The 57,671-nt window shown below is 67.3% G+C and carries 48 protein-coding genes and 1 pseudogene; 19 read left to right on the top strand and 30 right to left on the bottom strand.

The window, feature by feature from the left end:
- Nucleotides 1–215 precede the first annotated feature (215 nt).
- Nucleotides 216–2,174 (top strand): PAS domain-containing sensor histidine kinase, encoded by a 1,959-nt coding sequence (locus ASC79_RS18240; protein ID WP_235528818.1) that lies wholly within the window; start codon nt 216–218, stop codon nt 2,172–2,174.
- A 431-nt stretch (nt 2,175–2,605) separates the two neighbouring features.
- On the opposite strand, the gene ASC79_RS18245 is transcribed toward ASC79_RS18240, so the two are convergent.
- The 3 genes from ASC79_RS18245 to ASC79_RS18255 all read right to left on the bottom strand — a co-directional run bounded on the left by ASC79_RS18245 (nt 2,606) and on the right by ASC79_RS18255 (nt 4,181).
- The gene (locus ASC79_RS18245; RefSeq protein ID WP_235528819.1) at nt 2,606–2,983 is read right to left on the bottom strand and encodes a type II toxin-antitoxin system VapC family toxin; all 378 of its coding nucleotides are present in this window, start codon (nt 2,981–2,983) and stop codon (nt 2,606–2,608) included.
- The gene (locus ASC79_RS18250) at nt 2,983–3,366 is read right to left on the bottom strand and encodes a type II toxin-antitoxin system Phd/YefM family antitoxin (protein WP_369817338.1); all 384 of its coding nucleotides are present in this window, start codon (nt 3,364–3,366) and stop codon (nt 2,983–2,985) included. The genes ASC79_RS18245 and ASC79_RS18250 overlap by 1 nt, the downstream gene beginning before the upstream one ends.
- A 146-nt stretch (nt 3,367–3,512) precedes the next feature.
- The gene (locus tag ASC79_RS18255) at nt 3,513–4,181 is read right to left on the bottom strand and encodes an alpha/beta hydrolase (RefSeq protein WP_056025814.1); all 669 of its coding nucleotides are present in this window, start codon (nt 4,179–4,181) and stop codon (nt 3,513–3,515) included.
- A 185-nt stretch (nt 4,182–4,366) separates the two neighbouring features.
- On the opposite strand from ASC79_RS18255, the gene ASC79_RS18260 reads away from it, so the two are divergent.
- The 5 genes from ASC79_RS18260 (at nt 4,367) to ASC79_RS18270 (ending at nt 8,193) form a co-directional block, all read left to right on the top strand.
- Nucleotides 4,367–5,539, top strand: a complete 1,173-nt coding sequence (locus tag ASC79_RS18260) for an MFS transporter (RefSeq protein ID WP_235528821.1) — start codon at nt 4,367–4,369, stop codon at nt 5,537–5,539.
- Nucleotides 5,540–5,757: 218 nt separating this feature from the next.
- A complete protein-coding gene (locus ASC79_RS21785; RefSeq protein ID WP_082532231.1) occupies nt 5,758–6,177 on the top strand; it encodes a GFA family protein in 420 nt (139 codons plus the stop codon).
- Between the two features lie 255 nt (nt 6,178–6,432).
- Nucleotides 6,433–6,951, top strand: a complete 519-nt coding sequence (locus ASC79_RS18265; protein ID WP_056025817.1) for a gluconokinase — start codon at nt 6,433–6,435, stop codon at nt 6,949–6,951.
- Nucleotides 6,952–7,240: 289 nt separating this feature from the next.
- A complete protein-coding gene (locus ASC79_RS21200) occupies nt 7,241–7,417 on the top strand; it encodes a hypothetical protein (protein WP_156378477.1) in 177 nt (58 codons plus the stop codon).
- Between the two features lie 206 nt (nt 7,418–7,623).
- Nucleotides 7,624–8,193, top strand: a complete 570-nt coding sequence (locus tag ASC79_RS18270; RefSeq protein ID WP_056025819.1) for a DUF2239 family protein — start codon at nt 7,624–7,626, stop codon at nt 8,191–8,193.
- A gap of 21 nt (nt 8,194–8,214) precedes the next feature.
- Here the strand turns inward: ASC79_RS18270 and ASC79_RS21790 are convergent, their stop codons facing one another.
- From ASC79_RS21790 to ASC79_RS18310, 9 genes are all read right to left on the bottom strand, one after another.
- Nucleotides 8,215–8,820, bottom strand: a complete 606-nt coding sequence (locus ASC79_RS21790; RefSeq protein WP_082532232.1) for a thermonuclease family protein — start codon at nt 8,818–8,820, stop codon at nt 8,215–8,217.
- A gap of 804 nt (nt 8,821–9,624) precedes the next feature.
- Nucleotides 9,625–11,844: a CoA transferase gene (locus tag ASC79_RS18275; protein ID WP_056025820.1), complete on the bottom strand. Its 2,220-nt coding sequence runs from the start codon at nt 11,842–11,844 to the stop codon at nt 9,625–9,627.
- 23 nt (nt 11,845–11,867) lie between these two features.
- Nucleotides 11,868–13,163 (bottom strand): fumarylacetoacetate hydrolase family protein, encoded by a 1,296-nt coding sequence (locus ASC79_RS18280; RefSeq protein WP_056025824.1) that lies wholly within the window; start codon nt 13,161–13,163, stop codon nt 11,868–11,870.
- A gap of 100 nt (nt 13,164–13,263) precedes the next feature.
- Nucleotides 13,264–13,794 carry a cupin domain-containing protein gene (locus ASC79_RS18285; protein WP_056025826.1) on the bottom strand — a complete coding sequence of 177 codons (531 nt, stop codon included), beginning with the start codon at nt 13,792–13,794 and terminating at the stop codon, nt 13,264–13,266.
- A gap of 5 nt (nt 13,795–13,799) precedes the next feature.
- Complete coding sequence (locus ASC79_RS18290) at nt 13,800–15,053, bottom strand: MFS transporter (RefSeq protein WP_056025828.1); 1,254 nt, start codon at nt 15,051–15,053, stop codon at nt 13,800–13,802.
- A complete protein-coding gene (locus ASC79_RS18295) occupies nt 15,050–15,841 on the bottom strand; it encodes a cyclase family protein (RefSeq protein WP_056025830.1) in 792 nt (263 codons plus the stop codon). Before ASC79_RS18295 ends, ASC79_RS18290 begins: the two co-directional genes overlap by 4 nt.
- A 2-nt stretch (nt 15,842–15,843) precedes the next feature.
- Nucleotides 15,844–18,039, bottom strand: coding sequence for a TonB-dependent receptor (locus ASC79_RS18300; protein ID WP_082532234.1), 2,196 nt, complete (start codon nt 18,037–18,039; stop codon nt 15,844–15,846).
- Nucleotides 18,040–18,286: 247 nt separating this feature from the next.
- Nucleotides 18,287–19,438 (bottom strand): CaiB/BaiF CoA-transferase family protein, encoded by a 1,152-nt coding sequence (locus ASC79_RS18305; protein WP_235528822.1) that lies wholly within the window; start codon nt 19,436–19,438, stop codon nt 18,287–18,289.
- 21 nt (nt 19,439–19,459) lie between these two features.
- The gene (locus ASC79_RS18310) at nt 19,460–20,254 is read right to left on the bottom strand and encodes a cyclase family protein (RefSeq protein WP_056025834.1); all 795 of its coding nucleotides are present in this window, start codon (nt 20,252–20,254) and stop codon (nt 19,460–19,462) included.
- 248 nt (nt 20,255–20,502) lie between these two features.
- Here ASC79_RS18310 and ASC79_RS18315 point away from each other — a divergent pair, with 248 nt between their 5' ends.
- Entirely contained in the window at nt 20,503–21,162 is a 660-nt protein-coding gene (locus tag ASC79_RS18315) for a TetR/AcrR family transcriptional regulator (RefSeq protein ID WP_056025836.1), read from the top strand.
- A gap of 9 nt (nt 21,163–21,171) precedes the next feature.
- Here the strand turns inward: ASC79_RS18315 and ASC79_RS18320 are convergent, their stop codons facing one another.
- From ASC79_RS18320 to ASC79_RS18330, 3 genes are read right to left on the bottom strand one after another with little or no spacing between them, the layout of a single operon-like run.
- Nucleotides 21,172–21,765, bottom strand: a complete 594-nt coding sequence (locus ASC79_RS18320) for a hypothetical protein (protein ID WP_056025838.1) — start codon at nt 21,763–21,765, stop codon at nt 21,172–21,174.
- A gap of 14 nt (nt 21,766–21,779) precedes the next feature.
- Nucleotides 21,780–23,078, bottom strand: coding sequence for a Xaa-Pro peptidase family protein (locus tag ASC79_RS18325; protein ID WP_056025840.1), 1,299 nt, complete (start codon nt 23,076–23,078; stop codon nt 21,780–21,782).
- A 34-nt stretch (nt 23,079–23,112) separates the two neighbouring features.
- A complete protein-coding gene (locus ASC79_RS18330; RefSeq protein ID WP_056826592.1) occupies nt 23,113–25,305 on the bottom strand; it encodes a TonB-dependent receptor in 2,193 nt (730 codons plus the stop codon).
- Nucleotides 25,306–25,426: 121 nt separating this feature from the next.
- Here ASC79_RS18330 and ASC79_RS18335 point away from each other — a divergent pair, with 121 nt between their 5' ends.
- The 4 genes from ASC79_RS18335 (at nt 25,427) to ASC79_RS18345 (ending at nt 30,065) form a co-directional block, all read left to right on the top strand.
- A complete protein-coding gene (locus ASC79_RS18335; protein WP_056025844.1) occupies nt 25,427–26,692 on the top strand; it encodes a TetR/AcrR family transcriptional regulator in 1,266 nt (421 codons plus the stop codon).
- A 193-nt stretch (nt 26,693–26,885) separates the two neighbouring features.
- Nucleotides 26,886–27,014, top strand: a complete 129-nt coding sequence (locus tag ASC79_RS21675; protein WP_255352757.1) for a hypothetical protein — start codon at nt 26,886–26,888, stop codon at nt 27,012–27,014.
- 601 nt (nt 27,015–27,615) lie between these two features.
- Nucleotides 27,616–28,488, top strand: coding sequence for a hypothetical protein (locus ASC79_RS18340; RefSeq protein WP_056826590.1), 873 nt, complete (start codon nt 27,616–27,618; stop codon nt 28,486–28,488).
- On the top strand, nt 28,485–30,065 hold the full coding sequence (locus ASC79_RS18345) for a hypothetical protein (RefSeq protein ID WP_056025847.1): 1,581 nt from the start codon (nt 28,485–28,487) through the stop codon (nt 30,063–30,065). Before ASC79_RS18340 ends, ASC79_RS18345 begins: the two co-directional genes overlap by 4 nt.
- Nucleotides 30,066–30,280: 215 nt before the next feature.
- On the opposite strand, the gene ASC79_RS18350 is transcribed toward ASC79_RS18345, so the two are convergent.
- Together ASC79_RS18350 and ASC79_RS18355 are read right to left on the bottom strand one after the other, a co-directional pair.
- Entirely contained in the window at nt 30,281–31,087 is an 807-nt protein-coding gene (locus ASC79_RS18350) for a hypothetical protein (RefSeq protein WP_156378478.1), read from the bottom strand.
- Nucleotides 31,088–31,433: 346 nt separating this feature from the next.
- Nucleotides 31,434–32,657 carry an MFS transporter gene (locus ASC79_RS18355; protein WP_056025851.1) on the bottom strand — a complete coding sequence of 408 codons (1,224 nt, stop codon included), beginning with the start codon at nt 32,655–32,657 and terminating at the stop codon, nt 31,434–31,436.
- Between the two features lie 367 nt (nt 32,658–33,024).
- On the opposite strand from ASC79_RS18355, the gene ASC79_RS18360 reads away from it, so the two are divergent.
- A complete protein-coding gene (locus ASC79_RS18360) occupies nt 33,025–38,199 on the top strand; it encodes a DUF4347 domain-containing protein (protein WP_056025853.1) in 5,175 nt (1,724 codons plus the stop codon).
- A 133-nt stretch (nt 38,200–38,332) separates the two neighbouring features.
- Here ASC79_RS18360 and ASC79_RS21205 read toward each other — a convergent pair whose 3' ends face one another.
- The 9 genes from ASC79_RS21205 to ASC79_RS18400 form a co-directional block, all read right to left on the bottom strand.
- Complete coding sequence (locus ASC79_RS21205) at nt 38,333–38,473, bottom strand: hypothetical protein (RefSeq protein WP_156378479.1); 141 nt, start codon at nt 38,471–38,473, stop codon at nt 38,333–38,335.
- A 63-nt stretch (nt 38,474–38,536) separates the two neighbouring features.
- Nucleotides 38,537–39,844, bottom strand: coding sequence for a type II toxin-antitoxin system HipA family toxin (locus ASC79_RS18365; RefSeq protein ID WP_082532239.1), 1,308 nt, complete (start codon nt 39,842–39,844; stop codon nt 38,537–38,539).
- Nucleotides 39,841–40,113, bottom strand: coding sequence for a helix-turn-helix domain-containing protein (locus ASC79_RS18370; RefSeq protein ID WP_235528823.1), 273 nt, complete (start codon nt 40,111–40,113; stop codon nt 39,841–39,843). Before ASC79_RS18370 ends, ASC79_RS18365 begins: the two co-directional genes overlap by 4 nt.
- A 704-nt stretch (nt 40,114–40,817) precedes the next feature.
- On the bottom strand, nt 40,818–42,062 hold the full coding sequence (locus tag ASC79_RS18375; protein ID WP_327082820.1) for a DUF6880 family protein: 1,245 nt from the start codon (nt 42,060–42,062) through the stop codon (nt 40,818–40,820).
- A complete protein-coding gene (locus ASC79_RS18380; RefSeq protein WP_056025861.1) occupies nt 42,059–42,898 on the bottom strand; it encodes an exodeoxyribonuclease III in 840 nt (279 codons plus the stop codon). The genes ASC79_RS18375 and ASC79_RS18380 overlap by 4 nt, the downstream gene beginning before the upstream one ends.
- Nucleotides 42,899–43,035: 137 nt before the next feature.
- A complete protein-coding gene (locus ASC79_RS18385) occupies nt 43,036–43,332 on the bottom strand; it encodes a hypothetical protein (RefSeq protein ID WP_156378481.1) in 297 nt (98 codons plus the stop codon).
- A gap of 3 nt (nt 43,333–43,335) precedes the next feature.
- Nucleotides 43,336–45,870, bottom strand: coding sequence for a cbb3-type cytochrome c oxidase subunit I (locus ASC79_RS18390; RefSeq protein ID WP_056025865.1), 2,535 nt, complete (start codon nt 45,868–45,870; stop codon nt 43,336–43,338).
- The gene (gene coxB, locus ASC79_RS18395; RefSeq protein WP_056025866.1) at nt 45,867–46,835 is read right to left on the bottom strand and encodes a cytochrome c oxidase subunit II; all 969 of its coding nucleotides are present in this window, start codon (nt 46,833–46,835) and stop codon (nt 45,867–45,869) included. Before coxB ends, ASC79_RS18390 begins: the two co-directional genes overlap by 4 nt.
- Nucleotides 46,825–47,169 (bottom strand): cytochrome c family protein, encoded by a 345-nt coding sequence (locus ASC79_RS18400; RefSeq protein WP_082532240.1) that lies wholly within the window; start codon nt 47,167–47,169, stop codon nt 46,825–46,827. Before ASC79_RS18400 ends, coxB begins: the two co-directional genes overlap by 11 nt.
- On the opposite strand from ASC79_RS18400, the pseudogene ASC79_RS21795 reads away from it, so the two are divergent.
- A pseudogene (locus ASC79_RS21795) lies at nt 47,168–47,815 on the top strand (cytochrome c); the annotation flags it as partial. The gene ASC79_RS18400 and the pseudogene ASC79_RS21795 overlap by 2 nt on opposite strands.
- 49 nt (nt 47,816–47,864) lie before the next feature.
- Here the strand turns inward: ASC79_RS21795 and ASC79_RS21580 are convergent.
- The 4 genes from ASC79_RS21580 to ASC79_RS18420 are packed head-to-tail and all read right to left on the bottom strand — an operon-like array spanning nt 47,865 to nt 51,032.
- On the bottom strand, nt 47,865–48,599 hold the full coding sequence (locus ASC79_RS21580; RefSeq protein ID WP_056025870.1) for a cytochrome b: 735 nt from the start codon (nt 48,597–48,599) through the stop codon (nt 47,865–47,867).
- Nucleotides 48,596–49,318 (bottom strand): cytochrome c oxidase assembly protein, encoded by a 723-nt coding sequence (locus ASC79_RS18410; protein WP_056025872.1) that lies wholly within the window; start codon nt 49,316–49,318, stop codon nt 48,596–48,598. The genes ASC79_RS21580 and ASC79_RS18410 overlap by 4 nt, the downstream gene beginning before the upstream one ends.
- 17 nt (nt 49,319–49,335) lie before the next feature.
- Nucleotides 49,336–50,637: a sorbosone dehydrogenase family protein gene (locus ASC79_RS18415; protein ID WP_056025874.1), complete on the bottom strand. Its 1,302-nt coding sequence runs from the start codon at nt 50,635–50,637 to the stop codon at nt 49,336–49,338.
- Entirely contained in the window at nt 50,634–51,032 is a 399-nt protein-coding gene (locus tag ASC79_RS18420) for a DUF2231 domain-containing protein (protein ID WP_200937234.1), read from the bottom strand. Before ASC79_RS18420 ends, ASC79_RS18415 begins: the two co-directional genes overlap by 4 nt.
- Nucleotides 51,033–51,254: 222 nt before the next feature.
- Here ASC79_RS18420 and ASC79_RS18425 point away from each other — a divergent pair, with 222 nt between their 5' ends.
- From ASC79_RS18425 to ASC79_RS18450, 6 genes are all read left to right on the top strand, one after another.
- On the top strand, nt 51,255–51,884 hold the full coding sequence (locus ASC79_RS18425) for a TIGR02281 family clan AA aspartic protease (RefSeq protein WP_200937235.1): 630 nt from the start codon (nt 51,255–51,257) through the stop codon (nt 51,882–51,884).
- Between the two features lie 59 nt (nt 51,885–51,943).
- Nucleotides 51,944–54,382 carry an FdhF/YdeP family oxidoreductase gene (locus ASC79_RS18430; protein ID WP_156378482.1) on the top strand — a complete coding sequence of 813 codons (2,439 nt, stop codon included), beginning with the start codon at nt 51,944–51,946 and terminating at the stop codon, nt 54,380–54,382.
- Nucleotides 54,379–55,176, top strand: coding sequence for a formate dehydrogenase accessory sulfurtransferase FdhD (gene fdhD, locus ASC79_RS18435; RefSeq protein WP_056025881.1), 798 nt, complete (start codon nt 54,379–54,381; stop codon nt 55,174–55,176). The genes ASC79_RS18430 and fdhD overlap by 4 nt, the downstream gene beginning before the upstream one ends.
- The gene (locus ASC79_RS18440; RefSeq protein ID WP_200937236.1) at nt 55,173–56,069 is read left to right on the top strand and encodes a TIGR02587 family membrane protein; all 897 of its coding nucleotides are present in this window, start codon (nt 55,173–55,175) and stop codon (nt 56,067–56,069) included. Before fdhD ends, ASC79_RS18440 begins: the two co-directional genes overlap by 4 nt.
- Nucleotides 56,069–56,548 (top strand): hypothetical protein, encoded by a 480-nt coding sequence (locus tag ASC79_RS18445; protein WP_056025885.1) that lies wholly within the window; start codon nt 56,069–56,071, stop codon nt 56,546–56,548. The genes ASC79_RS18440 and ASC79_RS18445 overlap by 1 nt, the downstream gene beginning before the upstream one ends.
- Before the next feature lie 65 nt (nt 56,549–56,613).
- Nucleotides 56,614–57,090 (top strand): hypothetical protein, encoded by a 477-nt coding sequence (locus ASC79_RS18450; protein ID WP_056025887.1) that lies wholly within the window; start codon nt 56,614–56,616, stop codon nt 57,088–57,090.
- Nucleotides 57,091–57,671 lie beyond the last annotated feature (581 nt).

Genomic DNA, 57,671 nt, shown 5'->3' on the forward strand with positions numbered 1-57,671 from the left:
GGCCGTCATCCCAATCAGCGCGTTGGCGTCAGGTCCGCATTGGGTGGGTTGCAGGCATTCACGGCACTGACCGCCGGCCGTTTCCTGCCGGCACGAAGCGGCGTTGAAATCGGGCTAACGTTAGGTTCTCAGCGATCGGCACTTGGTGGTATTGGAACGGGCAGTCACGCAGTGGCGTTGCTGGCAGCTGTCTCACCGACAAGGATTTGACCCGCGTGCCGACCAAGATCGAACCCGGCGGCGCGCTTGGCGCGGCGGCGTACGAGCATCTCGTTCAATCGATCACCGATTATGCGATCTACATGCTCGACCTCAGCGGTCGCGTGTCGAGCTGGAATCCTGGCGCGGAGCGCACCAAGGGCTACTCCGCCGCTGAGATCATCGGGGAGCACTTCTCACGCTTCTATACGCAGGAGGACCGCGCCGCGGGAGTGCCGGAGCGCGCGTTGAAAGTCGCCGCCGTCGAGGGCCGCTTCACCGCCGAGGGGTGGCGCCTGCGCAAAGATGGCAGCCGCTTTTGGGCCATGGTGGTCATCGATCCGATACGGGAGGCCGGCGAGCTGATTGGCTTCGCCAAGATCACCCGGGACATGACAGCGGCGCGCGAAGCGGCCCAAGCCCAGCTTGAGGCTGAGCGCCGGTTCCGTCTTATGGTGCAGGGGGTCACGGATTACGCGATCTACATGCTCGACCCTGAAGGCGTCGTATCCAATTGGAACGCCGGGGCCGAGCGAATCAAGGGGTACAAGGCCGAGGAGATCGTCGGACACCACTTTTCCCGCTTCTACACACCTGAGGACGTGGAGGCGCGGGTACCCTGGAAAGCACTGGAGACGGCCCGGTCGCAAGGACGTTTCATGGCGGAAGGTTGGCGACAGCGGAAGGATGGGAGCCGGTTCTGGGCGAGCGTCGCCATCGAACCGATCGACGACGAGGCCGGCGGATTCCTGGGATTCGCCAAGATTACGCGCGACCTCACTGAACGGCGCGAGGCGCAGCTCGAGCTGGAACGCTCCCAGGCCGCCTTGTTCCAGGCTCAAAAGATGGAGGCCGTGGGCCAACTCACGGGCGGCTTGGCTCACGACTTCAACAACCTTCTCACCGGCATTACCGGCAGCCTCGATCTCATGCGGACACGGCTGGCCCAGGGACGCATCAACGAGCTTGAACGCTATATGACGGCGGCCCATGGCGCCGCGTCGCGCGCGGCCTCCCTGACCCATCGGCTGCTGGCATTTTCCCGACAGCAGACGCTGGAGCCCAAACCGGTTGACGCCAACGGGCTTATTACCGGAATGGATGAGCTTGTACGGCGCACGATCGGACCCGGAATCACTCTCGAGACGGCCCTCGCGGCAGGCTTGTGGGTCTGCCTTTGCGACCCGAACCAGCTTGAGAGCGCGATCCTCAATCTCTGCATCAACGCGCGTGACGCCATGCCAGAGGGCGGACGCATAACCATCGAAACCGCAAACACCTGGGTCGACGACGCTGCGGCGAGCGATCGGGATATGCCGGTCGGCCAATATGTCGCTGTGTGTGTGACCGACAACGGCTCGGGAATGCCTCCGGACGTTCTCGCCCGAGTATTCGACCCTTTCTACACCACCAAACCCATTGGCAAGGGAACGGGCCTCGGCCTGTCGATGATCTACGGCTTCGCAAAGCAGTCGGGTGGTCAGGTCCGCCTCTATTCGGAGGAGGGCCACGGCACGACTGCAAAGATCTATCTTCCGCGCCACCATGGCAGCGCCGAGTTGGCGGAAAGTTCGGTGCTGCGCGACCCGCCGCCCCGGTCAAGTAAGGGTGAGACCGTACTAGTGGTCGATGATGAGCCGACGGTGCGCATGCTGATCGCTGACACCTTGAGCGAGCTTGGCTACCAGGCGATCGAGGTTGCGGACGCCGCCTCGGGCCTGAAGGTCCTAGGCTCCGACGCCGAGATCGACCTGCTGATCACTGACGTCGGTCTTCCCGGCGGCATGAACGGCAAACAAATGGCCGACATAGCCCGCAACAAGCGACCGACTCTGAAAGTCCTTTTCATCACAGGCTACGCCGAAAATGCGGCGCTTTCCAATGGCCGCCTGGACCCGGGCATGCACGTGATGAGTAAGCCGTTCCCCATGGACAAGCTCGCCAGCCGGATACGCACGATCATTGAAGATCGCTGACTTCGCCTCCACAAGACTGCTTCCCACTGCCGACGACGAATTGTGAGTTTTCTGGATTGCGGAGACTCTAAGTCATTGGTTTCCGGGGTGCTCTCACAAATTAGAGGATAGTTGCGGCCGCCAATTTGGTCCCAATCGGGTGCAGATAGCGCCCTGCTTACCCGCATGCGGACTCCAGCAATGTCGGAGTGGGGTCGAATTCGGACTAACGCCGAGTCCGCAAGCGGGCATCGATCTAGTCCGCCAAGCTGACTCCAATCCTAGGCGGGGGCGACTGCAGCTCACCTGGAGCAGCAAGCCTACAAACCAGACATGCGCAGGCGCCTCCCCAATAGGGCGTCAGGTTGATCGGTGAGAGCGGGAAGGACGCTTCTATGTCGTGGCTGCGCCGAGGCGGCGCCCGAAATTGGCGCGGCGTCGCTCGCCCCCTTCTAGGCTGCCTCGACGTCGGTCTGGGAAAAGTCGGCGCCCACGAATAGCAGGGGATGCTCAAGCTCGTGCGCCAAAGCGTAGGCGAAGCAGTCGCCAAAGTTCAGTGCAGCGGGGTGAACGCCCTTGCCCCAGCGTGCATAGGCCTCAGCGACCTTCGCCGCGCCAGCCCCGGAAACAGAGACGACCTCGAAGCTAAGACCTTCGACCAGCGCGCTCATCTCGCTGCCGATGTTGCGGCGGCCCGCAACGATCATCGCCTCCGCCAGCGTGCCGGCGGAGATCAGCACATCGGTCTGCCCCTCCAGGGCGACCATGCAGCGCTCAGCGTCGGGTTCGCCGAGGAGGATCGCCATGAGGGCTGAAGTGTCGACGACCATCACTCCGGTAGGCCATCGTCATTGTAGAGAAAATCTTGGCTGCTGGCCGCGCTGGCGCCCTGGACTGCTTTGCGAGAGGCGCGGAGGCGGAGCGTCTCCATAACCTGGCGGCGCGCCGCGCGGTCGCCCACGGCTTTAATCGCCACCAAGCGGGCGGTGGGCCGGCCATGGCGGGTCAATACGACATCATCGCCTGCCTCCGCTCTCCGCACGAGATCGGTAAGTTGGGCCTTTGCATCGCTTACGGAAATCTGCACAACCACGCTCCGACTAGATGGCGGATCATTTTTCCAAATATGGACCATCGAATGATCCAAATCAACTCTGCGCTTTCGCAGGCGACGGACAAGGCCCCTCGGCGTGCTGCGCGAGCGCGGGTCCATGGTAGGCGCCCATCTGAGACCGTCGCCAGGTCCCCTAAACGAAACTCTAAGCGCATCATTGGTAGAGGTTCGATATGAGCCCGTTGAACTGGCGCCTGTTGGTTTGGCGGCTATTGGAGCACAGCGGCAGTAGCCCAGCGCTCGCCCTAACTGGCAGTGTTCAATGCGCGGACGAGGAAATCCGCACCCAACCGCAGTCCGGCCTCATCGATACTGTGGCCAAGCCCGCGGGATGCGCGAGCGCTGATCTCGAATCCCAGTTGCCTGAACGCCGTCTCCGCCTGACTCATTGCGGCGAACGGCACCATCTGGTCGGCGTCTCCGTGAACAAGCAGCAGCGGCGGCTTGGTCTTCAATTCCGTCGGCAAGGCTTCGGCATCGGCCAGCATGCCCGAGTATCCGACGATCCCCGCCATGGCTTCGGCTCGCCTCGGGCCGACATGCAGAGCCATCATGGTTCCCTGGCTAAAGCCGACCAGCGCCACCTTGTTGTTCGGCAGATCGTAGGCGGTCCGGTGCGTGTCGATGAAGGCGTTCACCAGCGGCGCGGCCTGTCGCACGCCCGCTGCCCGGCTTTCCCGCCCAAGGTCGGCCAGCGACCACCATTGGTAACCGTCAGGCGCGCCAGGACAGGTCTCCGGGGCGTTGGGCGCCATGAAGACAGTGTTGGGCAGGGCGGCGCGCCAGTAGGACACAAGGCTCATCAGGTCGTCGCCGTTCGAGCCGTAGCCGTGCAACAGGATCACCATCGATCGGGGATGGCCGCCGCTCGCAGGGGCGGCCGTGGGACCTTTGAGGCGCGTGAGTTCGGTCATCGGCCAGTGGTGCGGCAAACCCGTTGGTCGGTCAACGGCAGACCATGTCCGCTAGGGGTGGTCCAACGACAGTCTGCTTGTGGCGCGACCCTGACCAATTGCCGGGTCGCTATGGGCGCCCTTAGGCGCTAAGGGCTCCCATGGCTCCTCGTCGCGCTCAACGCCCGCCGGACACGCGCCTCGCTGTGCCGGTGTTGCTGCTCATTGTTTTTGTGAGCTTGATCGGCTTCGGAGTGGTGATCCCGCTTCTGCCCTTCTACGCCAGTGTCTTCGACGCCTCGCCATGGCAGGTGACGCTGATGTTCGCGAGCTTCTCTGCGGGCCAGTTTCTGGGAGAACTCACCTGGGGACGTCTTTCGGATCGAATTGGGCGGCGGCCCGTGCTCCTGATCACGATCTTGGCGTCTGCGGCAGGCTATGTGGCGCTGGCCTACTCACCGACCATCGGCGTCGCAATTCTTGTAAGAGGCTTCGCCGGCTTCTTCAGCGGCAACATTTCGACGATCCAGGGGTACATTGTCGATGTGACGCCATCGGAGCGGTTGGCGGCCCGGCTGGGGCTGGTGGGCGGCGCGTTCGGCATTGGTTTCGTTGTCGGTCCCTGGCTGGGCGGCGTCCTAGCGCGGCCTGAGCTTGGCGCTGCGGGTTTTCAGCCGCCGCTGCTGGTGGCCGCAGCATTGTGCGTGGTCGCTACGGCAGGGGTTCTCGCGTTCGTACGCGAAAGCATTCAAACCGATGTCGCGCACCAGGTCCGCCCAGGGCCGCTGGCGTCCCTCAAAGAGGCGTGGTCTGACGACGTGCTCCGTCGGTTGATTGCGATGACCTTTACAGGCTTCGCTTCATTCTCGGCGATGTGGGCGATCTTCGGCCTCTGGGGGGAGGCCCGCTTCGGATGGGGTCCCAAGGAAATCGGATTCGTCATGGGCGTGACGGGCGTCGCGGCCGCCCTCAGCCAGAGTTTTCTCTCGGGCGCGATTGTTCGACGACTGGGAGCCGTGCCCACCATTGTTGGAGGCCTGCTCACGACAGGTACGTTCTTGCTCGTGCAGGCGGTGTCCCCCTGGATCTGGCTCTGTGTCGTCGCGATGACGCTCGCCGTCGCGGGCCACACACTGACGCAGCCAGCCACCAGCGCACTTATCTCGCAGGCTGCGCCACCCGGACGGCAAGGCGCAATCCTCGGCGCTAACAACGCCGCGGGATCGGCCGCCAGGGTCGCGGGTCCAATGATCGCAGGCCTGCTGTTCTCCGGCGTCACCCCCTGGGCCCCAATCGTATTCTCGGCGATCGGCATGTTGCCGGCAGCTTGGCTGGCATGGCGTGCAGGTCGGCAGATCCGGCTTCGACACCGGGTCTAGGGCCGCTCGCTAACTTAGCCGCGAGACCCCCTTCCGGCGATGAAGCTAATGGATGCTCCCGCCTAGCCGACATCGCGGGCGCTTTGGATATCGTTGCCCGAAAACGCTCGTCGCGCGGCGGCCGGGCAGGGTGGGAAGGGGAGGAAGGATAACGCTACGATCAGCCTTCCGCTGCCGCTCTCGTGAGGGTTGCTGCTGCCGGAAGCACGGGGGATGCCATGACGGTTCGAACTGCGAGATGTGCGTGTCAGGCCTGCGAAGTCGAGGTTGAGGGCGAGCCGGTCAGCAGCGGGCTCTGTAGCTGCGACAATTGCAAACGGCGTACGGGCGCGCCGTTCGGATGGTCGGTCTACTTCCACGATGAACAGGTCAGTCGGGTGGAAGGTCCGCTGGCGGTCCTCGACGGCTTCGGCAAACGCTGGTTTTGCTCAAGGTGCGGCTCGACCATCTATTGGCGTTCGTTTGGGGCGTGGCGGTCCGGCCAGACAGGATTTGCAGGAGGCTGCTTCGCAGATCCGACGCTTCCGGTCCCCACCATTGCAGTGCGCTGCTCGCAAGGCATGCCGTGGATTGCGTACCCCGACGGCTGCGCAGAGTTTGCTGATATGCCTCCGGTCCCTCCGTCTTTGGCTTCGTAGTGTCCAACGGTCGGAAGCGGCGAGCCGGAAGCCCGCGGGCCTCATCTAGTCCGCTTCTAAGCTGCAACCCGACTTCCGCTGATGGTGCGATCCCGATGTTTACTTGTGGCGCAGTCCCGACACTGAAGCCGCAGGCTACGGTAAACGGTCTCTCGGCCGGCGCGCGTCAGTAATGAGTGCGTCGTTCCAATGCGGGCCACAGGCCGCGTTGCAGAAGAGGGGGAGCCGTATTCACGGCGGTGAGGTTCGGTCCTGATGGATAGGCGGCTGTTGGTTATGGGGGTGAGCGGGGCGGGCAAGACGACGCTCGCCGAGGCGCTGGCACGGCGGCTTGATCACGCTTTCATCGACGCGGACGACCTGCAGCCGCCAGGCAACCGAGCGAAGATGGCCGCCGGCAAGCCCTTGGACGACGCCGACCGTGCGCCCTGGCTGGACGCCGTGGCGAAGGTGATTGCCGTATGGGTAGCCGGCGGTCAGGGCGGGGTGATCGCCTGTTCGGCGCTCAAGCGGGCCTATCGCGACCGGCTACGGGCGGCCGATCCAGGTCTGGTCACGATATATCTGGATGTGGATGAGGCAGAATTACGGAGGCGGCTAGCGCGGCGTCGAGGGCACTTCTTCCCAGCGGAGCTACTGGTGAGCCAGCTCGCCGTTCTGGAGCCTCCGACGCGCGAGGAGGGTGTGGTGTCCGTGTTGGGGGAACTCACTCTCGTCGACGAGGCCGTCGAGGAGATCGTGCGACGCCTATCGTCAGGGGAGTTGGATCATTGAGTTAAAGCGCACTCGGCCAGCATTAATGCGAGAATTTCCGATAAGATACATTAGGCGCAGAACGCGAACAGGTCTCTTATGGTCATAAGGCCCAGTCCATAATCGGCGCACTTAGACTGCGCGCGCGACGCAATGCCGTGGGCCCACCCCTCAATCAAACGAGGGATTCGGTCACAACGCAAAACGGCCTCATCCGTCCTTAGACTGCTGAGGACCATGAGTATCAGTAAGACCGCCTCCCAGGCCCGCCTCCCTCCGGCCGTCCTGCAAAAACCGCAGGAAGGCGACCATGTCAGGTAAAGAACGCCTTCAGGCCCATGTCCGCCACGACCATACGAAGACCGTTGGCCGCTGGGTGGTCGCCGCCGTGTTGATCGTCGTTGTGCTCGCGGGCTTCTTCGTCGCCCCTGCGCCCGAAGACAGGGCGGTGCACGAGATGGACAGCGCAAACCCAATTGTCGACTAATTCCGGCCCCTCCCCTTCTGCTCATCATTGGAGAATGACGCATAGGCGCCCGAGCCGGCCTGCGCTCGCGGCGGTCTGCGACCCGCCACCTGAGCGCTTGGCATAACGCTGCGAGCCTCTTGCTGCTCCTTCCATTTCTACCCGGGCAGATTGACAAGCGGGGCCCGCTGCAAGATTGGCCTGTAAAATCGGACAGGGAACCAACTATGTCGCAAACCTACACAGCCTTCATCGGCGCCGCCCGCCTCGCAGCCGGCGACCTGGAGACCGTGGCGCTGGCGGCTCACGCAGCGCAGGACCGCCAGGCCGAGATGCCGATCGTGTTCGAGGACGCGAGCGGAAACGTCGTTGATCTAGACCTGCGCGGTGATGCGGAGGACGTCGCTCGTAGGCTGCGCCCCACCCTATTTGAAGCAGAACCGCCGCGTGGCCGCGGACGCCCAAAACTCGGCGTCACCGCGCGCGAGATCACCCTACTGCCCAAACACTGGGCCTGGCTGCAGGAGCAACCCGGAGGCGCCTCCGCCGCGCTTCGCCGCCTCGTGGAGCAGGCCCAGCAGGAAAACGCCGATGCCGATCAACGTCGTAAAGCGCAGACGGCGGCCTACAGGGTAATGCATGCCCTGGCCGGCCACCTCAGTGGCTACGAAGAGGCTCTTCGCGCTCTCTATACGGGCGAGCCCAAACGCTTCGAATCCCAAATGGCGGGTTGGCCGGCGGACATCTCCGACTATGTTTCGGGCCTCGCTTCTGGGAGCTTTGTCCAAGATGCGTAACACACAGCAAGACGCGCTGCGCTAGCCGCCGCCCCGGCGCCAATCCTCTGGCCGAGTGAAGACGCCCTGCCACACGCCCGCCTTATCGCGACGAGCGCGAATCTCCTCAGAAAGGTGAGCGCCTCGACTATAGCGAGTATAGTCAAGCGCGTGACCGTCTCGCACTAGCCGCCGTCCAAGGTCCTCGCCCCCCGCCGCACATTGAGCGACGGTCCGGCCGTAGCGGTCGATGTCCCGCTGATCACAGGTCACAGTTCGTCCCGCGACTAGGTCTGACAATGCAACAGCGGCCTGCCGTCCACAGGCGTAAGGGCGCCCATCCGCATCCTCACAGCTTTGGTCGCGTTCGGGCGCGTCGACGCCCCAGAGCCTGACACGTTCGCCCGCGACATCGAGGGTGTCGCCGTCGATGATCCGCGCCTGCCCCGCCGGCCCTGCGAGGGCAGCCGACGGCATTCGATCCTCAGTGATAACAAATCCAACCGCTGCACCGACGAACACCGCGAAAGCCAAAATTCCAAGGGGCGGGCCCGAACGGCGTCGCAATGCCCGCGCGCCAGGGATCGCCGCGAACCGGGCCCGCATTTTCGATGCGCGACGAACGGAACTCGAGGTATGGCGTGCCATCGGCGTCTCGGAGGTAAGTTAGCTCTACGATAGGTCGTTACACCCGCATGGGAAAGCGACACCCGTCAGCCAGCCGCCTGAAGGGGCGGCCTTCATTGGACTTGGGCCAAATCGTTCGCACGTGGGTGCGCGGCATGGACGGCGGAGAAAGACTGGGCGGATGTTCTACTTTCGTCGGCTCTCAGTGCGAGACAGCCCATCCAATGGGCTACATGTATTCGATAAGATGTCCTCCCCGTCCGCATTCGATTATTCGGGTAATGCGGGGTTTGGCGCAGGAGGCGTTAGCTGGAGCTTAGACAACTCGACGCTGCGCTTAGGCTTGATGTGCTTGGCGCGATGGATCGCGGGGCTAAGAAAATGATTGATGGCGCCGAAGGGCGCGTAGCAGCCTCCTTGGCGGCATTCGGGAGAGACGCTGAGCTATCCCGCCAGCGGGTCAATTGATGAAACTCTATGTCCTTGAGCACATCAAGCATCACGAGTGATGTCGTGCAGAACGTAGCACTCTTCACTCAAGGCCGGGTTGTGGGTACGAACCGTGAGATGTCGCCGCCCGTGGAAAGCTATGTCGAAGGGTCCTTCAGAGGGCGATTAGGAGCTAGGGAGAGCCTCAAGCCGCGCAGGGTTTCCAGAGCGGAGTTGGTTCAGACCGAGCCGTGTCTGCAGCCCGGCGCCGACTGCAGGATCGGCCGCCTCCTGATCGGAACTCCAACCCCGAGCCCTAGCGGGATCAGCGTAGAGCCTTTGAACCAGCTGCCGCTCATCTGGCGCCGACGATAGATTCCTGCGGGTTCGCGCGGCCTACAGCGCCTCTGCAGCATCGACACCCGACACACGGATTCTCTCGAATGTTTCCGGCGGAAACCTGTCAAGCTCCGACGAAAAGGCAAGTTCCGCCATCACCTCTTCGGTGTGCTCGCCGAGCAGCGGGGCCGACCGGCGCAACGCCGGCCGCGCGCCGTCGAACCGGAAGGGCGAGGCGCCCACCTGATGCTCGCCCACATAACCCCGCTCCATGTTCGCGAAGTAGCCGACCGCTTGCAGCTGTGGATCGCGCGTCAGCGCGTGCGGCGGCTGGATCGGCGCGGCGGGCACGCCGACTGCCTGCAGCTCGGCGCAGGCTTCAGCGGCCGTACGCATCCCGGCCCAGCGCGCTAAGGCGCCGCCTCCAGCTTCGCCGACCACGCGGGCGAGCGCGCCCAACCCCTCAGGCTGGGCGACCGCCACCGCGATCCAATCGTCTTCGCCCTTGGCCGGAACCACTTCGCAGAGAGCCAAGCGCGGGCGGGCAGCGCCGGTCCGCGCCACCGGCGCGGCCGCGAGCTGTTCGGCGATGATTGCGTCGGCGCCCAGTTGGAACAGGCACGCGACCTGGGCTAGGTCGATGTCCGCCCCGCCCAGCCGTCCACGTGCGTACAGGCACGCCAGCACCGCCGAGACCGCATAGAGCCCGGCGATCGGATCCCCCAGCGCCACGTGCTGCTGGGCTGGCGGCCAGTGCGGCTCGCCATTGATGAACGGCAGGCCCGAGGCCTGCTCGACCGTCGATCCGTAGGCCCGCAGCCCCGACAGCGGCCCGCTGACCCCGAAGGCCGGCATCGACAGGCTGATCAGGCCGGGCCGCAGGCGCCGCTGCACTTCCTGCCCCAGACCAAGCTTGGCCAGCACGCCGGCGGCATAGTTTTCGACCACGATGTCGGCGCCGGCGATCAGCGCTCCGGCCGCGGCCTTGCCCTCGGAGAGGGTTAGGTCGATGTCGACCCCACGCTTGTTGCGGTTCACGTTGATGAAGTTGAGCTGGCTCTCGCGGGTCTCGACGTCGACGCTGCCGGCGTCCCAGCCCCGCCACCAATCGGGATGGCCCTCGGACTCGATCTTGACGACGTCGGCGCCGAGGTCGCCCCCGGTCCGGGCGCAAAGTGGTCCGGCCCAGCCCATGCTGAAGTCCACCACCCGCAGGCCGCACAGCGGCCCCTCGCCCTCGCCCGGCGCCCAGGCTTCGCCGGCCACCCTCTCGAACTGCAGCCGATAGGGCAGCCGCGGCGCGGCCACGTCCGGGGTTCCCGCGGGCCCGAAGGCGTCGCGTCGGCGCCAATGCTCGACCTCCGGCAACTGACCGGGGCGAACCATCGGCGCGATCGGAATGCGGTGCGCCAGGCCCAGCTCCACCCACTGCGCCTGGGTGCGTCGGGCGATCGCCGGGGCCAGCGCCTTATCGACTTCGTCGGCGATCATCAGGCGCTGATAGGCCGTCGCGAACCGCGGATCGGCCGCCAGGGCCGGCCGCTCAATCAGGCCGCACAGCGCCCGCCACTGCGACGGTGTCAGGCAGGTGATCCCGACCCAGCCGTCCAGCGCGCGATAGGGCGCGCAAGGATAGGTCGGGACGAAGCGATTGACCCCCAGCCGCACTGACGGCGCGCCGGTCCGCGCGGAGGTCAAGGCGCCGGTCTCCGCGTAGCACATGGCCGCCTCGTGCACGTTTACGTCGATCCGCCTCGGCCTGCGATCGGGCCGGTCCAGCAGCGCGCCGAGCGCGGCGTTGAAGCCGACTACCCCGGCGGTGATCTGGGGCGCGTGCCCCTGGGCCAGCATCGGCGGCCCGAACCGCTCGCCGAACGAGTAGGAGACGCCGTTCAGGGCGCTGATGATCTCGTCGGTCGCGCGCCAGTCGCCATAGGGTCCGGCTTGGTCAAACCAGTCGATGGCCAACAGCGGCGCGCCGGCGCCCAGCGCCAGCCCTTCGGCCAGGGCGATGGAAGCGGCGTCGGGTCCGCCGATCACCAGGTCTGCGCCGCCGTCACCCAGCGACGTCAGTTTGCCTTGATCCAGCCAGCGCCCGTAGGCCTCGCCGGCCGCCCCGGCGTAGCCGATCCCCCGGTCGCCCTCGGCGGCGGCCTGCTGGCGCACCTCCGCCCCCAGGGTGGCGAACAGGCGGCCGCAATAGCGGACCGCGACGCTCGCCCCGATCTCCACCACCCGCAGGCCCTCCAGCGGCCCGCTCTCGATCGACTTGCTCAACGGGCTTTCTCCGGGCTGGGGACTTAGGTGGCGAAGTTCACGGCCGGGACGACGAGCCCGGCGCAGGCGCCAAAGCCGATCGGCACGAAGCCTTCGCGCTCGGCCCGCGCGGTCATCACCAATTCGTCGCCGTCCTCCAGCCACAGCCGGCGCTCACCGTTCGGCAGCTCCACCGGAACGCGTCCGCCGGTGATCTCGACCAGGCACGCAGCGCTAGACAGCTCCTCGCCCGACAGGGTCCCGGACGAGATCAGGTCGCCGGTCTCAAGGTTGCAGCCGCCGATCGCATGGTGAGTGATCATCTGTTCGAAGCTCCACGACCCGGCTGAGAACCAGGTGTCGGTGAGCACCGCCGCGGTCGCGCCCTCACTGCGCATCTGCGGCGTGAGCAGGTGCGCGAAGAAGCGGATGGAGAGCCCGCCATCCACTTCGTTACCGGCGTCGATCAGGTGCGGCGGGGCAAGCGGCGCGTCGGCCGGGCGGGCCGGCATGGCCTCGCGGAACGGCGCCAGCGCCTCGGCGGTGACGACCCAGGGCGAGATAGTCGAGCGGAACGCCTTGCCTTGGAACGGACCCAGCACGCTCTCCCAGTACTGCACGTCGCGGGCCGACCAGTCGTTGAGGATGCAGTAGCCGAAGATGTGCCGCCGAGCCTCGGCCAGCCGGATCGGCGCGCCCAGCGCGTTCGGCTGGCTGATGAAGCAGGCGAATTCCAGCTCGTAGTCGAGAGCCCGCGTCGGCCCGAACTCAGCCCCTTCCGCGCCGCGGTACTGGCCATGCGGCCGCTCCAGCGGCCGGCCGGACACGACCACCGACGAGGCGCGGCTGTTGTAGGCGATCGGCAGGGTCCAGAAGCAGGGCGGCAGCTTGCCCTCGGCGCGGGCCGGTCGGGCGGCGGCGATGTGCGGAGCCGAGGTCATGTAGTCCGTGAAGGCGCCCGGCCGCGTCGGCATGTGCAACTGGGCCTGCGCCATCGGGACCAGGCACAGCTCGACCCTGGCCTGCTCCGCGGCGCCGGCGACCAGCAGCGCCTGGATCCGCGCGCGCAGCGTCGCGACCGCCCCAGCTTCCGTCGCCATCAGCCGGCGCAGATCCGGTTCGCCCGCCGCCTGAGCCGCCTCACCTTCGAGCAGCCCGGCGACGAGCGCGGCCTTCACGTCCAGGATCTGGTCGCCAATCGCCACGCCGCCGCGCGTCGCCTCGCCCTCACGGCTGAACACGCCATGCGGCAGGTTCTGGATCGGGAAATCGGTCCCGGGCTGGTTGGCGGAGACAACCCAGCTCTTCAGGCTCGGATCGTGTGTGGCGTTGATGGTCATGGTGCTCCCCATCCGCGCGCCCAAGGGCGCAGCCCGGTGATACTCGGTAGGCGACAAAGTCAGTCAGTCAATTGATTGAATCAAGGCCGTAAGCGCTGGTTCAGCGCCCCTGCGGATCCGGCTCGTCGACCAGCACCGCCATCATGAGCGCCGTGGTCTCGCCGCGGTTGACCCAGGCGTGGCTGGTCCCGCGCTGCACGACCACGTCAAAGGGGCGAAGCGCCACTTCCCCCTCATCGACCAACAGGCTGACCTCGCCTTCCAGCAGCACGATGTAGTCGATGCTGGCCGTGCGATGGAAGCCGGGATGACGGCCCTCGACATGGGCGGTCGGGGCGCCGACCTGGGCATAGTAGGCGGCGATGCGCCGGCGCTGCTCGGCCTCGTCCAGATGGGCGCTGGCGCTCTCCGGCGGCACCCGGAAGAACCGGAACGTCGCCCCGCCTGGCCCCGGCGCCAGCGGAATGTCGCCATCGGCCGGATCGTCCTTTCCCGACCTCGCACGCGTCGTCCAGAAGTTGATCAGGTACGGCGCGCCGGCCGGTCCGAACAGGTTCGCGGCGGGACCGTCCTGGGCGATGATCGAACGGCCATGGCTGTCATGGCCTGTGACCACGCGTCGGAAGTTCATGCTCGTCACTCCTTCAGTTCGATCAGATCGGCGGCCAGGCCTTCGTCCTCCGGCGGCGCATCGAACCGCGGGGCAGTCAGGAACAGCACCGTCACGATCGCCAGCAGCGCCACCGACATCCAAAGCGCCGGCGCATAGGAGCCGCTCGCCGCCTGGATCAGCGAGATGACATAGGGGCTGGCCCCGGTGCCGATGACGAACGCCCCATAGAGCAGGCCGTACATCCGTCCGTAGTGGCTCATGCCGTAGTAGCGGGCGGTGAGGTAGGCGATCAGGTCGACCTCCGCCCCCATGGCGAGGCCGACAGCAATGGCGCCGACCACAGCGAAGTCCGGCCCGCCGAGCGCCAGCAGCGCCAGCCCGCCTGCAGTCAGCGCCATGATCCCGGCGGCGACGTAGGGCGCAAAGTAGAGGTCCACCAGCCAGCCGACTCCCAGCCGTCCGACCAGCACCGCAACCCCCAGCAGGCCGGCGACGCGCGCCGCTTCTAGCGTGCTCATGCCGCCGTCGGTGAGCATCGGCACGAAGTGAGTGACGAAGCCGGCGACCCCCAGCGCGATCAGTACGAAGCTGACCACCAGGCGCCAGAACAGCCGACTGCGGATCGGCGTCACCAGCCGCTGCGCCACTGCGGCCGGCTCAGGCGAACGGCGCGCGTCCGGCGCGCGCCAGCCCACCAGCAGCAGCGCCAGGGGTCCGGCGACGATCACCGCCGCGGCAAGCGCCAGGTAGGCTGCGCGCCAGCCGTTCGTCTCGATGAACTGTGCGACGATCGGCGGGGCGACTGCGGCCATGGCCCCAATGCCGCCGATGGTGATCCCCAAGGCCAACCCGCGCATTCGGTCGAAGGCGAAATTGACCGGCCGAGTGAAGGCGATCGGCGAGGTGCCCATCATCAACACCGCCAGCGCCAGGTGGACGATGGCATACTGAACCAGCGAGCCCTGCAGCTGGCTCATATAGACGAAGTTGGCGGCCAGGGCGGCGAAGCCGACCAGCGCGGGCCCGCGGATTCCGACCCTGTCGAACAAGGCTCCCGCGAACGGCGCAGCGACGGCGACGGTCAGGGTGGTGGCCAGGCCGATGGCTGTCAGTTCGGTCCGCGTCCAGCCGAACGCCTGCTCCAACTGCACAATGAACAGGCCAGCCGTGTAGAACGGCAGCGCCGCCGAACCGAACGCAGCGCCGATCGTGGCGCCCAGCAGCGTCGGCCAATGGCGCTTCAGCTCCGGCCAGGCGGAAGTCCCCTGCCCGCTCATGCTTCGAAGATCGCCACGGCGCGGATCCATCCGGCGCTGGCGTCCTTGATCTTCACCGGGAAGCAGCTGATCTCGAAGCCAAAGGGCGGCAGCTGATCAAGGTTGGCCAGCTTCTCCATCTGGAAATAGCCGATCTCCCGGCCCGCCTTGTGCCCCTCCCAGATCAGCGAGGCGTCGCCCGTCTCACCCCAGCGCTTGGCGGTGTGGACGAACGGCGCGTCCCACGACCAGCCGTCGGTGCCGACCACCTTCACCCCACGCTCGCAGAGATAGAGCGTCGCTTCCCGCCCCATGCCGCAGCCGGAGGCGACATAGCCCTCCTGGCCGTAGCGGCCGCCGGCCGCTGTGTTGACCACCACGATGTCCAGGGGCTGCAGCTGGTAGCCGATCCGAGCCAGCTCGGCCTCGACATCGGCGGCGGTGGCGACATAACCGTCCTCGAAGCGCCGGAAGTCGAGCTTCACCCCCGGCCGGTAGCACCAGTCCAGAGGCGCCTCGTCGATGGTGATCGCCCGCCGGGCCCCGCCTGCCAGCGCCGCGTCCTGGGTGGCGTGATAGTGCCAGGGCGCGTCCATGTGGGTGCCGTTGTGGGTCGAGACCTGCAACCTCTCGACCGCCCAGCCCTGCCCTTCCGGCAGGTCCTCGCGGCGCATGCCGGGGAAGCTGCGCGCCAGCCCCTCCCAGCTCTCCTCGTGGCGGATGTACTCGATCCGCGGCCGCGCGCCGGGAGGATCGGATTCGATGTCGTTCTGGATCGGCACCGACAGGTCGAGATAACGACGCGCCATTGTCAGAACTTCTTCTCGAGTTGGACGCCGATCACCCGCGACCGATTGAAGAAGGCCTGTGGGTAGCTGAAGGTCAGGCCCTGGTTGGCCACCACCCGGCTGTCGTTGAGGTTGTTGCCGTAGACCGCGAAGGTCAGGTCCATCGGCCGGTAAATGAAGCTGACCCGCGCCCCCGCCTCGCCGTTGGCCGGCCCGCGCAGGTGCGCCAACTCCTGATCCGTCGGGTTGAAGTAGATCTCGTCGCGCCAGCGCCAGTTGGCCGTGGCTCGCACGTCCCAGTCGGCGTTCAGCTCGGTGCGGTACTGCGCCTGCAGGAAATACTGCCACTCGGGGCTGTTGGTCAGCCGGTTGCCGGAGGCGTCGACCTGGACGCCCAGGATATTCGGCGCGCGCGGGAAGCTGCTGAACTTGCCGTCGATGTAGGCGAGGTTAGCCAGGAAGGTCCAATTCGGCGTCGGCCGCAGCTCGCCCTCGACCTCGAAACCCTTGATCTTGGCGGCCGCGGCGTTGGTGATCACCACCCCGCCAGTCGGCACCCCGCTGGTCACCTGCAGATTGTCATAGAGGTTGTCGTAGGCCGCCGCCGCGACGAAGGCCCGCCGCTCCCAGAGGTAGGCCTTCACCCCGACCTCCCAGGACTTCATGATCTCGGGATTATAGCCGGGCTGCACGCCCACCCCGAACGCGTTGTAGCCCCCTGCCTTGAAGCCCTTGCTGTAGCTGAGATAGGCCATCACGTCGTCGGACGGCTCCCAGGCCGCCTTCGCGCGATAGGAGGTGTCGGTCCAGGTCCGCTTGGGCGCGTCGAACGGCACGCGGCCCAGCACCGCCCCGGTGTCGGTGTTGATCGAGGTCCAGGTGTTGCCGAAGTCCTTGGTGTCTTCTGTGTAGCGCACGCCCCCGGTCAGCGCGATCTGATCAGTCAGCCGCCAGGTGCCGTCGGCGAACACCGCCCAGTTCGGATTGGTCTGGTCGGAGTGGAAGTCCGACACCTGGTTGATCGGCGTCGACAGACGCTGATTGAAGATGTCGAAGTTCATCGTCGCCTGGTAGCGGGCGTAGTAAAGGCCCACGATCCAGTCGAGCCGCTCGCTGTCGTTCGACTGCAGCCGCAGTTCCTGGCTGATGGCCGATCCAGTGTACTTTGCCGCGTTGCGCCCCTGGCGGTCGGTCATGGCCAGCGAGTCGGAGTCATTGACCCCTTCGTTGATGTAGTTGCTGGCCCCGGTCACCGAGACCAACGTCGCCGGACCGAAGTCGTACTGCGCGTTGAGCACCACGCTGGGCGACTTCAGGTGGTTGCGCGGCTCGATGTTCAGGTTGACCACCTTGCCATCGAGATAGCGGTCCTGCTCGGCGGCCGGCAGCGGGATCTGCGGCGTCTGGGTCCCGACCGGCGTCACCGGTCCGGGGGCCGGATAGATGGTGGTCTGCGCCCAGCGCACGGACGGCTGGCTGACGATGCGGTCCTGATAGTTGACGCTCAGCCGCACGCGGGCCGCCTCGACCGGCTCCCACAGGAGGGTGGTGCGGACGTTGTGCATCCGCGTGCCGCCCATCTTGCGGCCGTCGAACAGGTTGGTCGCCCAACCGTCCTCGTTCAACCAGTCAAACGACATGCGGCCGGTCAGGGTCTGGCCCAGCGGCCCGGTGGCGGCGGCCTCGATGCGTTGGGCGGTCGGGTCTTCCAGCGTGGCCCGGACATAGCCGCCGAACTCACGCTCCGGATCGGCGGTGCGGATGATCAGGGCTCCGGCCGTGGCGTTGCGCCCTTGCAGCGTGCCCTGCGGACCGCGCACCACTTCCACCGACGAAACGTCCGACAGCGCCGTGACCGAGAACTGCCCCGACGAGGTGTAGACGTCGTCGATATAGACCGCGACCGGATCTTCCGCCCCACCTAGGCCCGAGGTGCCACGGATCGAAACCGGCGAGCCGCCATAGCTCGAGGTGGCGTTGATGTTCAGCGCCGGGACCAGGCCCTGCAGCGAGGCGCCGGTCTTGGCCCCAACCTCCTCCAGCGTCGCGGCCGAAACCACCGAGATGGCGATCGGCACGTCGCTGATCTGCTGCTCGCGCCGCTGGGCGGTCACCACGACCTCTTCGATCGCGTCGCCGGGCGCGCTCTGCGCCAGCACAGGCGCCGCCCAGCCGAGAAGCGGAACAAGCGCAGTCGTACACCACAGGAAGCGTGCCATTTGTTTCCCCCAGTCTTGTTTGTCGCCCGCCCGTTCGCGGGTCGGTTCGTTGATCGTCCGGCGCGCCAGACTTAATCAATCGACTGATTGATTACTCGCCATTGATCGACTGTCAATCGAGCCAAGAAGGAATGCGCAAAATTTAATAAAATCAGACTTTTAACTGAATTTCAGCAAGCGGATTGGCGGCCCGCAGCTGCCGCTGCGACCTCCTCAATCCATCACCATGCCCCCGCTCTCAGGGCAGTCAGCGCCGCTCTTTGAGCTCGCGCAGGATCTCGTCCGTGTGCTGGCCCAACCTCGGCGCCGGCGCGCGCACCTGCGGCGCGCCCTCCGGGAAGCGGGCGGGGGCGGCCGGGGACCGGAACTGTCCCTGCCAACCGTCCTCAATCTCGACGAAGCAGCCCGCTGCCTGCGCCTGCGGGTCGACCGCCAGGTCGTGCAGCCGCGCCATCGGAGCCCAGATCAGGTCGGCCGCCGTCAGGGCCCGCCCCGCCGCCTCCAGCGTCAGCGCCCCGATGGCCGCGTCGACCAGAGCGCGCACCTCGCGAACCCGTTCCAGGTCCAACATCGGCTGGGCATAGGCCGGGTCCTCCAGCAGGTCGGCGCGGCCGATGAGCCGCATCATCGCCGGGAAACACGCCTCGCCGCGCGGCACAACGCAGAGCCACTGGCCGTCGGCCGTCCGGAAGTAGCCGGTGATCGGGCCCGGCCGATCGCGCCGCGGCTGGGCTGTGACCACGTCGCCGTAGCGCAGCAGGATCGAGAGGTCCCAGCCGATCGCGTACGCCGCCGTGCGCAGCAGGCTGGTTTCGACAAGCCGCCCCCGCCCAGTCTGAGTCCGCTCGTGCAGCGCCGCCAAGATCGCAGACAGCGTCGCCAGCCCAGTCGCGTGATCGCCGAAGCCGGGCCGGCAGGCGAAGGGCTCCTGGTCTGGGGGAATGGTCGAGGCCGCCACCCCGCTGCGTGTCCAGAACGCGGTCAGGTCGAAGGCCGGCAGGTCTGCGTCCGGCCCCTCCAGCCCATAGCCGGTGATGCTGGAATAGATCAGTTGCGGCGCGTGGGCCTTCACCATCTCATAGTCGAGCCCGACCCTGGCCAGGCCGCCTGGGCGCAGGTTGGTGACGAAGATGTCCGCCGCCCGCAGCAGGTCCAGCATCGCCTCTCGGTCCCGCGGCTGGCTCAGGTTGAGGACGATGCTGCGCTTGCCGCGGTTCTCCAGCGCGAAGATCGGATTGCCCGGGCTCTCGGCCGTGTCCGGGAAGAAGCCCCGGGTCGGGTCGCCCGCGGCGCTCTCGACCTTGATCACCGAGGCGCCCCAGTCGGCCATAATGGCTGCGCAGCCTGGACCGGCGACCCAGGTGGACAGTTCGACGACGTTCAGTCCTTCCAACAGCACCTAGCGCCTCCCCTTGGCCGCTCAGTCCTCGACAAACCCTACGACACGCGCCGGCGCGGCGCTGCATCCGCCGAGCCGCAGCGGGAAGAATCCGACCTTGAAGCCGTGCGCCGGCAGGTCGGCGAGGTTGGCCATCTGCTGCACGATGAACACCTCGCGCTCCTGTCCAGCGAAATGGCCATCCCAGATCTCGCCCGGATTGCCGGTGGCCAGAAACGCCTTGCGCATGACGTGGAACGGCCGGTCCCAGCCAAGCGCGTCAGTGCCCAGCAGCTTGGCCCCCTGCTCGGCGAGGAACAGCGTCCCCTCCCGGGTCATGCCCGGATAGTGGAAGAAACGCGGGTCGGAGACCCCGAACGCTTCCTGGCCGGTGCGGATCAGCACGGCCCCGCCTTGCGGGATCGGGGCGCCCAGCCCGTCAATCGCCCGCTGCAGCGCCTCAATGGTGATCCCCGCGCCGGGCGTCGAGCCGCGCATGTCCAGCACCACGCCGTCGACGTAGAGTTCCTCCAGCGCGATGTCGGTGATGGTCCGCGCCGGCTTGCCTTCCGAGGTCGAACCATAGTGCAGCGGCGCGTCGACATGGGTGCCCAGGTGCGTGGTGATCCGCAGCCGCTCGTCGCCCCACCCCTCGCCGTTCGGCAGGTGATGCTGCTCGCAGCCGAACGCCGCGCACATGATCTTGGCGCCCTCGCCCCAGGGCCGGATCGGTTCGACGTCGGGCACGAGGTTGCCGGCCCAGCCGCGGAACGCCTCGGGGATCCGCTCCAGATCGGCGGGATCGAGAAATCGGGTCAGGTCCACCAACCGGGTCATGCGCGCCCCCGCCGCACCACCGCCCTGCCCCATCCGGCCACCAACCCTGGATCCCGCCTCACCTGGTCCCTCGCATCTGCTCTGCGGGCATACCAATCCGCCCGCCTCAAGTTGTCAATCAACTGACTGATTAATTTCTTTGCGTCATGATCCATCAATCGGTTGACACGCGCAGGACGGCTGGCGTTCGTCGAAACCTGAACGACGGCCATGGATTCGCGTCGGCCGGATCTGGCGAAGGAGAACGGGTGAGAAAGGGCAGCACAGCCGCTCAGGCGGACGGCGACCTGCGCCGAACGGACACCCGCGCCCGGCTGCTGGAAGTCGCCGCCCATCACTTCGCCGAGCACAGCTACCAAGGCGCCAGCCTGCGGGCGATCCAGCGCGAGCTGGGTGTGAACCCCGCCACCATCCACTACCATTTCGGCAGCAAGGCCGACGTCTACCAGGCGGTGATCGCCCAGTTCCTCGACGCCATCCAGACCGAGCGGCTGAAGCGGCTGGCCGACATCGCGCCCGCCGTCACCGGTCGCGCGCGGCTCGAAGCCCTGATGCGCGGCTACCTGTCGCCTCACCTCGAGGTCGCCTCCACACCGGCCGGCTACAACTATGCCCGCATCCTCGCCATGGTGCAGGTGACCGTGCGCGACGAGGCGACCGACATGTTCGACACCGCCGTAGGGCCGGTGCGGACCCGCTACGCCGAAGCGCTGGCCCCGCTGTTCCCGGACGCGCCGCTCAGCAAGATCTACGAGGTGCTCGCCATGGCCGTCGGCCACATGGCCCTGGCCCCGATCCGGCTCGGCAAGGGTAGCCTCAACCGCAAGCGGATGGCGCAGGCCATCGACGACGCCGTGGCCTACACCAGCACAGGCTTCGAGGCGCTCTGCGGCCCCGCCCGCGGCTGAGGTCCGCGCTCAGAGCGGCGGCAGCGTCCCGCCCTCTCCCGTCGCCACCGCATCGACGCGGCGCTGACCGTCGGCCTCCGGCCAGGCGAGGATGAACACCTCGACCCCGACCTTGATGTTCTCCCTGCCCTCGTTGTTGATCAGCACCACCGGCACGTCCTTGGGCGCGACGATCTTCCGCCTGCCGCCCGCGTAGGTCAGCTCGAAGGCCTTGCCTCCCGGCGCGTCCGTCAATGGACCGATGTCGCCCTGGGTCATGGTCGAGCCCGGCGGCCGGTCCCAGGGCTGCTGCCCTTCGCCCATCCGCACGCCCGGCAGGAACATGTGCACCTCGCGGGCCAGGCCGAAGCCCTCTGGCTGCGGCTGCTCGATCACCCCGACGAAGCGGCCGGGCTGCAGGTCCTCCAGCCGGATCGGCCGCATCACCTGCACGCTCCACTCCGGCGCCAGACCCATGTCCAGCCGCTTGCCCGGCGCGACCTCCACCGAGATCGAGTTTTGCGTCAACTCCACGAGCTTGCCGCGGACATTTTCGGGCGGCGCTTGCGCGGCGGCGCTCTGCGCCATCGCTAAGGCGGCCGCCGCGGCGGCGATCTCCGTCATGATGCTGTTCCTTCTCATGGTTGCACCACGCGCAGCTTGCTGACCGGGTATCGGTTGAAGCTCTCGTAGCCGGTCTCGGTGATCACCCCTGACGAGCCGACCCACAGCCCCTTCGGCTGGCCCGGAACGCTGACCCAGGCCTGCACGGTCAGGGTCTGGCGCGGCTGCAGCGCCACATCGACGAACGGCCGGGTGAACGGCTCGCTCAGGCTGCTGGTCATCGCCCCCATCTGCGGCGCGTGGTTCATCGCGCTCCAACCGCCGACCAGCACATTGGCCGGCTGCTCGAACCCGGCGGCGGCGATCGGAGCCAGGAAGGCGTTGACCTCCCGCCCGGTCATTCCCGGTTTCAGGCCCGCGACCAGGTCGTCGTGGACCTTCGCAGCGGTCTCGAACAGCCGCCGGTACTCCGCGGTCGGTTCGCCGACGAAGTAGCTGCCCCACAGCTTGGCCCAATAGTTGCCGTGCCCCAGGCAAAGCTCGGTCATCATCACAGAGCCAGGCGCGATGGGCGCGTCGGTCGGATAGAAGTCCGGATAGAAGCCCTGCGGCACGGCCATCGAGATCGCCCCGATGTGTCCGAACGGATAGGTGGCCCCGTTCTGCGCGGCCAGCACGTCCATCGCTCGGCGGATCGAACGCGACGTCGCGCCGGCGCGGGTCGATGCGAACACCACCTCGTGGGCGGCGTCGGTCAGCGCGCCGGCCGAGCGCATCACCGCCAGCTCCTCGTCGCTCTTGATCAGCCGCAGATCGTCGAACCAGGGGGTGGCGTTCTCCAGCCGCACGCCTTCCAGCCCCGCCGCCAGCCGGTCGCGGCCCTCGGCGAACAGGGTCGGGCCGCTGTGCGCCACCGCCCCTGGTCCGACCAGCCCGACCTTCTTGAAGCCCTTGCCCTTGATCTCGCCGATCGCCCCGCCAAGGGCGTCGCCCCAGCGGATGTCGTCGACGCTCGAGATCTCTCGCGCATTGGGGATGTGATAGGGCACCGCCAGGAACATGGTCAGCGCTCCGTCGGCCGGGACCAGAAGATAAGTCTCGATCACCGCCGCATAGCGCGCCAGGTACTGCAGATTCACCTGGCCGGGACTGTTGCCCACGCCGGTGTGGCCATAGACCAGCAGCGCTTCCAGCCCGCGCCGGCCCATCTCCTCGCGCACCCGCGCCAGTCGCCCGGCCATCTCAGCGTCCGAGAAGATCGGGAAAGCGTCGTTGGCGGCGCCCGGCGGGGGGTTCAGCCCCTCCGCCGCCGCGGTTCCAGCCAGCAGGCTCGCGCCGCCGGCGATGATCGCACCGCGCCGTGTCATCTGCATTCGCCGCCCCGCCCCGCCACAACTTTCCGCCGCATCAGAACCGCCCCGTCAGCTCGAGGCCGATCTGGCGCGGCATGCCCCAGCTGACGAACCGGGCGCCAAGATTGTCGGAGACGCCCATGGTCGACAGGTAGCCCTCGTCGGTCACGTTGGTGACGTAGGCCCGCGCGCTCAGCCGCTCGTCGGGGCTGTCCCACATCAGGCTGAGGTTCAGCCGGCCGTAGCCCGGCTGGCTGTCGGCGTCCTGGTTGAACTCGCGCAGATAGAACCGCGAGGTCATGTAGAGCTCGGCGCGTCCGGTCAGCGTGCCGAAGCTCAGCGGCGCGGTGCGGTACTGCACGCCGATGTTGCCGGAGGCCTTGGGCGAGTAGTTGAGGTAGTTGCCCTCCAGGTCCTGCATCCCCAAGGCCGGGGCCAAGGAGTCGGTGTTGCGGAACTCGCCATAGGTCGACTTCAGCAACGAAGCGTTGGCGTTGAAGGTCCAGTGCTCGTCCGGCGACCAGGCGCTCTCAAATTCCAGGCCGATGACGGTGGCCTCGGGCGCGTTGACGATCATCGCCGACAGCCCGGTGATCTGGGTGATCTGGAAGTCCTGGTAGTCGTAGTAGAAGGCCGTGGTGTTGAGGATCAGCCGCCCGTCCAGCAGCCGGGTCTTCAGCCCGCCCTCATAGGCCAGCAGCTTCTCGGGCTGGTAGCTGTTGCCGCAGCTCGACTGGTTCAGGCCGCCGGACTTGAAGCCCTTGGAGATCGTGAAGTAGGCCGACTTGCGGTCGTCGGCGTCGAGATCGTACTGCACGCCGCCGCGCGGGGTGAAGGCCTCGAATTCCAGCGGCACGAAGCGGTTCAGGCAGCTTGTGAACACCGGGATCACCCCGATTGGCGTGCTCAGCGGCCCATTCTGGTTGGACTGGAAGTTGTCCTGTTCCTCGCGCGAGTAACGCGCCCCGGCGATGACCCGTAGCCGGTCGCTGACGTTGTAGGTGCCGTCCGCGAAGCCGGCGTAAGCCACCGTGTGATAGGGCGCGCCCTGGGTGATCAGCGAGGCCCCCGGCAGCAGCTGCGAGCGCAGCGAAGGCACGTTCAGGCCGAGCGGGAAGCTGTAGCGGGCCTGATTGCTCAGCTTGTCGTCCATCAGATAGAGGCCGGCCAGCCAGTCCACCGGCCCGGTCTTGGCCGACAGGTTGAACTCCTGGGTGAACGTCCGCGACTTGTACCAGTTGCTCAAGGGCGTGGCGTCGAGGTTGGTGCCGTCGGCGTCCATGCTGTTGGTGAAGTCGAACCAGTAGTAGCCGGTGATCGAGCGCAGCGTCGCCTCGCCGAGATCCCAACTCAGGGTCCCGGTCGCGCCATAGGCGGTCGAGTCGCGCTCGCTGGGCCGGTTGGCGCTGGTGCGGTTCGGCTCCAGCGGCACGATGGCCCGAGCCAGGTAGGGGTTGTTGTCCACCGCCAGCGCCGTGGGCTGGTTGTTCAGCACAATGTAGTCGCCGGAACCTTCAACCTGTGCGCCCCAGATCACGAGATCCAGCATGCCATTCTCGGCGACGTCGACCTGGGTGCGGATCCGTCCCGACAGCGTCTTGGCCGCTCCGATGTCCGGATTGCCCGGAACGACGTTCTCGACGAAGCCCTCGCCCATGTCGCGATAGTCGATCGAGACCCTAGTGCGCACCCGCTCGCCCAACGGCAGGTTGACCGCGCCCTGCAGCCGCAGTTCGTCATAGTTGCCATAGGCGACCTGGCCGTAGCCCTCGAACCGGGTCCCCGGCGCGTGGGTAATGAAGTTGACGGCCCCAGCCGTCGCGTTGCGGCCGTAGAGTGTGCCTTGCGGCCCGCGCAGCACCTCAATCCGCTCAAGGTCGTACTGCGGCAACGCCACCAGGTGCGGTCGCGAAAGATAAACACCGTCGACGTGGGTGGCGACGCCGGGCTGCCCGACGCTCTGCCCGACCCCACGGATGAAGATGATGGTCGACGACGCCGAGGTGCCCGCCTGGAAGTTCGGCATCTGGAACTGCAGGTCCTGGACGGTGCGCACCCCGCGCTCGGCGATGTCGGCCGCGCCGATCGCCGCCACCGCGCCGGCCACGTCCTGGATCGACTCCTCACGCTTCTGCGCGGTGACGATCAGTTCCTCGATCATCGTTCCGCCCTGCGCCCAGGCGTTTCCGCCGCACGCCAGAACTGCCGCCACGGCGGTCCCCGCCGCCAGCCCTTTGAGCCTCGTCATCGCTTCCCCCTGCTCCCGGCTAACCCCGGAACTTACATTTTGGTGAAGTTATTTCATCGTTCTGTTAGAGCTTGTCAATGCGTGATGGCAAACCGCCAGCACGCCGCTTAGGAAAGGAACGATGGGGAAGCCGCCGAACGACGCGTCAGTCGCCAGGACCGTCCGCGATGACGGCCGCCGCGAGCGCGTGCTGGACGAAGCCGCTCGCCTGCTGAACGAGGTCGGCGTCACCGGCGACCTTCTGGATCGACTGGCCGCAAATCTGGGCCTGACCCGCGCGGCCCTCTACGGCTACGTCGAGGACCGCCCGGACCTGGTCTTCCGCTGCTACCTGCGCGCCTGCGAGATCATGGAGCAGCGGCTCGACTCGGCGATCGCCGCCGGCGGCGACGCCTTCCAGACGCTCGAGCTTTTCGTGCGCAGCGTGCTCGATCCGTCGTTGCCGCCGATTACCGCCCTCAGCGAGATCGGCTACCTGCGCCAGGACGACGCCCGCATCATCCTTGGCCGTGCCGGCGTCGTCGAGGGCAAGCTGGCCAAGCTCCTGGCCGAGGGCGCCCGTGCGGGTCTGGTGCGGCCGCTCGACCACATGGTCGCGGCCCGCGCCCTGCTCAGCCTGGTCTACTGGCTCAAGCTCGGCCCGCGCTGGCTCTCCGAGGAAGCCAGCCTCCCGGGCGAGCGGCTGCTGGCCGCCGCAGGCCAGATGGTGCTGAACGGCTTGGCCACCGCCCCGCCCTCGCCTCTGCCGCCGCTCGACATCACCCACCTGACGCCGCGAATGACCGAGGCCTTCGACCGGCCTTCGCTGACCGCCGCGCGCCGCGACGCGATCCTGGCGACCGCGTCACGGCTGTTCAACGAGAGCGGGCTGGAGGCGACCTCGATCGACGACATCGCCCAGGCGGTCGGCACGTCGAAGCGTACGATCCTCAACCATTTCAAGGACAAGCAGTCGCTGATCTCGGCGACCCAGCTACGCGGCTACGCCATCTTCCGCGGCATCGCCGAACTGGCCCGCATTCCAGGCGCGAGCGCCGCCCAGTCGATGGCCGCCGGGATCCATGCCAGCGTTATGGCTAGCCTCCATCCGGCCATCGCCCCGCTACGGGTGTTCTCGGGCCTGCCCAATCTCGACGAGGACCAGCGCCGGGCCGCGGCCGACGCCTCGCTCAAGCTGCAGGGAGCCTATGAGATGCTGTTCAGCGCCGGCGTCGCCGACGGTTCTCTGCGTAAAGTGGACAATCGCGTCACAATGCTCGCCCTTGCGGGCGCCTCGGCTTGGGTGTCCCGCGGCGGCGTCGATCTCAACAGGGCTGAGGGTGAAGCTCTCGCCGCCAGCCTCACCGATCTCCTGATGAACGGGCTAAGGGTGCACCATCGGCGCTAGGGTCTCGCAATGATCTCTAGCGCCAAGAGAGAGCCAGGGACCTAGCGGCCGCTTCGCGCCAATTGCGATCATTGGCAACTAGCTGGAAGCGGACTCGTTTGAAGGTCCGCTAGCAGCACCGGCGCGTTCGACCACATTCGATCCGTTGCCGACCTAGCTCTGACCAAGCAATGTCGTTCGCAGGGAGAACGCCGTGGACGAACTGCTCATCGCCGTCTCTCTGATCGGCCTCTTGGCGGGCGCCTCGGTATGGGCCGATCGTCGCTTTCACCACGTTGAACGGGCGCCGATGCAATGGTTGTTTCAAGGACGGGTGAACTAGACGGCGCCTCGCAGACTGGCTCTCGCCTTCACGCCAACGCTTGGGGCTTTAGTCCTAAGTTCGACCGCGATCATGGCCTTCTCGCCGGCCCGCCGCGCCCCGGCGAGGACTTGGGGGCGCCGTTCCTTTGCCTGATCGGCCTCGCGTTCCTAGGAGCACACGGCATGCACCCCTGGCTGATTGAGCGGAGCGTCCGCTAGCCACCACACTCGGCGGCTCGTGGCCTCCGCTTTGGGGCAAAACGCCGGATGCCCGGTTCACGGCATGAGCCGAGACTTGGTGCGCTGGCGAACAGCAGGCTTGCGCCCCCCGCGCGCGTCATCGGTCTCGCCATAGCGGCTCACGCCTCTCCGAGTGACGGAAAACCACCAAGCTGCACGGGCGCTTGCGAAAACCGATGGGTGGGGCTGCCTGAGTCGACGGTTATTTCCACACGACATGCGACTGACCGTGGCGCTTGGCCGACCTCCAGCTACCGCGCAAAAGATCGTCGGCGTACACCCCACCTTCATCTGAGTACGGCGACGTTCGCGTCGATCAGGAGAGAGAGAGAGCGCAAGCGATGCGGCGGAGCTTTTGGACGCAGGTGGCGACCCTAACCTTGGGCGCGCTGATCACGCTCATGGCCGCGGCGCCCCCGGCCGCAGCCAAGTATTACCGTCCCGTTCCCGACGTGCAGGTCTATATGGCCTGTTATCTGCGCGTTCCGGGCGCGTCCACGGCCTACGCTTTTCCGGCCGTGAAGACCAACGGCCTGGAACTGTTCAACCAATTCCGGTTCTTCCTCCTGAATCGCCTGGAGCCACTGTTCCCTCAGCATCGCGATCTGACCTGCCTGTTGGACGACACCGAGGAGCTGGCGCTCAAGCTACGCAGCGAGCAGGGATTGAGTTACCAGGAGCGCCCTTGGCCGCAGGGCCTGCCGGAGGACGCCCGCCCGGTATTCGTCGAAGGAAAAGGCAATGTCCCCCGGCACCAGGCCCCCATGCAGGCCGGCTTCGTGGCCTGCCTGAAAAGCCATGAGAGCGGCGTCTTTGTGACGTCGACCTTCCCCGCCTCAACCACGGACTACAGGCGCAAGATCGACGCTGACGCCAGCGCCCGATGGGGCTCTGCCGAGTATGTGGACTGCAAGACGCGCCCCACGAGAGAGGAGGCGGATCGAGCTGTCCGCGGCGCGTACAACGTCGCGCCCAACGCTTGGCCGCTACCCTGGGCCGCGAGCCCGCAGACCCCGCCGGCGAAGATCGTCACAGCGCCCAAGCCGATCGCAGCGCCCGCCCTCACCCTCAAGACGGACACGGGCCCGCAAGACGCCGCCAAGGCATGGGACGAGAAGGTGAAGAAGACCCTCGCGGCCGAGGCCCAGAAGAAGGTGGAGATGGCCGCCAGACAGGCGCAATCCGACGCCAAGCTAAAGGCCGACTACGAGGCCTTCTTCGCGGAGCGCCGCAAGCAAGGCCGCGCCCAGTGAGCCGCCTCGCCCGCCTCGCAACCCTCGCCGCACTATTCGCCGGCGCGGCCCACGCCCAGCGCCTGGATGTCGATCCGGCGCGGTCCACCAGCTACGACCGGCCGATCACGGCGCGGGTTGGCGAGGTGTTCGCCAGCGAACTCTCCGAGAGTGACATGAGCCCCTTCCCCGGTTGGCGGGCGGAGCACTTCGTTTTCACCGGCAGAGCCGGCGAGACGGTGACCGTGCAGGTGCAAAGTGACATTCCGACCCTGGTCGTCTCACTCCTGCAGGACCGGAAGCGGGAACTCGTCCGCGGGCCCGCGGGCGATGCGCCTCTGCGCGTCGTCCTTCCCCGTGACGGCGCCTATTTCGTGGTAGTCGGCGCCAATGGCCCGCTGCGCAACGGCAAGTACCAGTTGTCCTTCGGCAGCAGCGACCCGGCCGCCGTCCCGGCCCACGCGGTCCTGGCGCCCGCCCCCGCCGCTCAGCGCGTCGACATCACCGCCCAGCCCAACAACTTCGTTCGCCCTTATCCCGTCCATGCGGGCCAACTCATCGCCAGCGAGCTCACCGCCAGCGACCTGGCCTCCGGGGTCGACCGCAGCGCCGAATACATGGTCTTCACCGGCCGCGCCGGCCAAGTGGTCACCGCCCAGGTCCGCAGCGATATCCCGTCGCTGCAGGTGCACATCCGCTCCTGGCGAAGCCGCACTGGGAAGGCGCTTGTCGAAGGTCCGGCCAGGGGGGCGCCGGTCCGACTCGACCTGCCCAAGGACGACGAATACGTGATCGTGGTCCACAGCCAGGGCCCGCAGCGGTTCGGCAAGTACCTACTCTCAATCGGCGATGGCGTGACGACTCCGCCCTTCGATCCGCCCGCCCCCATGCTGGTGGCCGAGGCCGCGCCTGCCCCGAAACCCGCGCCGAAGCCGGCCGATCCTCCCACCGCCTTGCCGCCGCTGCCGGTCATGCCCGGCGTCACCAACGTCCGCGTCGGCGAGACGCTTGCCCGCCCGGCCGGCAAGGCCGGGACGGGCGTCGAGGTCTTCGCTTTCATCGGCGAGTCCGGGTCGATCCTGCAGGCGTCGGCCGCAGGCGCCGGCCGATACGGGCTGACGCTTCATACGCCGGAAGGCGCCGAGATGCTCACCGCCACAGGCCAGGGCGCCGCACGCGTCGAGGCTGTATTACCCAAGGACGGGGTTTACCTGATGGCCGTCGCCAGCGAGGATGCCGCCAAGCCCTACAAGCTGACGCTTGGCTCCGAGTCTCCGGATGCCTTTCTCTGGGCGTTCCGTCATCTCGCCGGTTACGAAGCCCTGGGCGCGAATGGGGCCACGGCCTACTGGACCTGCTGGGTCGTGCCGGGCTCGGTGCTGCAGTACCACCTGCCCAATGGCTCGACCCAGCGGCTCACCGTGAACCGCGGCGGCGCCGGCCGCTGGGACCTCCTCCCGAACGGCGGCTACAATTTCACCACCAGCATCGAGGGCTCGACGTTCGTCCGCACGTCCGAGGGCGGTAAGGTTCAGGCTTGGTCCTTGGACGGGCCCAACCAGCCCCATGGCGCCTACCGCGGCTATCTCTGCCGCTGAGATCGCCCTCGGTCCGCTTTCCACCCTGGCCGATGTCCGCTTCGGGCCTTGTGCCTGACACGTCGGCTTGGCGCCAATAGCGGAAGTTTGCATTCGGCCCGAAAGCGGACTTCACGGTCGCTCCTGCGGACCGTTCAAAACCGGCGCTGTGAGCACCTAACTTTCCGACAGCGTCGCGCCGTTCACTTGATTCGGCCACCTTTCGCCCATCCGAGTCAGAACGCCACGCCTGGCCGCAGAACCAGTTGGAATACGGCCAGCGTCACGCCGAGAGCCAGAACCGGACCGACCAAGCCGGGCTGGCCTTCCACCACACTCTGGGCGTCCGGGCCTTTGATCCCCGCCCCGATGATCAACCAGCCTACACCGACCAGATTCACCACCAAGGGGATGAGCGCCACCTCGACAAGGGGGCGCGGCAGGCGGAACGGGATGATCAGGGCGATCGCGGCCATGGTCACGATCATCATCCCATAGGCGAAGGCCCGCGTTCGGCCGCCTGCGCGAACTCCCAGGTCGCTGGGGCATAAGCGCGCGAGCCAGAGGCCAGCCAACGACATTCCCGCGACTGCGAGGACCAATAGGGCCGCTTTGGCGACCGAGCCCACATTCAGATAGGTCAGCGCGCGGCCCATGTCGTTGCCCTGGAGCAGCGTGCCGATCGCCAGCTGGGTCAGCGCCTGGAAGAGACCCTCAAAGCCCATCCAGAACAGAAACGCCCGCTGCGTGGCGGAACCGCCACGCCACAGGGCCAGGGCCGCGCACGACGCCAGCCCGCTTGCCAGCGTCGCCAGGGCGCCGGTCCCTTGCAAGAGTTCGACGGTCGGCGCCTCGCCGCTCCAGTCGTGATCGTTGTGGTAGAGGATGGGGTGCAGCGCCGGCGTCAACGCCTTGGGCACGACGAGCCACAATTCCTGCCAGAAGAAGGTCAGATTGAAGGCCAGGGCGCAGAGCACTATTGAGCTGATCTGCACCGATGGACCGCTTGCCGACGGCCTTAGCCGCAGGGTCCCGATGATCAACGGAGCCAGTCCTGTCGCCAGGACCAGAAAAAACAGTGTCGTCACAGCCCCCCCAATGGCCGCGCTGCGGGCCCCTGCTGTTTATTGAATTGCGGCCTGCTGTCGACCCACTATGGACTTCAGGGCACGAGGCGGGCCGACGTCATCTTCGTGACCGTTCCGCTCGTAGCGTGGTCAGCGGCGAATGACCGCCTGGAGCCAGCTGCAGACGTTCCCTCCCGTCCAAAAAGCGGGCTTGAACCTCGATCCCAGACTTCCTAAGCCCGCCTCTGGCCCCCTTGCCCCCGCACCCCGTGTCCAGGCCCTGTGAGGACGACTAGGTCGCGCGTCCCCGCCTAGGTAAATCTCACTCCCCCGGCGCCGATGACGGGGCGCCCACACCATCCGCGGTAGGCGCACGGCAGCCGTAGAGGACGAGCGCCAGGGACATCGCCAAAGCGGCCGTTCCGGCGGCGATTGGCCAGCCAAAGGCCGACACTATCGGGCCGCCAGCGGCCGCCCCCAGGCTGCCGCCGACGAAGTAAATGACCATGTAAATGCTGTTAAGCTGCGCCGGTCGGAGCGGGTCCAGGCGCAGCACGTGGCGCTGGTTTGCGACCTGCGCGCTAAAGAGTCCGACGTCGAAAAGCGCCAGGGCAGCCAAGGTTAGGGGCGCGACACCCAGTCCAGCCGCCGCTGCGAGGGTGCAGGCCACGGCAAGGCTGAGGCCGATCATGACGACCATCTTGCTTCCGAAACGGTCCGCCAGACGTCCGGCCCAGGGCGTTGCGGCCATGCCGGCTAGACCGGCAAGTGAGTAGAGACCGACCATTGTAGGCGGGAGGCTATGGGGCGGCAGTGAGAGGGCGAGCGAAACGCCCACCCAGACCAAGCTGAAGGCGAAAAACCATAGTGCGCCGGCGCCGGCCGCGATCAGCAGCCCCGGATATGTGCGTAGAAGCCGGGGCGAAGATACTAGTCCCGACAACCAGGAGCTTGGGGCGGGTTGAACGGAGCGCGGCAGCAGGGCGCGCCCGACGGCGGCGCAGGCCAGGCAGGCTGCGGCGACGAGAACCAACATGGCTCGCCAGCCGACTGCGTCGGTGAGTCCCCCGCCGAGCATTCGGCCCAGGAGGATGCCAGCGGATATACCCGCAGTCACGGTTCCGAGAGCCCGCCCATGGCGCTCGGGTGCAGAGTACTTGGCCGCCAGCGTGCTCATCTGCGCGCCGGTGCTCGCGCAGATTCCCGACAGCAGGAGGCCCGCCCCGAAGACTTCGACTGAGGGCGCGAGAGCCGACAGGGCCAGAGCACTAGCGAGCGCTACGAGTTGCGCTGGGATCAGGACGTGGGCAGGCGTGCGATCGACAAGCGGGACCAACAGCGCCAACCCCAGCATGTAGCCGATGATCGGCATGCCGGCGGCGGCGCTGGTCGCGGCGAGGGACGCGTTCAGGTCCGCCGCGATCAACGCAAGCTCGGGCTGAACCGTATAGCTCGTCGAGGTCGCGACGGCCGCAGCCAAGGCCAGATACAGGATCCTGCCCGTGTCCAGGTTATGCGTGTTCTGAGGGTCATAAGATTGGGTCATTGCGCCGATGTAGCGTCCGAGCCGTGCGCGGGCTGGCGCATTCCGGACGTTGATCGGCCGCGGCGGACTAAGACCTGCCCAGCCCCGTTCGGGGGACGGCGCGGCCCTCATTGGGTCCAGCCGCCGCTCAACGGGAACGACCGCCAGGCGCCACGAGCGGACATTCGCCGCGAGGCCGAAAGCGGGCTCGTTTGAAGGTCCGCTAGAAGGAACGTCGCGATCGGCCGAAGCCCGCCCGTGGTAAGGCTATCTTAATCAGGACGTAAAACCTTGCCGAGGCTGGGGCGCCACCAGCCGTTGTGTTTTTGGTCGGTCTGGGGGACGCGTGCTGAGTTTGGAAGTAGCGGCCGGGAACCGGTCTGAAGTCGTGTTCGTCGATACCCGGGTCGAGGGTTATGAGACCATCGTCACCGGAGTGGCTCCGGGCGCCGAGGTGGTGCTGATCGACGCCAGCGGCGACGGCGTCGCGCAGATGGCGCAGGCGCTTGCGGGACGGACGGACATCACGGCGATCCACATCGTCGGACACGGCCAGGCCGGCGTCATGATGCTGGGCTCGGCCACGCTTGGGGCCGGCGACATCGACGCGTACGCCGGCGAACTGCGCGCCATCGGCGGCGCGCTGGCGCCGGACGGGGATATCCAGCTGTGGGGATGCGAAATCGGCGCAGGCCCTGAGGGCGCAGCCTTCATTCAGGCCCTGGCCGCCGCGACCGGCGCCGACATCGCCGCCTCGGACGACCTGACCGGCGCGGGCGGCGACTGGGTGCTGGAGACGCAGACAGGCACGATCGAGACGTCCGTCGCGATCACTCCGGCAGGGCAACACGCCTTCGCAGGCACGCTGGCCATCGGCAGCGAGAACTTCGACTCGCTGGGACTGATCACGACGTTCGGAACGACGCTGACCGCGGGCAACTGGCAATTCACCAGCGGCAGCGCCGCGGATCACGCCGTAGCGTCCTCACCTGAGTACGCTGTCTGGCTCAACAATGACGGGGGGGCGAGCGACCGCGCGGTCATCCTCAACTACAACGGCGATAACATCACGAACTACGCGATGAAGTCGTCCGACGGGACCAACTTTGCATTGCAGTCGTTCAAGATCGGACAGAGCGCCGGTGCGACCCAGACGCTGACGATCGCAGCCTATTCCAATGGCGTTCAGGTCGTCGCGCCGGAGACGGTCAACCTGGCGGCGTCCGACTCCATTGGGGGCGTCAACTACGCGCTTGGCGGGAACGATGGAAGCGGGGCCTACGGCACGCTTACGTTCAGCAGCGCCTATGCGAACATCGATGAAATCCGCTTCGTGTTCGGCGGCCTTTCGGATCTGCATATCGATGATATCGCCGTCGCGCCGGCCGTCGTAGACGTTACAGCGCCCGTCTTCGTCTCTGCGGCGGTCAACGGCGCCACGCTGGTGATGACCTACAACGAGGCGATCACGCTGGACGCCGTCAATGCGCCGGCCGCCGGCCGTTTCGCGGTTATGGCCGACGGCGCTTCAGTCACCGTCAACTCGGTTACGGTGAACGCCGCGGCCAAGACGGTCACACTGACGCTGCAGAGCGCGGTGACCGCGGGCCAGGCGGTGACGGTGGCCTACACCGATCCGACCGGCGGCGACGACGCCAGCGCAATTCAGGACGCCGTTGGCAACGACGCCGCCTCGCTCCCCGCTACGAGCGTGACCAACAACACCGTGGACCCGCCGCCCTTGGTCAGCGGAAACATCGCCGTACCGGCCGATGGCAGCTATGCGGCCGGACAGACGCTGAGCTTCACGGTCACCTTCACCGAGAACGTCACGGTCGTCGGGACCGACAGCGTGCTGGGCCTGACCATCGGCAGCACCGCGCGTGAGGCGGTGTTCGCCTCCAGCACGGCCAACTCGGTCACCTATGCCTATACGGTGCAGGCGGGCGACACCGACGCCAATGGCGTCGCGGTCGGCGCCCTCAATCTGAACACGAGCACGATCAGGGACGTCGCCGGCAACGACGCCAACCTGGCTCTCGGCGGCCACGTGCCGTCCACCGCGGGCGTGCTGGTCGACACCACCGTTCCTGAAGTGGCCACCGTCAGCGTGCCGTCGGGCGGCACCTATGCCGCCGGCCAGACGCTGAGCTTCACCGTCAACTTCGACGATAACGTCACCGTCGCCGGGACCGACAGCACGCTCGCCCTGACGATCGGCGCCACGGCGCGCACCGCCACCTATTTGTCGAAGACGGCCAACTCGATCACCTACACCTACACGGTCCAGGCGGGGGAAACGGACGCCGACGGCATCACCGTGGGCGCGCTCTCGAAGGGCTCTTCGACCATTCGCGACGCGGCCGGCAACGATGCCGTCCTGACCCTGAACAGCGTGGGCGCCACCAGCGGCGTGCTGGTCGACGCCACCGTGCCGACGGTGAGCGGAAACATCTCCGTTCCGACCGGCGGCATGTACATGGCTGGGCAGACGCTGAGCTTCACCGTCACCTTCGATGAGAACGTGACCTTGAGCGGCTCTCCCAGCACGCTCGGCCTCACCATCGGCGCCGTGTCGCGCAGCGCCGACATCACGGGCACGACGGGCAATTCGATCACCTACAGCTACACGGTGCAGGCGAGCGACTACGACGCCGACGGCATCGCGGTCACGGGCATTTCGCTGAACGGCGGCACGATCCGCGACGGCGCCGGCAACAACGCCGACCTGACCCTCAGCGGCCACCTGCCGTCGCTTGCGGGCGTCCTGGTCGACGGCGGCCCGCCGGCCGTCAGCGGCAATATCGCCGTTCCGGCCAATGGCAGCTACGGCGAAGGCGCCACCCTGACCTTCACCGTCACCTTCGGCGAAAACGTCACGGTCACCGGCAGCGACAGCGTGCTGGGCCTGACCATCGGCAGCATCGCGCGCGAGGCGACGTACGCCTCCAGCAGTGGGGCTTCGGTCACCTATGCCTATACGGTGCAGCCGGGTGAGACCGACGCCAACGGCATCGCGATCGGCGCCGTCAACCTCAACACGAGCACGATCAAGGACGCCGCAGGCAACCACGCCAATCTGGCCCTCGGCGGCCACGTGCCGGCGACCAGCGGCATCCTCGTCGACACGACCGCCCCGGGGGTCGCCAGCGTCAGCGTGCCCTCGAGCGCCACCTATGTGGCCGGCCAGAACCTCGACTTCATCGTCAACTTCGATGAGGCCGTGACCATCGCCGGCAGCGACAGCGTGATCGCCCTGATGGTGGGCTCGACGTCCCGCAGCGCAACCTTCTTTTCGAGCAGCGGCTCCACGGCGACCTACCGCTACACGGTTCAGGCGGGCGACGTCGACGCCGACGGCATCACCGTGGGCGCCCTCTCGAAGGGCTCTTCGACCATCCGCGACTCGGCGGGCAATGACGCCGAGCTGACGCTGAACAGCGTGGGCGCCACCAACGGCGTGATGATCGACGGCACCGTGCCGAGCGTCACCGGTAACGTCTCCGTTCCGGCCAACGACACCTACGTCGTGGGCGAGACGCCGAGTTTCACCGTCACCTTCGACGAGAACGTCACTGTGACCGGGACCGGCAGCACGCTCGGCCTGACCATCGGGGCCACGGCGCGCACCGCGGCGTATGCGTCCAAGACGGCCAACTCGATCACCTACACCTACACGGTGCAGGCGGGCGACAACGACGCTGACGGCATTGTGGTCAACGGCATCTCGCTGAACGGCGGGACGATCCGCGACGGCGCGGGCAACAACGCCAACCTCTCCCTCACCGGCCACATCCCGGCCACGACAGGCGTGCTGGTGGACACCGCCGCGCCGTCCTTCACGAGCGCGACCGTCAACGGCGCCACGCTCGTCATGACCTATTCCGACGCCGGTCTGCTGGATGCGGGTCATGCGCCTGGGGCAGGCGCCTTCACCGTCATGGTGGGCGGCGCTCCGGTTTCGGTGACGGCGGTCGCGGTCAATGGCGCGGCGCACACCGTCAGCCTGACGCTGGCCTCGCCCGTCGCCGCCGGCGCGGCGGTCACGGTCGCGTATGTCGATCCGACCGCCGGCGACGACGTCAGCGCCATCCAGGACGCCGGCCGCAACGATGCAGCGAGCCTCGCCGCCACCAGCGTCACCAATACGACAGCCGCGCCGCCCACGACGCCGCCCACGACGCCGCCGGTCACGACGACGGTGGACGGCGTGCCGGTGCAGACGCAGACCAGCACGGCGTCGGACGGTTCCGTCAGCCAGATCGTGACCGTCCTGGTCGTCCAGCCCGGGCGCGTGGAGCAAGTCGGTAACAACACGGTCGCCGACATCCCGCTGGTGAAGGACGGCGCCGGCCAGGCGCTCCTCGCGCTGCAGGTCCCCGTCGGCTACGGCTTGCAGGCGAGCGGCGCGGCCCAGCCGAAGGCGGCCGGCGATGCGCTGAGCGACCTGATCCGCGAGATCAGGGCGCACACCAACAGCAGCTCGCAGGATCAGGGGCAACTGGGCGGCGCCGGGACGGACTTTGTGAATGGTCTTGGCGCCAGCACGCCCCTGCTGGTGCAGACCATCGTCACGACGGGCGCCGACGCGGCCCCGGGGGCTCAGCCGCTGACGATCAGCGGCCAGCCGCAGGCGCAGGGTCAGCCGCAGACCGCGCTGGTCATCGACGGTCGCTCCAATCCGGGCATCCACATCGAACTGCAGAACGTCGAATTCGCCGCCATCATCGGCAGCGCGACCGTGACCGGCGGAGCGGGCTCCCAGCATGTCTGGGGGGATGGCGCGAGCCAGACCATTTTCCTGGGAGCTGACGACGACGTCCTGCACGGCGGCGGCGGAAACGACACGGTGGGCTCCGCCGGCGGGAACGACGAAGTCTACGGCGACGACGGCGACGACGTCGTGGTCGGCGGCGAGGGCGCGGACTTCGTGCACGGCAACGCCGGGAACGACACCGCCCGGGGCGATGCGGGCGACGACCTTGTCTATGGCGGCAAGGGCGACGACCAGGTGTTCGGCGGCGCCGACAACGACCTGCTGTTCGGCGACTTGGGCCAAGACACCTTGCAGGGCAATACCGGCCACGACACGCTTGATGGCGGCGCCGACAACGACCTTATGTTCGGCGGTCAGAACAACGATCTTCTGCTCGGCGGTGAGGGCGACGATCGTCTCAACGGCGATCTTGGGAATGACACCCTGCAGGGCAATGTAGGCCGCGATACCCTGGAGGGCGGCGCTGGAGCCGATTTCCTCTACGGCGGTCAGGACAATGACGTCCTGTCCGGCGGGGAGGGCGCTGACACCCTGTTCGGCGACCGCGGCGACGATACGCTGATCGGCGGCGCCGGCGCCGACCTCTTCGTGACCGCCAGCGGCAGGGGCGAGGACCAGGTCCTCGACTTCGCCGCGGGCGATCGCGTCGGCCTGCTGGCCGGGACCACCTACAGCGCAGCGCAGGTCGGCGGGGACACGGTGATCACCCTGACTGGCGGCGGGCAAACGACCCTGGTCAATGTCCAGCTGTCCGGCCTGGGCGACGGCTGGATCACGACGATTTAACGCCGCGGGGCGCCTCCGGGGAAGGAAGCCCTTGCTCCAACCGATCTTGTGGGCCGGAAGCGGTCGTTCCCCGCTTCGGCGTTGAGCCCTTCCGAGACATTGAGGGTATCTGTGCCGGCTAGTTCCGACCCGGTCAGCGAATGCGTGGAATGACGATAACAGCGATCGCGCATAGCGCGCCGCATCCAAGCAGCATGCCGCTCACCACAGCCAGCCTACGCAACAGCTCGAGCGCTGGCACATCAGGCAGCGCACCCCAGAACCTGATGGTCATCGAGCCTCTACCGCTCCCCTTTTGCCGCGCTGCGAGCGAACAGGTGCAGGCCGTATGGGCGGCTCAACTCGGATAGGCGCCCATGTCCGCGGCCGGCTCGAGCGCGGCGTCATCACCGTCAGCGCCCTCTTCTTGAGAATGGGCCCCGACCAAGGCCGCACGTTGGCCGATCTCGGCGGCGAGATTGGCGAGGCCGGCGTGTGCACCCGCCGGCATGGCGGCGACCTCGTCGCTCGCGGCCGGAAGCTCCGCGACGATCCGGGCCGTCAGCGCGGCTACGCGCCGGACCGTGGCCGGACCAGCCAAGCCCGCGGCCTCGGCCATTCGCCGCCAATGACGGGCATAGATATGTCGGCCCCGCTGTTGCCCGCCGATATCCTGGGCATGGTTCTGCGTAATGCCGGGCCAGACGAGGCCTGACATCAGGTCGTAGAGCGGCGCCAGGGTTGGTCGGCCCGCGCTGAGCAGGATGGAGTAGTTCTTGGCGTGGGAATCGACATTGCCGATGGCGATGTTGAAGATGACGGCGTCCAACAGGCGGTTGATCTCGCGAGCGGTCATGTGGGCGCGCACCAGATCGAACATTTCCGCGAGCGAGGGCCCTTGGCGGCCAGTGCGGTTATGTTGGTACTTGGCCGCTGGCGGTCGCGCCATCGCCTGGCAGAAGTCCTCCTGGTGGAGGCGCACGATGCGCCCATCCCTGACCTCTCGGTCGTAGCGTTCGACGAGGAGGTAGGAGCGTGCGCCCGCCACCGCGGTGGTGACCGCCGCCACCGGTAGGCCGCAACGCCGCGCCAGCACCATGCAAAGCGCTTCGTTCTGCACGCTGCCAGACAGGCGTGGATTGTCTGGCTTGAGAATGAGCGTTGATGGCGCCCCGTTGATAGGGACCGCCAGGCCCTCGCCGTCGCGTGTGAGCGGCAGCTTCTCCTGGGCGCCGGCGAGGCTCATCGAGACGCCGTCCTCGCCGACCAGAAAGGGCTTGGAGGGAAGTTCCTCGATGATCCGCTCGAGGTCGTCGGGACCTGCGATGCGAACCATGCCCGGCGCCTCGCCGGGTCGCGGCGCGGCGATGGTGAGCGCGCCGGCGAGATCACGACCGGTCTCGGCGATGAGGCCAAGAATATCCTCGCGAGCGACGCCCAACGCCCGTGTCATGGCGCGCAGCGGTTCGCCCTCAGGCAAAAGGTTCATGAGCCAGTAGGCAATGACCTCCGGCGAATGGTCTGCGGCCTTGAGCGGCATGGAAAGTGAGATCGGAAACGCCTCACGCGCCTCGCGCCAGTCGTTCTCGTAGTAGAGCTGGAGGCCCTCGGGACCATCATCCACCGCCGCGATACGCCGATCTTCGATGAAGAACGGCAGAGTCACGGCCGGCCACGCTCAATTGCGATTTCAGCCGCATCGACGACAGACATGCCGGCGGCCTTGGCGGCGGCGAGCGCCTTGCCGAGTTGCGCGGTCGGCTTGCCGGCCTCAAGTTCCACGATGAAGCGTTCGCCAACGCCGATGGCGAGGGCGAGATCGCGCTGCGTCAGCCCCAAACCCTTGCGGGCTCTGCTCAGCGCGGCGCCAAATTCGGCGGCAGTGGTCAGCGGCGTAAACATCCCGATCGGGAAGATACGCGCATCAAATGACACTTAGCAATGCCATTCTTCCCGATCGGGAAGAATTAGCGCTTAGCGAGCTCCACCGAACTCACTCTTCCCGATCGGGAAGAATATTAGATACGAGAGGTGCGCCCTGCGCCCCAGCACGCCATGCCCAGCTTGGCCTCGCTGTCATAGCCATTTGATGGATCGCTCGCTCAGAGGTCCTTCACAAAGGCGATTTGTATTGCATGAGGAGCAGGTTTTCTCAGCCCGAATGTGCTGACTTTGTCATAAGCGTCTCAGGACTAGGGTAGCGGAGACCTGCGACGACCAAGCGACCGGTGCGTCAAGCGGCACATGGCCGACACGAAAGACGACCATCCGCGGCACGATGGTTGGGTGCGACCATGAAGCAGACACCAGCTTAACGCCAAAGCTTGGCGCTTCTATTCAAATTAGATTTAATGGAGGTAGCCGTCGCGAGCGGACCCGGGTTCTTGCCAGTCAGCCCACGCCCACCGACTACAAGCGTTGGGACGACCGGTCGCCCAAACTTAGGCGCGGCGGCGCGCGCGAAATAGAATGCTACGACATCGAGATCGACGACATGGAGCCCGGTCCGCGGCGACGCTTGCGTCACCGCCCCGTCATCTGAACGCCGACAGCGGATGACCGAACAGCGCCAAAAGCTGACCCTTAGAATCGCCCGTCTGTTCAGCTCGCAGCCTGCCTGAAGGGAGCAGACGGTCCTTTCAGATATCTATCGTGTCGGCTTCCGCCGTCAGACGATCGGAAGCTTTGAAGTCCCGGCGCCGGAAGGCCGCCGCGGCGGCCTTGCGCAGCAAGAGATGCGCGGCGCGCGGGTAGCGACGGCGCAGCTTGGCCGCCCACAACTCGGCGTCCTCGCTCCCGACCTCAATCTCGTCGGCGCGCGCCTCGATCATGCTGCTGGCCTCGGGCAAGGCGGGCCAATCCATCAGAAACGCAAGTCCGGGCTCGAACTTCGGGAACGTCGCGGCCAGCGAGAACGCCCGAGCCTCGGCCTCGACGTCGTCGAAATCCGCCAGTCGGGCGATGAAGGCCCTGGCTCTTTCCGGGCTGAGCGTCCGCTCGAACGAAGCCCAGCGAACCTCCTGCGCCTCATCCTCGCGGCCGGCCAGCTCCAGGTACGCGATCCAGGCCGTTTCCCACGCCTCATCGACCCTGGCGGCCTTGCCCGCTGCGCCTTGCGCAGCGCCGCGCAGAACCTCGCCCGCCGCCTCCACCTGCGCGGCGCCGAGCAGGCGCAAGGCGATCCCTGCGGCCACAGGCGGCGATGAACGCGCCTGCGCCGGGAAGGTGCTTGCATAGGCCTCCACGTTCCCCGCCGCGTCGGCCAGCAATCTGATCAGGGTGATCCAACCGGGGCCGGCCCCTGCCCGCTCGCTCAGGAAGCGCAGCGCGTCACCGGCCATCTCGGCGGACGCCTCGTCGAGCAGGCTCGGCAGCCAGGCTTTCCATCCGACCGGGTTCTTGATCAGGCTGTCGACCAGCGCCGCCGCGGCGAGACCGGGCGACACGCTCTTCAACAAGCGGCCGAGGTCCCCGGCCGCACGCGCAAACACCACTTCGAGTTCGTCGCCGCGTTCGCGGTATCTTGCTCCGATGCTCTTGGCCGTATCGGTCAATCGCCAGAGCCGCTCGATGGCGGCGTCCGCGTCCATCGGCGCCAGGCGATCTGCGATCAGCCCGCGAAGCGCGTCGAGATCGCGGATGAACGCCGGGCGCTGGCGCCAGGTGATCTTGCCGCGACTGGTTTCGAATGACGCCAACCGCTTGTCGATTTCCGCCGCCAACGAGGACGGCCCGTGCTCGGCCGCCAGTTCCATACGCAGACGCCGCTTCAGGTCGGGCCTGGTCCCCGCAACCTCGACTAGGATCTCTGCGAGCCGCTCTGCGCCCAGAGCAGCCAAATTCTCCGCTGTGACCGTCCGCCGCTTGGCCGCCGGGCGCTTCATCGCTGCTCACCTTTCCGCGGTGGACGTTTGGGTCTTCCGCCCGGGGATACGCTCTTCCCGCGCTCAGGACCAAGGACCAGCCAGGCCGGCGCATGGTCGCTCGCCCCCTCAAGGCCGCGGACTTGACGATCCACGCCGGCGTCGATCAGCCGGTCGGCCAGTCCGGGCGAGAGCAGCAGGTGATCGAGACGCAGCCCTTTGTCGTTGGGCCAGCGCTGACGCATGTAAGCCCAGAAGGTCCAGAGCGGCCCCGTGGGATGAACCGCGCGCAGCCCGTCTGTCCACCCGGCCTCAATCAGGCCCGAAAACCGGGCGCGCGCCTGGGGGTCGACCAGCGCATCGCCCGCCCAGTGATGGGGCTGGTAGATGTCGGCTTCGGTCGGCGCGACGTTGTAGTCGCCCGCCAGGATCACGGGCGCGCCGGTGGCGAGCAGCGAGGCGGCGTGCGCCGCCAGCCTGGCCTGCCAGGCCAGCTTGTAGGCGAACTTCGGCCCCGGGTTCGGGTTGCCGTTCGGCAGGTAGATCGAGGCGACGAGCACGCCGCTGACCGCCGCTTCGATGTAGCGCGCCTGTCCGTCGCTTGGATCGCCCGGGAGGGACTGGCGCGTCAGGATCGGCGCCCCGCCCCGCGACAGGATGGCCACGCCGTTCCACGTCCGCTGGCCACGCCAGACCGCGCCATAGCCGGCGGCCGCGAGCGCCGCCTCTGGAAAGGCCTGGTCTTCGGCCTTGAGCTCCTGCAGGCACACCACGTCCGGCTGGGCCTGGCCAAGCCAGTCGAGGAGGTTGGGCAGCCGCTTGTTGATGTTGTTGATATTGAAGGTGGCGATCTTCACGGACGCAGCCCGCCTTGCTCAGCCCGCGCGCGACCATCGCGCCGCAGGCGTTGTGATCGCACGCCTGGCGGTGATCGGGCGGTGATGTCCTGGCGACGCCCTCCCGGCGCTGCGGCGACGATGCGTAGGCGCATGCCTCAGAACCTAACCAGGACAAGCGACTGCCAGGCCACCGAGACCAGGCCAAGGCCTGCGCCCACTGCGGCCACTGTTGACGTAAACCGGGCGGGGGCCGCTTCTGGACGCCGCAAGTCCGTGAGCGCGCGCGCCAGGACCCCGCCGCAGAGCGCCAGGCAAAGCAGGCTGAAAACGGCGCCGCCCAGCCGCCAACCCTCGCCCCCGACAAGATCTTCCAGGCTGGCGATCGCGTAGAGTCCCGTGAAGTGGAGCGCCCATACCCCGAGGCCTGCGAGCATCATGACGCCGGTACGCACGGGTCATGCACCAGGGAAGAGACGCGTGAGCAGCATCGAGAACGCGCCCTGCCCTGCCGAGTAGATGAGGAAGAGACTGATCAGGTCGGAGGTCGTGGGTCGCTCGGGCGCAATCAGCCCGAAGAGACGACGCAGCACGATGTAGACGCCCATGAGCAGCGCCACGGCGACGAACAGCGATTGCCAGGCCAGGAAGGTGTAGACCATCGCGCCGTGGGCGCTGGCTTGCGCCCGCAGGTCGCTCGCACGCCAACTCGACAGGTCCAGCAGCCAGGCTCCGGCCAGGACCACGCCGGCCGCCACCATGAGCCAGACCGCCAGACGCGCCGCGCGCAGGGTCCGCCTGGCTAGACGGGCCGAGGTGAACGCCAGCACGGCTGCTGCGGCGTTGAGCGCCAGCCCGCCAAGGAGCGTCGCGTGCGCCGGGGGCGCAGACCAGATCGCCGGATTGCGGCTCCAGAGGAACACGTAGCTGAAGGCCGCCAGGATCAGCACCATCGCGGCGACGACGAGCGTGATCATCATCGCCCACCAACCGTGGCCGCTGGGTCCAGACACATAGGTCGGCACGCGCAAGCGCCCGCCGATGTGCGCGCGCTCCGCATCGAACGGCAGGTCCAGCGACCAACACCATCGCATCATGCAGGAGACCGCGAGCACGCCGCTCACCACGCTCGCCGGGTAGGCCTGCACGGTGAGCAGCAGGAAAAACCCCGCCGTGAAGACCGCCGCCCAGACCGGCCAGGGTGAAGGATCGGGCATGCGCAGCAGCGCCTGCGGCGCGGCCGCAAGAGTGCTGGTCAGGATGGTCTCGCGCCCGCCGGTCGCCGACCCCGGCAGCAGGTAGCGCCCGGCCTCGACGTCGCGAGCAAGATCGGGCTGATCCCATAGCGGGTAGAGGCTTTTGACGATCGGGATCGAACGGACCGAGTAGAGCCCCGCGGGTAGCCACTCCAGGCCGGGGCTCTGGTGCATGTCCCCCGCCGCCCGCTCGCCGAACGGCCGGAAGTTGCGGATCATGTCGTAGATCCAGAGCGCGACCGCGAGCGCGAAGATGAAGGCGCCGATCGTCGAGATCAGGTTCGGCAGCTCAAGGTGGCGGCCTGGCAGGTAGGTGTAGACACGGCGCGGCATGCCCATCAGCCCGGCCAGATGCATGGGCAGGAAGGTGATGTGAACGCCGGCGAACATCAGCGCGAACACCCATTTGCCGACCCGTTCGCTGAGCGGCCGGGCGCTCGCCATCGGCAGCCAATAGTAGATGGCCGCGAACATGGGAAAGACCATCCCGCCGATGAGCACGTAGTGGAGGTGCGCGACGATGAAATAGGTGTCGTGGGCCTGCCAGTCGAAAGGCACCATGGCGACCATCACCCCGGTCAGCCCGCCCATCGTGAAGACCGCCACCGCACCGATGACGAAGAGTCCGGCGGTGGTGTAGCGGGGCTTGCCGTCGGCGAGCGTCGCGATCCAGGCGAACACCTGGACGCCGGCGGGGATCGAGACCGCCATCGATGCGGCCGAGAAGACATTGATCGACATGGTCGGCATGCCGGTCGTGAACATGTGGTGCGCCCAGACCCCGAAGCTGATGAAGCCGGTGGCGATCATCGCCAGCACCACCAAAGGGTATCCGACCAGCGTCGTGCGTGCGACGGCCGGCACGATCGTCGACATGGCGCCCGCCGCGGGCAGGAAGATGATGTAGACTTCCGGGTGGCCGAAGAACCAGAAGAGGTGTTGCCACAACAGCGGATCGCCCCCGCGGGCGGGATCGAAGAACGGCCAGTTCAGCGCCCGCTCCAGCTCCATCAGCGTCGTCGCCAGGATCACCGATGGGAAGGCGACGATGATCATCACCGCGAAGATCAGCATCGCCCAGGCGAAGACCGGCAGCTTGTCGAGCGTCATGCCCGGCGCGCGCGTGCGCAGGACGCCGACGATGATCTCGATGGCGCCGGCGATGGCCGATATCTCGATGAAGCCGATGCCGACCAGCCAGAAGTCGGCGTTGATGCCCGGCGACCAGGTCGTGCTCGTCAAGGGCGGGTACATGAACCAGCCGCCGTCGGGCGCCAGACCGAAGAACAGCGAAGCGAAGAAGGCCAGGCCGCCGATCAGATAGGCCCAGAAGGCGTAGGCGCTGAGCCGCGGGAACGGCAGATCGCGGGCCCCGAGCATCTGCGGCAGCAGCAGGACGCCAAGCGCCTCCACCGCCGGGACCGCAAACAGGAACATCATCATCGTGCCATGCACGGTGAAGAACTGGTTGTAGGTCTCCTGCGGCAGGAAGCCGTTCAGCGGGAGGGCGAGCTGGGTGCGCATGAGGACGGCCACCGCGCCCGCCAGGACGAAGAACAGCATGGCTGCGCCGACATAGTAGACGCCCACGAAGTTGTTGTTGATCGCCGTGATCCACCCCCAGCCGCTTGGCCGGCGCCAGATGCGTTCGAGTTCGGCGAGTTCGCGCGCAGGCCGGCGCCCCTTGGTGGGGAAGCGCGCCTGCAGCGTTTCCAGGGCGATTCCCTCCTCGCTCACTTGAGCCCCTCAAGGTACGCGGCCAGGGCGTTGAGGTCCTGGCCGGTCAGCACCGGGTAGGACGGCATGCGGTTGCCCGGCTTGATCGCCTGGCTGTCGGCGACCCAGCCGGCGAGGGTCCCGCGGTTATTGGGAAGGATGCCCGCGCCGAGCGTGCGGCGGGCGCCGACATGGGTGAGATCAGGTCCCGCCAACCCATTGGCGCCGGCGCCTCGCACGGTGTGGCACGCGCCGCATCCGGCGGCGGCGAAGACCTCCGCGCCGCGCAGAGCCTGCGGGTCCTCCGGCGCCTTGGCGCCGCCGGCCCGCGCCGCGCGCCAGGCTTCGAAGGCCGCAGGGTCGTGAGCGACGACCACGAACCCCATCAGCGCGTGCGGTCCGCCGCAGAACTCGGCGCACTGGCCAGCATAGACGCCCGGAGCGTCGGCCTGGAGGCGCAGGATGTTGCGCCGTCCGGGGATCATGTCCTTCTTGCCGCCCAGGCGCGGGACCCAGAAGCTGTGGATCACGTCGGCGGAGTCGAGCTCGAAGACCACCGGCCGACCGACGGGGATGTGCACTTCGTTGGCGTCCTGCAGCGCCTCGCGACCTTGGCTGTCGAGATAGGCGACCCGCCACCACCACATCTCCCCGGTGACCCGCACGCGCATCTCGCCAGGCCGCGGCGTCTCGCTGAGGCGGCTGTTGAGGCTCAGCCCATAGATCAGCAGCGCGCTGAGCACGACGACGGGGAAGGCCAGCCCGCCGGTCCAGACCAGCCAGGTTCCGCCCAATCTGCGGCGCCAACGGCGAGGACCCAGGAGCGCCAGGGCCAGGGCGACGACCACCAGTGCAAGGACCGCCCCCCCGCCCGCGAACAGCACCCAGGACAGCGTGTTGACCGTCGCGGCGAAGGGACCGGCCGGGTCAAGCGCCGGCGGCGGCCAGCCGGCGAAGGCTTCCGGCGCGCGCAAGTCAGCGTTCATGGAGGCCGTAGAGATAGGCGGCGACGTCGCGGGCTTCGTCCTGGCTCAGCGAACTGGGCGGCATGGCCGTTTCAGGCGCCAGGCTGGGGGCGTCCCGAAGCCAGGCCACCAGAACGCCCGGCTGGTTTGGAAAGCGCCCGGCGATCAGGGGGCGGGCGCCGAACCCTTTCAGCGAGCCCCCGACGGCGCCGCGCGGCCAATCGAGCCCCGGCACCACGTGGCAGGCGCCGCACCCAGACTGCCTGATCAGCTCAAGGCCGCGCTGCGGATCGGCGCCGGAAATCTGGCGTGGAGGTCTGCTCTTGTCGGCGCAGCCGCCGAGCGCTGCGATCATGAGGATCGCCGCGCCCCAGGGCCGCCCTGACGATCTTCCGGCAGCATGCATTGCGCCTCCCTTGCCGGTGAGGAAACCTCGCCCCGCGGCGCAGGTTCCGTGTCGGAACCGATACAGCCTGGCTGGTGTTGCCGACTGCGTGCGCCTGGCCCTCCTCCTTCCCTCGCTCTGCGGTCTGATCGCGGCCTGCGGTCCAGCGCCCCAAGCGCGCATCGACCCGTTCACCAAGAGCGGCGAGGTCATTGCGCTGAGCGGCGGACGAGGCGGCGCGGCCAACGCCTGCTTCGGATGCCATGGCCTCGCCGGACAAGGCGACGGGGTCGCCGCTCCGCGCCTGGCGGGGCTCGACGCCGGGTATCTGCAAAAGCAGCTGGACGACTACGCTTCGGGGCTGCGGCCCGATCCCACCATGCAGCCCGCCGTCCGCTGGCTCTCGCCCGACGATCGACGGGCGGTCGCAGCGCACTATGGCGCCATGGCCGCTCCGATGACCGGGCGGCCAAGCCTTTCGACCCCGCCCGTGTGGCTTGACGGCGACGCGCGGCGCGGCGTGATCGCCTGCGCCGTCTGTCACGGCGACGATGGCCGCGGCGTCGGCGCGGCCAATCCGGCCCTCGCAGGTCAGCCCGCCGGCTACACGCTTGAGCAGATCAGGCGATGGCAGGCGGCCAAGCGGCGCAACGACGCGCGCGGCGTCATGGCGATCGCGGTCGCGCAGGTGACGCCGCTCGAAGCGAGCGCCATAGCCGGCTGGCTTGAGCGCCAACCTGCTTCTCCCAGGCCCTATAGCGACGCTGCCAGCCTGTCCGCCGCCGAGGCCGCTGCGGCACAATTGGCAGCATCCCGTGGAACACGTCGTCCCGGTCGATGAAGTGATGCTTGAGCGCGGCGGCGACGTGAACCGGGATCAGCATCAGCAACGACACGACAAGGCCAAAGTGCATCCACTCGGCCGCCGCCTCGATCTGCCAGCGGCGCTCGGCGGTCAGTTCCTGGAAGGGCATTAGCGGCCAGGGCGTTATGCCCGCCAGCAGCAGCTGCTCCTCCCGCGCCGTCGCTGACAGCATCGCCCAACCGCTCAGCGGCAAGCCAAAGAGGCAGATGTAGAAGACGTAGTGACCGACGTGGGCGAACAGGCTCTCCAAACCCGGCTTGTCGGCGTCGTTGATCACCGGCGGCGCCAGCAGTCTCCAGCCGCCGCGACAAACCACCAGCACAAGCATGACCAGGCCGATCGCATAGTGCAGATCGTGGGCCCCCACCTTGCCGGCCCCGACGGGCGCGCGGCCCATCCACCAGCCGAGCGCAAGCTGAAAGACAACCAGCCCGGCCATCACCCAGTGAAACACGATCGCGACGGGGGAGTAGCGGCCCTCGTCGGCGTGACCGGCCGCCCACTCCAGAATGTTGGCGACGAGCTTGTCGATCATAACGCGTTTTCGCGCAGGCCCGTGGTCAGGAGGTCACGCACGGCGGCCAGGGCCGCCAGGAGATAGACGCCGGCCGCCGGCACCCACATGATGAGGCCCGCGGCCTGCTGATCTTCCAGCGGCGTCAGGCCGAACGCGAAGGTCGAGGCCAGGTGCGGCGCGTAGAGCGGAGCCTGCGAGAACGTCAGCACCGCTCCGAGCAGTCCCATCGCCACCATCGCGACCAGCAGGGCGCCGGTCGCCGCCAGCGCGCTGGCCGAGCGCACCGCTCTCCAGAACCAGATCGCCGAGAACAGCAAGCTGGCCTGCATCAGCCAGTAGGCCCCGTCATCGCGCAGCGCCAGGCCGTAGGCGGCCGGCGCATGCCAGGCCCAGAACACCAGCGCCTGACAGACGAGCGCCGCGGCGAGCTGGCCGCGCGGCGCGCTCCGTGGCGTGGCCCAGACCAGCAGCGGCGCAGCAAGCGCCACAAGCAGCACATGGTGCACCGTGCGCGCCGAGAACAGCGCCGAACTCATCGCGCAGAGCGGCGATACGAAGATCACCGCAAGGACCAGCAGGCCGCCAAGTCCCGCGGCCGGGCGCGGCGAACGCGCGAGGCAAAGGACGGCTGCGGCGGCGAGGGCTGCAAGGACGAGCGGGTCGAGGTTCCACCGGCCAAGAACGTCTTCCGGCAACGGCGGCGCTCCGCAGTAGGGCGTCGATAGCTCTTGCAGCATCCGGCCGCTCCCGTTCCTCAGCCTGGCGCCCGCGCCGCGACGCGCCAGACCGTGTTCGACAGGTCATCAGCGATGAGCAGGGTTCGGCTGCGCGGATCGAAGGCGACGCCCACCGGTCGGCCGCGGGCCCCGCCCTTCTCGTCCAGGAAGCCGGTCACGAAATCGACGGGGGGACCGGTCGGGCGGCCGCCCGCGAAGGGAACGAAGACCACCTTGTAGCCAGCCAGGTCCTGCCGGTTCCAGCTCCCGTGCTCGCCGATGAACGCGCCTTGGGCGAACACGCCGCCAAAGCCGCCCTGGGTGGCGAAGCTCAGGCCTAGGGCCGCCACGTGCGAGCCGAGGGCGTAGTCGGGCGTGATGGCCTTGGCGACCATCTCAGGCTTCTGGGGCCGTACGCGCGGATCGACGTTTTGTCCCCAATAGCTGTAGGGCCAGCCATAGAACGCGCCCTCGCGCACGGAGGTGAGATAGTCCGGGACCAGCTGGGGTCCAAGTTCATCGCGCTCGTTGACCACGGCCCACAGCGCGCTGGTCGTGGGCTCGATCGCCAGCGCGGTGGGGTTGCGAATCCCCGTCGCGATGGTGCGCCGTGCGCCCGTCAGTCGATCGATTTCCCAGATGACGGCGCGTTCCTCTTCCACGGCCATGCCGCGTTCGCCGATGTTGCTGTTGGAGCCGATGCCCACATAGAGCCGCGCGCCGTCGGCGCTGGCCGCCAGCGACTTGGTCCAGTGGTGATTGAGTTGGGATGGAATCCTGGTCACTTCCTCGCCGCGGCCCGCCACGCGGGTCTGACCGTCCTGATAGGAAAAGCGCAGCAGCGCGTCCTGGTTGGCGACGTAGAGCGCCCCTTCGACGAACGCCAGGCCATAGGGCGCGTTCAGCCCGTCGATGAAGACCGTGCGCAGCTCGGCGGTTCCATCCCCGTCGGCGTCCCGCAGCAGGGTGATCTGGTCCCCTCCCTTCACCTTGGTCTTGCCAAGGCTCTTGATGTAGCCGGCGATCACGTCCTTGGGCCGGACCTTTGGCGCGCCGCCGCCCGAGCCCTCGGCGACAAGAACATCGCCGTTCGGCAGGACGAGAATCTGGCGCGGGACCTTCAGGTCGCTCGCCATGGGCGTAATCGAAAAGCCGGCGGGCACGGTCGGGACCTTCCCGTCCCACCCCGCAGGTCTGGCGATCTTCATCGGCGGGACCAGCGTCTCGTGCTGCCGGGGCAGCTGGGGTTCGGGACCGGTCTGCGCAAGGTCCCGCTCATTTGGGCCGCAGGCCGCCAGGACGAAGGGCGCCAGGGCCAGGATGATCAGACGCCGGCTCATCGCGCGATCCTCCGGGCGGCGGAAAAGCCGATCCACCCCGCCAGCAGCGCGGCGAGCATGGAGGTCAGCGAGAGCAGCAGCCCCAAGGCGCCCACAGAGCTCCACCCGTCACGGCTGTGCTGGAAGGCGTTGACGAGGCCAGCGCCCCACATGATCACGATCAGGAGCAGATATCCCCCCGCCCGCACGCGGCCTGCGCGACGTGCGAGCACCGCGCTGACAAGGGCCCAGAGCAGGACCATCGCGCCGACGACGAGCGCGCCGGTGATCATCCAGGCGGCGAAATTCGACCACTGGAGTTCGGCCGTCCGGAGATAGGCGATGTCCGACACCAGCGCGCCTGTGAAGAGCGCGATCGGGAACGCCAGAAGGATGGCGTGAAGCGGATGGAGCATTGGTCTTGAGACCGTCTCGAAGTCATGCGTCCGCCGCTCCGGCATTCCGTTCTCCCTAGACGATCCCGTAGGCAATGATCGGCCGAGCTTTAGGTTTCACCCTGGCCGGCTGGAACCGTCATCGATCAGCGGCCGCCGGCTTGCCCGGGCGGCGGATCAAAACAAGCGCTACGCTGTTCACTCCTGGTCATGTCCCTCCCCGCCGAACTCGATTGGCGCCAGTTGGCGCTGGCCGCCGCGGCAGCCGCGCTGCTGCTCTTTGGTCTCTTCAGCATTCCGCGGATCGGACTGGTCATCCGGGCCGTGTTTTCGTTCGGCGTCCTGGCTCTGGGGCTGCTGATCATCTTCCAGCGCGCCGCCCTCGATCCCTATCTTTCGCAGGTGACCGAGCGGCTCGGTCTGGACAGCCAGCAGATCGTCGGCCGCGAAGTCCGCATCGCCATGGCCTCAGACGGCCATTTCTGGGTCCAGGCGGACATCAACGGCGTGCGGCGCAGAATGCTGGTCGACAGCGGCGCAACGGTCACGGCCCTGGCGCCCGATACGGCGGCGCGGGCGCGCGTCGAAGCCGACCCGAGCCTCGTGCCCGTCCTTGTCCGCACCGCCAACGGCGTCGTGCAGGCCAAGACAGGAGAAATCGAGAGCCTGAAAATCGGCGGCATCGAAGCTGCGAACCTCAAGGTCGTCATCTCCCCTTCCGCAGGAACGATCGACGTCCTGGGGATGAACTTTCTCTCTCAGCTGGCGTCCTGGCGCGTGGAGGGCCGCACGCTGATCTTGACGCCCGACGCCGCGGCCGCATCGGACCACGATCCCTCCACCGATCGCGCCGCGGCGGCCCAGGGGCGCTAGCGCCGCCTTCCCCATGAGGGGTGAACCACAAGGCGCCTTGTCCGTTGGCGATAGAGTTCATGAGAGGGAGCGCGCGCGTGAACAGCGGCCCGAAACCGAAGCCAGCCATCAAGCCGTTCGGAGGCCCCGCGGGGGGATATGGGTCCCTGGCCTCCGTGAGCGAGGTCCTCCTGCGAGAGGGCTTGCCGATCGCCGGCGTCGAAACGCTCGCCCATCAGAACAAGCCTGGCGGGCCGATGTGCGTAAGCTGCGCCTGGGCCAAGCCGGCCCGGCCGAAGATCGCCGAGTTCTGCGAGAACGGCGCCAAGGCCACGGCCTGGGAGCTGACCCGCCGCCGGACCAACGAGGCGTTCTTCGCGCGTCACACGCTCGCAGAGCTTGAACAGTGGATCGACCACGACCTTGAGGAGGCTGGACGACTGACGCGCCCCATGCGCTGGGACGCAGGCAGCGACAAGTATGTGCCCGTCGCCTGGGAGGAGGCTTTCAGCGAGATCGGCCGGGAACTGGCCGCGCTGCGCTCCGACCCCGATCAGACGGTGTTTTACGCCAGCGGCCGCGCGAGTCTGGAGACGAGCTATCTCTGGCAGCTCTTGGCGCGGCTCTATGGCACCAACAATCTGCCAGACAGCTCGAACATGTGCCACGAATCCACCTCGGTGGCGCTGCCCGAGAGCATCGGCGTCTCGGTCGGCACGGTGACGCTGCAAGACTTCGATCAGACCGATCTCATCCTCTATCTGGCGCACAATCCCGGCACGTCCGCGCCGCGTATCCTGCATCAGTTGCAGGACGCCGCCCGCCGCGGCGTGAAGATCATCGGCTTCAACCCTCTTCGCGAGCGCGGACTGGAGCGGTTCCAGAACCCGCAATCGCCCAAGGAGATGGTGATCGGCCGCCAGACCCAGATCGCAGACGAGATCCATCAGGTGAAGGTCGGCGGGGACATCGCCGCGCTCACGGGGGTCTGCAAGGCGTTGATCGAAGCCGACGACAGCGCGCTGGCCGCCGGCCAGGCCAAGATCAAAGACCGCGAGGCGCTCCTGGGCGACACCGACGGCGACGCCGGCTTTTCCATCAAGGCGGCCGTGGCCGACGGGCTGGATCACCGCGTTCTCGACCATGCGTTCATAGCGCAACACACGGCCGGCTTTCCCGCCTTCGCCGAGCACTGCCGCTCGACGCCCTGGAGCGAGATCGAGGCCGTGTCGGGCCTCAGTCGCCAGGCGCTGACCGACGTGGCCCGCAGCTATGGCGCCGCCAAGCGGGTGATCGCCATCTATGGCATGGGGCTGACCCAGCATGTGGGCGGCGTCGACAACGTGCAGATGCTCTGCAATCTGCTGCTGCTGGGCGGCAATATCGGCAAGCCGGGCGCGGGGATCTGCCCGGTTCGGGGCCACTCCAACGTCCAGGGCCAACGCACGGTCGGGATCACCGAGAAGCCGGAACTCGCCCCGCTGGACGTTCTGGCCCGGCAGTATGATTTCGAGCCCCCGCGCAGGGAAGGCCTCACGACCGTGAGCGCCTGCCAGGCGATGATCGACGGGAAGGTGAAGGCGTTTGTCGCCCTCGGCGGCAATTTCCTTCGCGCCGCGCCCGAGACCGGCAAGGTGGAGGAAGCCTGGTGCGGGCTGCGCCTGACCGTAGCGATCGCCACCAAGCTCAACCGCAGCCACGTGGTGCACGGCGAGGTCGCCTACCTGCTGCCGTGTCTCGGCCGTCTGGAGATCGACCGTCAGGCGAGCGGCGAGCAAAGCGTCACGATGGAGAGCAGCCTGGCGCATTTCCACGCCTCGCGGGGGCGGGCGACGCCGGCCTCGCCTGAGCTTCGGTCCGAGCCGGCGATCGTGGCGGGTCTCGCCCTCGCCGCCTTGCCCGCCAACGCCAAGACGCCATGGCGGGCCTGGATCGACGACTACGCGCGCATCCGTCAGGCGATCGAGGAGACCTTCCCCGCGACTTTCACGGGCCTTGGCGAGAAGGCGTTCCTGCCTGGGGGCATGGCGCGCCCGCTGGCGGCGCGGGAGCGCAAGTGGAACACTCGCTCGGGCAAGGCCAACTTCAAGACGCCTACGCGCCTTTTCGCCGGCGATCTCGCCAGTCTGCATCGCGAGGGCGTGTTGCAGCTGACGACCATGCGCAGCAACGATCAGTTCAACACCAGCATCTACGGCTATCATGACCGGTTCCGCGGCGTGCAGGGAACGCGAATGGTGCTGTTCATGAACCCCGCGGACATCTCCGCGCTCGGGTTCGCGGCTGGCGAGTTGGTGGATCTGACCACGGCGGTCGACGACGGCGTCGAGCGTGTCGTGCGCCAATTCCAGATCGTGGCCTATGACATTCCGGGCGGCTGCTGCGCGGCCTACTTCCCCGAAGCCAATCCCCTCGTACCGCTCGGCCACCACGATCCAAAGGCGCATACGCCGGCCTACAAGGCCGTGCCCGTGACGCTGTCGCGCTCAAGGTCCCAGGCAAGGGTTCGTCCGCTATGACCGCCGCCTGCGCAGAAGCCAGCCGCGTTGCGGTCCGAGCGTCCGCCGTCAGCCACGGATCGCGCATGGTGGCCGAAGAGGTCGCCATCGCCATGGTCTACGACGGTTCCACCCACGCCGTGCTGATGGCCACGCCCGCCGATCTGCATGACTTCGCCTTGGGATTCAGCCTGACCGAGGGCGTAATCGACCACCCGGACGATCTTGTCGAGCTGGACGTGGTCGAGCAGCCGGGCGGCCTGGAGCTGCGCATGTGGCTGGCGGGCGCGCGCGCTCAGGACTTCCGCAACCGCCGACGCGCGCTGATCGGCCCGACCGGTTGCGGGCTCTGCGGCGTCGAGAGCCTGGCCGAGGCGTCGCGTCCGCCGCTGCGGGTGCACGCCTCGCCCGCCTTCAGTCCCAGCGACCTCAGCTTGGCCATCGCCCTCCTGGACGGACAACCGCTTGGCGCTTTGACCCGCTCGGTTCACGCCGCCGGGTTGTGGACGGCCAAGGCAGGCCTGGTCGCGGTGCGCGAGGACGTCGGCCGCCACAACGCGCTCGACAAGCTCGCCGGGGCCCTGCTCGCCGCTGGCGAGCCGGCTGGCGAGGGGATGCTGCTTCTGACCTCCCGGGTTTCAGTCGAGATGGTACAGAAGGCGGCCCGGATGGGCGTCGGCGTCCTGGCTGCGCTCTCGGCGCCCACGGCGCTGGCGCTGCGCGTCGCAGACGCGGCCGGGATCACCCTGGCCGCCATCGCGCGCCGCGACGGCTTTGAGGTGTTCACCCATCCGCATCGGCTGGGCCTGGCGTGAGCGTCCGGCCGGCTGGGCCGGAACACACAAGCGCTGCCCACGTTGGTCAGCTGGTCAAGCTTGGAGGGCGCGTGAATCTTGCGGCGAACCGTAACTATGCAAGGGCTCTAGGCTTGGGCTTTGGCGGCGCGCTCTTGTTCGCCTTGCCGCTGCTGATGACGATGGAGATGTGGCGGCTGGGCTTCGCCATGGAGCAAGGAAGGCTCCTTGGCCTCGTGCTGGCCAGCCTGCCGATGCTGCTTGGCCTCTCCTACTTCGCCGGATTCGAGCCGACCTTTCGATTGAAGGATGAGATCCTCGACATGCTGGCGGCGCTGGGCATCGGCCTGCTGCTTTCCGCCGTCGTCCTCAGCCTCTTTGGAGCCTTGCGGCTGGAGCACGCCCCGCTTGAGACGACCGGAAAGATCGCTCTATGCGCCATTCCCGGCGCAATGGGCGCGCTGCTTGCCGGGAAACAGTTCGGAGACAGCGACCTAGCGCGCACCCGCACCAAGGCGCGAACCGCCTATGGTGGGGAGCTCTTCACGGTGGCGGTCGGCGCCCTCTTTCTGGCTTTCAACATCGCCCCGACCGAGGAAGTCTCCCAGATCGCGCGGCAGATGGGACCGATCAGATGCCTTCTCCTGCTGATGGTGTCGCTGCTGCTATCGCATGTCATGGTCTATGAGCTGGGTTTCCCCGGCCAGGACGTCCGGCGCGGCTCGGGCGGCTTTGCGGGAACCTTCGTGTTCTTCACGGCCCCGGCTTACGCCATCTCTTTCGCGATCAGCGCCTATACCCTCTGGAGCTTTGGTCGTCTCGACGGCCTCGCCGTCACGGAAATCAACGCGACCGTGCTCGTGCTGGCCTTCCCCGCCGCCATCGGCGCTGCGACCGCCCGGCTGGTGATCTGATGACTGCCGCAAAGCCAAAATCCAAGCCGACATCACCTCGCGCCGCGAGCGTCAAAGACAAGGCGAGCCCCGCGCGCAAGTCGGCCCCATCGCCAGGGTCGCAAAGCGCGCAGACGCCGCTCCTGGAATGGATCGCGGCGGGCGTCGGTGCGGCGCTCATCCTGGCCGTGCTGTCGGTGATCGTTCTCGACATCGCCCGGGCGCACGACGCCCCTCCCGATCTGGTGGTGCGCTCCAAGGGCTCTGAACGTGTCGCAAACGGTTACCTGCTGCACATCGAGATCAAGAACCGCGGAGATCAGCCCGCCGCGCAGGTGGACGTCGAAGGGCGGCTCGGTCATGGCGCGGCGGCTCAAACCGCGAGCGTCACTTTCGACGATGTTCCGGGAGGTTCGGTGCGCAGCGGCGGCTTGCTCTTCAAGTCTGATCCGCGGGGAGGCGCGGTCGAGCTGAGCGCCAAGGGGTTCACCGATCCCTAGTTCGCCCGTCGGGTGCAGCCAATCTGCCGCTCGCGCGTCTTTCGAGGTCTGTAATGGAGAGACGCATGCTCAACTCGCTTCTCATCGGTATGGTCGCCGGCGCCAGGTCCATCACGCCGCTGGCGGCGGTCAGCGAGGCGGCGCGAACCGGGGCGCTTCCCACCGACAACGGCGCGCCCCGATACATCAGCCATCCGCTGGTCGCGGCTGGGACCAAGGCCTTGGCGGCCGGCGAGCTGCTGGGCGACAAGATGACCTCGGCGCCTGACCGCATCGTGCCCGCCGGCATCGCGGCCCGGTTGGTGACGGGGGCTCTGGCAGGCGCTGCGCTGGCGCCTCGCCGTCAAGCCGCCCTTGGCGCCCTGCTGGGCGCGGGCGGCGCTGTCGCCGCGGCCTACCTGACGTTTGGGGCGCGGATGGCGGCGATGCGTCGATACGGCCAGAAGAAGACAGGCCTTGTGGAAGACGCCCTGACCTTGGGCGCCACGCAGTTGGTGATGAGGCGGGCGGCCGCGCAGCCGGCGCCCAGGCGCGTCAAATGAGCTGGCTGTGAGAAAAACGCGCGAAGCCTGACGGCGGCGCGAGTTGTGTGCTTTCGGGTAGGCGAAGCCAAACCGAGATGAGGAGCGATGCCCTCGACTCTCTAAATGTCTTCGACGAACGCCTTGCGCGGACCGCGAGCCAGGTTTGCCTTGGCGGGCGTCAGGCCGTGAAATCACCGCCGGAAGTTTTGATTATCTAAAAGAACCATCGCGCAAGGGCGGTGGCCAATATGGCGATCACGACAAATGGGATGGCGATGACGCCGGCCCCGGTGGCGTGGGCCTTGAACCAGTCGCCGAGTTCGACCGAGATCGAGTCCCTGGCGGGCGGAGAGGTAGGCTTCGAACGCGTGACCATATGTTCACTATACGTTCTAGGCGGCGGACTGGCTAGCGAATACTGTATGTTTCGTACAGTCACTGGCGAGGCGCATCATTTTACCCGGGCGGATAGACTTGGATCTTTGAGGCAGAAGCCACGGTAAGCCCACTTCGACGCAGCATTGGTTGTCTAGCCATGACCCGAACTCTCGCAAAGGCGACATCAGGCCACGCAACCCGAAAGGCCAGAACGCCGGCAT

Origin of the sequence: Phenylobacterium sp. Root1290, from assembly GCF_001425305.1 — a bacterium.
In the GTDB taxonomy this organism is placed as follows: Bacteria; Pseudomonadota; Alphaproteobacteria; order Caulobacterales; family Caulobacteraceae; genus Phenylobacterium.

Bases quoted from the DNA above. Each gene is read 5' to 3' on its own strand.
- ASC79_RS18245 (WP_235528819.1), bottom strand. From the start codon at position 2,983: ATGGTCGTCGACACTTCAGCCCTCATGGCGATCCTCCTCGGCGAACCC.
- ASC79_RS18250 (WP_369817338.1), bottom strand. From the start codon at position 3,366: ATGGACCCGCGCTCGCGCAGCACGCCGAGGGGCCTTGTCCGTCGCCTG.
- ASC79_RS18255 (WP_056025814.1), bottom strand. From the start codon at position 4,181: ATGACCGAACTCACGCGCCTCAAAGGTCCCACGGCCGCCCCTGCGAGC.
- ASC79_RS21785 (WP_082532231.1), top strand. From the start codon at position 5,758: ATGACGGTTCGAACTGCGAGATGTGCGTGTCAGGCCTGCGAAGTCGAG.
- ASC79_RS18265 (WP_056025817.1), top strand. From the start codon at position 6,433: ATGGATAGGCGGCTGTTGGTTATGGGGGTGAGCGGGGCGGGCAAGACG.
- ASC79_RS21200 (WP_156378477.1), top strand. From the start codon at position 7,241: ATGTCAGGTAAAGAACGCCTTCAGGCCCATGTCCGCCACGACCATACG.
- ASC79_RS18270 (WP_056025819.1), top strand. From the start codon at position 7,624: ATGTCGCAAACCTACACAGCCTTCATCGGCGCCGCCCGCCTCGCAGCC.
- ASC79_RS21790 (WP_082532232.1), bottom strand. From the start codon at position 8,820: ATGGCACGCCATACCTCGAGTTCCGTTCGTCGCGCATCGAAAATGCGG.
- ASC79_RS18280 (WP_056025824.1), bottom strand. From the start codon at position 13,163: ATGACCATCAACGCCACACACGATCCGAGCCTGAAGAGCTGGGTTGTC.
- ASC79_RS18285 (WP_056025826.1), bottom strand. From the start codon at position 13,794: ATGAACTTCCGACGCGTGGTCACAGGCCATGACAGCCATGGCCGTTCG.
- ASC79_RS18290 (WP_056025828.1), bottom strand. From the start codon at position 15,053: ATGAGCGGGCAGGGGACTTCCGCCTGGCCGGAGCTGAAGCGCCATTGG.
- ASC79_RS18295 (WP_056025830.1), bottom strand. From the start codon at position 15,841: ATGGCGCGTCGTTATCTCGACCTGTCGGTGCCGATCCAGAACGACATC.
- ASC79_RS18300 (WP_082532234.1), bottom strand. From the start codon at position 18,039: ATGGCACGCTTCCTGTGGTGTACGACTGCGCTTGTTCCGCTTCTCGGC.
- ASC79_RS18310 (WP_056025834.1), bottom strand. From the start codon at position 20,254: ATGACCCGGTTGGTGGACCTGACCCGATTTCTCGATCCCGCCGATCTG.
- ASC79_RS18320 (WP_056025838.1), bottom strand. From the start codon at position 21,765: ATGACGGAGATCGCCGCCGCGGCGGCCGCCTTAGCGATGGCGCAGAGC.
- ASC79_RS18325 (WP_056025840.1), bottom strand. From the start codon at position 23,078: ATGCAGATGACACGGCGCGGTGCGATCATCGCCGGCGGCGCGAGCCTG.
- ASC79_RS18330 (WP_056826592.1), bottom strand. From the start codon at position 25,305: ATGACGAGGCTCAAAGGGCTGGCGGCGGGGACCGCCGTGGCGGCAGTT.
- ASC79_RS18335 (WP_056025844.1), top strand. From the start codon at position 25,427: ATGGGGAAGCCGCCGAACGACGCGTCAGTCGCCAGGACCGTCCGCGAT.
- ASC79_RS18355 (WP_056025851.1), bottom strand. From the start codon at position 32,657: ATGACCCAATCTTATGACCCTCAGAACACGCATAACCTGGACACGGGC.
- ASC79_RS21205 (WP_156378479.1), bottom strand. From the start codon at position 38,473: ATGACCATCAGGTTCTGGGGTGCGCTGCCTGATGTGCCAGCGCTCGAG.
- ASC79_RS18375 (WP_327082820.1), bottom strand. From the start codon at position 42,062: ATGAAGCGCCCGGCGGCCAAGCGGCGGACGGTCACAGCGGAGAATTTG.
- coxB (WP_056025866.1), bottom strand. From the start codon at position 46,835: ATGAACGCTGACTTGCGCGCGCCGGAAGCCTTCGCCGGCTGGCCGCCG.
- ASC79_RS18400 (WP_082532240.1), bottom strand. From the start codon at position 47,169: ATGATCGCAGCGCTCGGCGGCTGCGCCGACAAGAGCAGACCTCCACGC.
- ASC79_RS21580 (WP_056025870.1), bottom strand. From the start codon at position 48,599: ATGATCGACAAGCTCGTCGCCAACATTCTGGAGTGGGCGGCCGGTCAC.
- ASC79_RS18410 (WP_056025872.1), bottom strand. From the start codon at position 49,318: ATGCTGCAAGAGCTATCGACGCCCTACTGCGGAGCGCCGCCGTTGCCG.
- ASC79_RS18415 (WP_056025874.1), bottom strand. From the start codon at position 50,637: ATGAGCCGGCGTCTGATCATCCTGGCCCTGGCGCCCTTCGTCCTGGCG.
- ASC79_RS18420 (WP_200937234.1), bottom strand. From the start codon at position 51,032: ATGCTCCATCCGCTTCACGCCATCCTTCTGGCGTTCCCGATCGCGCTC.
- ASC79_RS18430 (WP_156378482.1), top strand. From the start codon at position 51,944: ATGAGAGGGAGCGCGCGCGTGAACAGCGGCCCGAAACCGAAGCCAGCC.
- fdhD (WP_056025881.1), top strand. From the start codon at position 54,379: ATGACCGCCGCCTGCGCAGAAGCCAGCCGCGTTGCGGTCCGAGCGTCC.
- ASC79_RS18445 (WP_056025885.1), top strand. From the start codon at position 56,069: ATGACTGCCGCAAAGCCAAAATCCAAGCCGACATCACCTCGCGCCGCG.
- ASC79_RS18450 (WP_056025887.1), top strand. From the start codon at position 56,614: ATGCTCAACTCGCTTCTCATCGGTATGGTCGCCGGCGCCAGGTCCATC.